Source organism: Ruegeria sp. YTSC002, assembly GCF_059609845.1.
The window spans coordinates 114,967-172,472 of sequence record NZ_JBXWML010000006.1; the positions used below are offsets into that span (position 1 = coordinate 114,967).

At 57.0% G+C, this 57,506-nt stretch carries 51 protein-coding genes (2 of these 51 only partly in view); 17 read left to right on the forward strand and 34 right to left on the reverse strand.

Features of this window, described 5'->3' with window-relative positions; all coding sequences use genetic code 11:
* Together AC2FFD_RS13330 and AC2FFD_RS13335 are read left to right on the forward strand one after the other, a co-directional pair.
* Positions 1–1,210, forward strand: partial view of a bifunctional enoyl-CoA hydratase/phosphate acetyltransferase gene (locus AC2FFD_RS13330; RefSeq protein WP_480684858.1) — the 3' portion only. It extends 188 nt beyond the left edge of the window; only the last 1,210 of its 1,398 coding nucleotides appear in the window; its start codon lies off the left edge, out of view; it ends in the stop codon at positions 1,208–1,210.
* Positions 1,207–2,403 (forward strand): acetate/propionate family kinase, encoded by a 1,197-nt coding sequence (locus AC2FFD_RS13335; RefSeq protein ID WP_257600928.1) that lies wholly within the window; start codon positions 1,207–1,209, stop codon positions 2,401–2,403. Before AC2FFD_RS13330 ends, AC2FFD_RS13335 begins: the two co-directional genes overlap by 4 nt.
* Positions 2,404–2,407: 4 nt before the next feature.
* Here AC2FFD_RS13335 and AC2FFD_RS13340 read toward each other — a convergent pair whose 3' ends face one another.
* From AC2FFD_RS13340 to AC2FFD_RS13360, 5 genes are all read right to left on the reverse strand, one after another.
* Complete coding sequence (locus AC2FFD_RS13340) at positions 2,408–3,175, reverse strand: citryl-CoA lyase (RefSeq protein ID WP_496873300.1); 768 nt, start codon at positions 3,173–3,175, stop codon at positions 2,408–2,410.
* On the reverse strand, positions 3,172–4,356 hold the full coding sequence (locus tag AC2FFD_RS13345) for a CaiB/BaiF CoA transferase family protein (RefSeq protein WP_496873301.1): 1,185 nt from the start codon (positions 4,354–4,356) through the stop codon (positions 3,172–3,174). Before AC2FFD_RS13345 ends, AC2FFD_RS13340 begins: the two co-directional genes overlap by 4 nt.
* Positions 4,349–5,860, reverse strand: coding sequence for a tripartite tricarboxylate transporter permease (locus tag AC2FFD_RS13350; RefSeq protein ID WP_170345425.1), 1,512 nt, complete (start codon positions 5,858–5,860; stop codon positions 4,349–4,351). The genes AC2FFD_RS13345 and AC2FFD_RS13350 overlap by 8 nt, the downstream gene beginning before the upstream one ends.
* Before the next feature lies 1 nt (position 5,861).
* A complete protein-coding gene (locus AC2FFD_RS13355) occupies positions 5,862–6,344 on the reverse strand; it encodes a tripartite tricarboxylate transporter TctB family protein (protein WP_425079584.1) in 483 nt (160 codons plus the stop codon).
* A 66-nt stretch (positions 6,345–6,410) separates the two neighbouring features.
* On the reverse strand, positions 6,411–7,394 hold the full coding sequence (locus AC2FFD_RS13360) for a Bug family tripartite tricarboxylate transporter substrate binding protein (protein WP_257600933.1): 984 nt from the start codon (positions 7,392–7,394) through the stop codon (positions 6,411–6,413).
* A 107-nt stretch (positions 7,395–7,501) separates the two neighbouring features.
* Between AC2FFD_RS13360 and AC2FFD_RS13365 the strand changes: the two genes are divergently transcribed.
* The 3 genes from AC2FFD_RS13365 to AC2FFD_RS13375 are packed head-to-tail and all read left to right on the forward strand — an operon-like array spanning position 7,502 to position 10,513.
* The gene (locus tag AC2FFD_RS13365; protein ID WP_257600934.1) at positions 7,502–8,170 is read left to right on the forward strand and encodes a response regulator transcription factor; all 669 of its coding nucleotides are present in this window, start codon (positions 7,502–7,504) and stop codon (positions 8,168–8,170) included.
* Entirely contained in the window at positions 8,160–9,527 is a 1,368-nt protein-coding gene (locus tag AC2FFD_RS13370) for a sensor histidine kinase (protein WP_170345421.1), read from the forward strand. Before AC2FFD_RS13365 ends, AC2FFD_RS13370 begins: the two co-directional genes overlap by 11 nt.
* Positions 9,506–10,513 (forward strand): ABC transporter substrate-binding protein, encoded by a 1,008-nt coding sequence (locus AC2FFD_RS13375; protein WP_170345420.1) that lies wholly within the window; start codon positions 9,506–9,508, stop codon positions 10,511–10,513. The genes AC2FFD_RS13370 and AC2FFD_RS13375 overlap by 22 nt, the downstream gene beginning before the upstream one ends.
* Positions 10,514–10,524: 11 nt before the next feature.
* Here AC2FFD_RS13375 and AC2FFD_RS13380 read toward each other — a convergent pair whose 3' ends face one another.
* From AC2FFD_RS13380 to AC2FFD_RS13390, 3 genes are all read right to left on the reverse strand, one after another.
* Positions 10,525–11,841, reverse strand: a complete 1,317-nt coding sequence (locus tag AC2FFD_RS13380) for an HlyD family type I secretion periplasmic adaptor subunit (RefSeq protein ID WP_496873302.1) — start codon at positions 11,839–11,841, stop codon at positions 10,525–10,527.
* Positions 11,841–13,580: a type I secretion system permease/ATPase gene (locus AC2FFD_RS13385; protein WP_425079587.1), complete on the reverse strand. Its 1,740-nt coding sequence runs from the start codon at positions 13,578–13,580 to the stop codon at positions 11,841–11,843. The genes AC2FFD_RS13380 and AC2FFD_RS13385 overlap by 1 nt, the downstream gene beginning before the upstream one ends.
* 211 nt (positions 13,581–13,791) lie before the next feature.
* A complete protein-coding gene (locus AC2FFD_RS13390) occupies positions 13,792–14,865 on the reverse strand; it encodes an AbrB family transcriptional regulator (protein ID WP_496873303.1) in 1,074 nt (357 codons plus the stop codon).
* Between the two features lie 65 nt (positions 14,866–14,930).
* Between AC2FFD_RS13390 and AC2FFD_RS13395 the strand changes: the two genes are divergently transcribed.
* Positions 14,931–15,614, forward strand: a complete 684-nt coding sequence (locus tag AC2FFD_RS13395; RefSeq protein WP_257600936.1) for a GntR family transcriptional regulator — start codon at positions 14,931–14,933, stop codon at positions 15,612–15,614.
* Positions 15,615–15,978: 364 nt separating this feature from the next.
* On the opposite strand, the gene AC2FFD_RS13400 is transcribed toward AC2FFD_RS13395, so the two are convergent.
* The 8 genes from AC2FFD_RS13400 to AC2FFD_RS13435 all read right to left on the reverse strand — a co-directional run bounded on the left by AC2FFD_RS13400 (position 15,979) and on the right by AC2FFD_RS13435 (position 26,919).
* The gene (locus tag AC2FFD_RS13400) at positions 15,979–18,894 is read right to left on the reverse strand and encodes a M10 family metallopeptidase C-terminal domain-containing protein (RefSeq protein ID WP_496873304.1); all 2,916 of its coding nucleotides are present in this window, start codon (positions 18,892–18,894) and stop codon (positions 15,979–15,981) included.
* A gap of 491 nt (positions 18,895–19,385) precedes the next feature.
* Positions 19,386–20,891, reverse strand: a complete 1,506-nt coding sequence (locus AC2FFD_RS13405) for a mannitol dehydrogenase family protein (RefSeq protein ID WP_496873305.1) — start codon at positions 20,889–20,891, stop codon at positions 19,386–19,388.
* Positions 20,891–21,664 carry an L-iditol 2-dehydrogenase gene (locus AC2FFD_RS13410; protein WP_496873306.1) on the reverse strand — a complete coding sequence of 258 codons (774 nt, stop codon included), beginning with the start codon at positions 21,662–21,664 and terminating at the stop codon, positions 20,891–20,893. Before AC2FFD_RS13410 ends, AC2FFD_RS13405 begins: the two co-directional genes overlap by 1 nt.
* Positions 21,661–22,665, reverse strand: a complete 1,005-nt coding sequence (locus AC2FFD_RS13415) for an ABC transporter ATP-binding protein (RefSeq protein ID WP_496873307.1) — start codon at positions 22,663–22,665, stop codon at positions 21,661–21,663. Before AC2FFD_RS13415 ends, AC2FFD_RS13410 begins: the two co-directional genes overlap by 4 nt.
* Positions 22,666–22,677: 12 nt before the next feature.
* On the reverse strand, positions 22,678–23,508 hold the full coding sequence (locus tag AC2FFD_RS13420) for a carbohydrate ABC transporter permease (protein ID WP_170345413.1): 831 nt from the start codon (positions 23,506–23,508) through the stop codon (positions 22,678–22,680).
* Positions 23,509–23,520: 12 nt separating this feature from the next.
* A complete protein-coding gene (locus AC2FFD_RS13425; protein ID WP_170345412.1) occupies positions 23,521–24,387 on the reverse strand; it encodes a carbohydrate ABC transporter permease in 867 nt (288 codons plus the stop codon).
* 107 nt (positions 24,388–24,494) lie between these two features.
* Positions 24,495–25,799 (reverse strand): ABC transporter substrate-binding protein, encoded by a 1,305-nt coding sequence (locus tag AC2FFD_RS13430; protein WP_257600941.1) that lies wholly within the window; start codon positions 25,797–25,799, stop codon positions 24,495–24,497.
* Between the two features lie 94 nt (positions 25,800–25,893).
* On the reverse strand, positions 25,894–26,919 hold the full coding sequence (locus AC2FFD_RS13435; protein WP_170345410.1) for a LacI family DNA-binding transcriptional regulator: 1,026 nt from the start codon (positions 26,917–26,919) through the stop codon (positions 25,894–25,896).
* Between the two features lie 348 nt (positions 26,920–27,267).
* Between AC2FFD_RS13435 and AC2FFD_RS13440 the strand changes: the two genes are divergently transcribed.
* The gene (locus AC2FFD_RS13440; RefSeq protein ID WP_480684872.1) at positions 27,268–28,488 is read left to right on the forward strand and encodes an adenylate/guanylate cyclase domain-containing protein; all 1,221 of its coding nucleotides are present in this window, start codon (positions 27,268–27,270) and stop codon (positions 28,486–28,488) included.
* A 227-nt stretch (positions 28,489–28,715) separates the two neighbouring features.
* On the opposite strand, the gene AC2FFD_RS13445 is transcribed toward AC2FFD_RS13440, so the two are convergent.
* Genes AC2FFD_RS13445 through AC2FFD_RS13455 form a run of 3 tightly spaced genes read right to left on the reverse strand, consistent with a single transcriptional unit; the run spans position 28,716 to position 31,349 of the window.
* Entirely contained in the window at positions 28,716–29,627 is a 912-nt protein-coding gene (locus AC2FFD_RS13445) for a PhzF family phenazine biosynthesis protein (protein ID WP_496873308.1), read from the reverse strand.
* A gap of 55 nt (positions 29,628–29,682) precedes the next feature.
* Entirely contained in the window at positions 29,683–30,663 is a 981-nt protein-coding gene (locus AC2FFD_RS13450; RefSeq protein ID WP_171364352.1) for an alpha/beta fold hydrolase, read from the reverse strand.
* A 59-nt stretch (positions 30,664–30,722) separates the two neighbouring features.
* Positions 30,723–31,349, reverse strand: a complete 627-nt coding sequence (locus tag AC2FFD_RS13455) for a pyridoxamine 5'-phosphate oxidase family protein (protein ID WP_496873309.1) — start codon at positions 31,347–31,349, stop codon at positions 30,723–30,725.
* A 117-nt stretch (positions 31,350–31,466) separates the two neighbouring features.
* On the opposite strand from AC2FFD_RS13455, the gene AC2FFD_RS13460 reads away from it, so the two are divergent.
* Complete coding sequence (locus AC2FFD_RS13460) at positions 31,467–32,390, forward strand: LysR family transcriptional regulator (protein WP_496873310.1); 924 nt, start codon at positions 31,467–31,469, stop codon at positions 32,388–32,390.
* A 240-nt stretch (positions 32,391–32,630) separates the two neighbouring features.
* On the opposite strand, the gene AC2FFD_RS13465 is transcribed toward AC2FFD_RS13460, so the two are convergent.
* From AC2FFD_RS13465 to AC2FFD_RS13475, 3 genes are all read right to left on the reverse strand, one after another.
* Positions 32,631–33,278 carry a response regulator gene (locus AC2FFD_RS13465; RefSeq protein ID WP_170345405.1) on the reverse strand — a complete coding sequence of 216 codons (648 nt, stop codon included), beginning with the start codon at positions 33,276–33,278 and terminating at the stop codon, positions 32,631–32,633.
* Positions 33,275–34,417, reverse strand: coding sequence for a sensor histidine kinase (locus tag AC2FFD_RS13470; RefSeq protein ID WP_171615240.1), 1,143 nt, complete (start codon positions 34,415–34,417; stop codon positions 33,275–33,277). Before AC2FFD_RS13470 ends, AC2FFD_RS13465 begins: the two co-directional genes overlap by 4 nt.
* Before the next feature lie 512 nt (positions 34,418–34,929).
* On the reverse strand, positions 34,930–35,775 hold the full coding sequence (locus tag AC2FFD_RS13475) for a LysR family transcriptional regulator (protein ID WP_496873311.1): 846 nt from the start codon (positions 35,773–35,775) through the stop codon (positions 34,930–34,932).
* A gap of 86 nt (positions 35,776–35,861) precedes the next feature.
* Between AC2FFD_RS13475 and AC2FFD_RS13480 the strand changes: the two genes are divergently transcribed.
* The 4 genes from AC2FFD_RS13480 to AC2FFD_RS13495 all read left to right on the forward strand — a co-directional run bounded on the left by AC2FFD_RS13480 (position 35,862) and on the right by AC2FFD_RS13495 (position 39,312).
* Positions 35,862–36,329 carry a c-type cytochrome gene (locus AC2FFD_RS13480; protein ID WP_170345402.1) on the forward strand — a complete coding sequence of 156 codons (468 nt, stop codon included), beginning with the start codon at positions 35,862–35,864 and terminating at the stop codon, positions 36,327–36,329.
* Between the two features lie 13 nt (positions 36,330–36,342).
* Entirely contained in the window at positions 36,343–37,251 is a 909-nt protein-coding gene (locus AC2FFD_RS13485) for a c-type cytochrome (protein ID WP_496873312.1), read from the forward strand.
* Positions 37,252–37,415: 164 nt separating this feature from the next.
* On the forward strand, positions 37,416–38,306 hold the full coding sequence (locus tag AC2FFD_RS13490; protein WP_496873313.1) for a cation diffusion facilitator family transporter: 891 nt from the start codon (positions 37,416–37,418) through the stop codon (positions 38,304–38,306).
* Between the two features lie 169 nt (positions 38,307–38,475).
* Positions 38,476–39,312 (forward strand): hypothetical protein, encoded by an 837-nt coding sequence (locus AC2FFD_RS13495; RefSeq protein WP_216597847.1) that lies wholly within the window; start codon positions 38,476–38,478, stop codon positions 39,310–39,312.
* Positions 39,313–39,569: 257 nt separating this feature from the next.
* Here AC2FFD_RS13495 and AC2FFD_RS13500 read toward each other — a convergent pair whose 3' ends face one another.
* Genes AC2FFD_RS13500 through AC2FFD_RS13525 form a run of 6 tightly spaced genes read right to left on the reverse strand, consistent with a single transcriptional unit; the run spans position 39,570 to position 46,757 of the window.
* A complete protein-coding gene (locus AC2FFD_RS13500; RefSeq protein WP_171205143.1) occupies positions 39,570–40,511 on the reverse strand; it encodes an ABC transporter permease in 942 nt (313 codons plus the stop codon).
* A complete protein-coding gene (locus AC2FFD_RS13505) occupies positions 40,508–41,551 on the reverse strand; it encodes an ABC transporter permease (protein WP_496873314.1) in 1,044 nt (347 codons plus the stop codon). The genes AC2FFD_RS13500 and AC2FFD_RS13505 overlap by 4 nt, the downstream gene beginning before the upstream one ends.
* The gene (locus tag AC2FFD_RS13510) at positions 41,541–43,061 is read right to left on the reverse strand and encodes an ABC transporter ATP-binding protein (RefSeq protein WP_496873315.1); all 1,521 of its coding nucleotides are present in this window, start codon (positions 43,059–43,061) and stop codon (positions 41,541–41,543) included. The genes AC2FFD_RS13505 and AC2FFD_RS13510 overlap by 11 nt, the downstream gene beginning before the upstream one ends.
* On the reverse strand, positions 43,058–44,416 hold the full coding sequence (locus AC2FFD_RS13515) for an amidase (protein ID WP_496873316.1): 1,359 nt from the start codon (positions 44,414–44,416) through the stop codon (positions 43,058–43,060). Before AC2FFD_RS13515 ends, AC2FFD_RS13510 begins: the two co-directional genes overlap by 4 nt.
* Before the next feature lie 16 nt (positions 44,417–44,432).
* On the reverse strand, positions 44,433–45,416 hold the full coding sequence (locus AC2FFD_RS13520; protein ID WP_496873317.1) for a BMP family protein: 984 nt from the start codon (positions 45,414–45,416) through the stop codon (positions 44,433–44,435).
* Positions 45,417–45,443: 27 nt separating this feature from the next.
* Positions 45,444–46,757 (reverse strand): amidohydrolase family protein, encoded by a 1,314-nt coding sequence (locus AC2FFD_RS13525; protein ID WP_496873318.1) that lies wholly within the window; start codon positions 46,755–46,757, stop codon positions 45,444–45,446.
* A gap of 383 nt (positions 46,758–47,140) precedes the next feature.
* Here AC2FFD_RS13525 and AC2FFD_RS13530 point away from each other — a divergent pair, with 383 nt between their 5' ends.
* Together AC2FFD_RS13530 and AC2FFD_RS13535 are read left to right on the forward strand one after the other, a co-directional pair.
* Entirely contained in the window at positions 47,141–48,160 is a 1,020-nt protein-coding gene (locus AC2FFD_RS13530; protein ID WP_496873375.1) for an AraC family transcriptional regulator, read from the forward strand.
* 194 nt (positions 48,161–48,354) lie between these two features.
* Positions 48,355–49,533: an acyl-CoA dehydrogenase family protein gene (locus AC2FFD_RS13535; protein WP_496873319.1), complete on the forward strand. Its 1,179-nt coding sequence runs from the start codon at positions 48,355–48,357 to the stop codon at positions 49,531–49,533.
* A 175-nt stretch (positions 49,534–49,708) separates the two neighbouring features.
* Here the strand turns inward: AC2FFD_RS13535 and AC2FFD_RS13540 are convergent, their stop codons facing one another.
* From AC2FFD_RS13540 to AC2FFD_RS13565, 6 genes are read right to left on the reverse strand one after another with little or no spacing between them, the layout of a single operon-like run.
* Positions 49,709–50,647 (reverse strand): HAD-IIA family hydrolase, encoded by a 939-nt coding sequence (locus AC2FFD_RS13540; RefSeq protein WP_480684890.1) that lies wholly within the window; start codon positions 50,645–50,647, stop codon positions 49,709–49,711.
* Positions 50,611–51,426 (reverse strand): phosphonate ABC transporter, permease protein PhnE, encoded by an 816-nt coding sequence (gene phnE, locus AC2FFD_RS13545; protein WP_480684891.1) that lies wholly within the window; start codon positions 51,424–51,426, stop codon positions 50,611–50,613. The genes AC2FFD_RS13540 and phnE (AC2FFD_RS13545) overlap by 37 nt, the downstream gene beginning before the upstream one ends.
* Entirely contained in the window at positions 51,426–52,241 is an 816-nt protein-coding gene (gene phnE / locus AC2FFD_RS13550) for a phosphonate ABC transporter, permease protein PhnE (protein ID WP_152457392.1), read from the reverse strand. The genes phnE (AC2FFD_RS13545) and phnE (AC2FFD_RS13550) overlap by 1 nt, the downstream gene beginning before the upstream one ends.
* On the reverse strand, positions 52,238–53,032 hold the full coding sequence (gene phnC / locus AC2FFD_RS13555) for a phosphonate ABC transporter ATP-binding protein (RefSeq protein WP_170345391.1): 795 nt from the start codon (positions 53,030–53,032) through the stop codon (positions 52,238–52,240). Before phnC ends, phnE (AC2FFD_RS13550) begins: the two co-directional genes overlap by 4 nt.
* Before the next feature lie 60 nt (positions 53,033–53,092).
* On the reverse strand, positions 53,093–54,067 hold the full coding sequence (gene phnD, locus AC2FFD_RS13560; protein ID WP_170345390.1) for a phosphate/phosphite/phosphonate ABC transporter substrate-binding protein: 975 nt from the start codon (positions 54,065–54,067) through the stop codon (positions 53,093–53,095).
* A 58-nt stretch (positions 54,068–54,125) separates the two neighbouring features.
* Positions 54,126–55,169: a DeoR/GlpR family DNA-binding transcription regulator gene (locus tag AC2FFD_RS13565; protein WP_254440073.1), complete on the reverse strand. Its 1,044-nt coding sequence runs from the start codon at positions 55,167–55,169 to the stop codon at positions 54,126–54,128.
* 11 nt (positions 55,170–55,180) lie between these two features.
* Between AC2FFD_RS13565 and AC2FFD_RS13570 the strand changes: the two genes are divergently transcribed.
* The 3 genes in view from AC2FFD_RS13570 to AC2FFD_RS13580 are tightly spaced (at most 57 nt apart) and all read left to right on the forward strand, a layout consistent with a single transcriptional unit that may run on beyond the window.
* Complete coding sequence (locus AC2FFD_RS13570) at positions 55,181–55,645, forward strand: NUDIX hydrolase (protein WP_496873320.1); 465 nt, start codon at positions 55,181–55,183, stop codon at positions 55,643–55,645.
* A gap of 57 nt (positions 55,646–55,702) precedes the next feature.
* Positions 55,703–56,728: an ABC transporter substrate-binding protein gene (locus AC2FFD_RS13575; protein ID WP_496873321.1), complete on the forward strand. Its 1,026-nt coding sequence runs from the start codon at positions 55,703–55,705 to the stop codon at positions 56,726–56,728.
* Positions 56,729–57,506, forward strand: the start of a protein-coding gene (locus AC2FFD_RS13580) for an ABC transporter permease (protein WP_496873322.1). The gene runs 1,439 nt beyond the window's last position; 778 of the gene's 2,217 nt are visible here — the first part of the coding sequence; its start codon is at positions 56,729–56,731; its stop codon lies beyond the right edge, outside the window.

Genomic DNA, 57,506 nt, shown 5'->3' on the forward strand with positions numbered 1-57,506 from the left:
GGGGGCCCTGATCTCGGCCGTTTTGGGGAACGTTCTGCCGGGGGCAGGGACGCTTTACAAATCGCAATGCTTTGACTTTGTGGAAAGGGCGCATGCCGGTGATGAACTGGTCTCCAAAGTCACCGTTCTGGAAAAGCGACCAAACCGGGAGGTTGTCTTTGACACGGTCGTTACGCGCCCATCGGACGGTGCCGTGATCGTCAGCGGGCAGGCCGTCGTGATCGCGCCGGAGAAAGAGATGGTGTTTGCCGAGTTGGATTTGCCTGGACTGGTGGTGAAACGTCATCGTCATTTTGATGCCATGCTGGAAAAGGTACGCCCGCTGCCGCCTATGCCGACTGCTGTTGTGGCTCCGGAAGAGCCCAATGCCCTGGGTGGGGCGCTGTTGGCCGCGCATGAGACGATCATCACACCCATTCTGATCGGTGACCCGGACAAGATCGCGAACGCTGCCGCCGAAATCGGAGCATCGTTGGATGGGATCGAAATCATACCGCAGAGCGATCATTTCAGCGCGGCCAACACGGCGGTCGATCTTGTTGCGGAAGGTCGAGCAAAGGCGCTGATGAAAGGGCATCTGCATACCGACGAACTGTTAAAAGCCGCGCTCAGGCGCGAGAAAGGCCTGCGCACCGGTCGCCGCTTTACCCATGTCTTTGTCATGGACGTGCCCGGACAACCCAGACCACTCTTGGTGACGGATGCTGCGATCAATATCGAACCCGATCTGGAAACCAAGATTGATATTGTCCAGAACGCAATCGACCTGGCCCTGTCGCTGGGGATCGAAAACCCCAGGGCGGGTATTCTTTCTGCAATCGAAACCGTCAATCCGGCGATCCGATCCTCGGTTGATGCGGCTTTGCTGTCGAAAATGGCTGAGCGCGGTCAGATCACGGGCGGGCTTGTTGACGGCCCTCTGGCCATGGACAATGCCGTCAGCCTTGCGGCTGCACGTTCCAAAGGGATTGTGTCGGATGTCGCGGGCAAAACCGATATTCTGGTGGTGCCCAATCTGGATGCCGGGAACATGATGGCCAAGCAACTGACCTACATCGCCAATGCAGAAGGGGCCGGTGTGGTCATGGGGGCCAAAGCGCCCATCATATTGACCAGCCGTGCCGATGACGACAAAGCCCGGCTGGCTTCCTGCGCCGTGGCAGCCCTGCACGACGCCTTCTCACTTTCACGCACCGGAGCACCCGCATGACACATGTCGTGACACTGAACGCTGGATCGTCTTCGATGAAATTTGGCCTGTTTGAACTAACCGATGACGATCCGATCATGGTGTGCACCGGGGCGGTCGAGCGGATTGGAGAACAGGAACCGCTTGTCAAAGCAAAGTCTTCCGACGGAAGTGTCCTTGCCAGCGGCACCGCCGGAGAAATCAGTGATCACGCCGCAGCCCTGGACTGGGTATTGAACCTGCTTGCGCGCTCATTTCCTAACAGCGACGTGACTGCGGTCGGGCATCGTGTTGTCCATGGTGGACCTGACATTGACGCTCCTGTGCCATTGACCAAGGCTTCCATTCAAGAACTGGACAAGCTGTCCCCGTTCGCGCCTTTGCATCAGCCGCACAATCTGGCCGGGGCCAGGGCGGCGATGGAACGTTTTCCGAACGCGGTTCAGATTGCCTGTTTCGATACGGCCTTTCACCGCAACCACCCCTGGGAGAACGACGTTTTCGCCTTGCCGCGCGAGTATTACGACAAAGGTGTTCGGCGTTATGGCTTTCACGGGCTCAGCTATGAATACATATCGGATCACATGGCAAAAACAGCGCCGCTTCTGCACGAAGGGCGCGTGGTCGTGGCCCATCTGGGCAATGGTGCATCGATGTGTGCGATGATCGGAGGGCGGTCAGTGGGCTCGACCATGGGGTTTTCGGCCCTGGACGGGCTGCCGATGGGTTCGCGCTGTGGTCAACTGGATCCCGGCGTGGTCCTGTATCTGATGGACCAGGAAGGGCTGAGCGCTGACGAAATCTCAGACCTGTTGTTCCGGAAGTCAGGGTTGTTGGGCCTGTCCGGGCTGTCCAACGACATGCGTACCCTGGAAAAGGCGGACACACGCGAAAGCCGTCAGGCGATCAGCTATTTCACTTTCCGTATTCGGCGCGAGCTTGGCGCCATGGCGGCCATTCTCGGGGGAATCGATGCCTTGGTGTTCACCGGTGGGATCGGGGAAAACTCGCGTCTTGTGCGTGACCGGGTTTGCTCCGGGATGGGATGGCTGGGCATCGAGCTGAATCCCGACGCAAATGCGGACAATGACCGGATCATTTCAACCGATCTGTCCCGCGTCGTGGTCATGGCAATCCCGACCAATGAAGAACTGGTCATTGCCCGTGCGGCGGCTGACCTGTTGGCCAAACGCCCACGGCTCAGAACTGCCTAGCGACCTACGTCTCGACATAGGTCCAGCGGTAGGCCGGCGGAGTCGGTCCCTTGTTCCGGCCGCCTTGCTGCATCTGTTCCCACGCATGGGCCAGAATGCCAACAGATCTGGATAGGCAGAAGAGACCGCGTGCCAATGGGGGCGCAAAGCCCAACTCGGCATAGATCACCGCGGTGGCACCATCAATGTTCATAGGAACGGGCTTCCCCTTGCGCCGGGCCAGTTCTGCCTCGATCGCCTGCCCGATCCGCATAAACTGACCATCACAAGCCCCGTCCTTCACAGCATCACGGACCAACGCCATCAGACGTGGTGCGCGCGGATCCGTTGGCGTGTGGAAACGATGGCCAAAACCCGGCAAGATCTTTCCTTCGCTCTTGATCCACTCGTCCAGCGTTTGATCCAACCGGCCAGGATGTTGCGTCACGAAATGGTACAGCGTAACTGCTTGCTCACCAGCCCCGCCGTGAATATCCCCCAACATGTTCACGGCACTCGCCATCGCATTGTTCAGCGGCAGCCCACAAGTCACGGCCATGCGCGCCGTTGCGATGGAGGGCGCCTGAGGTCCATGGTCCACGGCGGCGACCAACGCGGCCTCGAACAACCGGGCCTGCGCGCCAGATGGTCGCTCGCCACGAACCATGAACCAGATCATTTCCGCGAAGCTGAGATGTCCGATCAGATTCTGGATCGGCTCTCCGCGCAGGTCGATCCGTCCAGGTTCCATATCGATGATGGAAGTCGTCCACCAATCGGATACATCGCTCATATGATGCCTTCCTTGCTCAAGGCGGCAATTTCCGCGCCGGATAGACCAATTTCAGACCAGATCGCACTGTTGTCCGCCCCGAGCTGTGGTGGTGCGGTGCGCGGCATGTGCCGTTCGCCGTCCATGACAATGGGGCTGCCTGCAAGTTTCATGTCTTCGCCCTGCACCTTCAAAGACCCGATCAGGCCGCGATCAGCAAGCTGTTCGTCATTAAGCGCCTCGGGCACGGTTAATACCTGCCCGGTTGGCACTCCGATTGCGTTGAGTTCGCGTACCCAGTCTGATGCCGCTCTGGTCAGCAGGGTTTCCTCCAGCGCCGCACGCAGGGCGTGGCGATTGCGCTTGCGGTCTTCGCGTGTTTCGTAGTCCGGGTGATCCAGCAGGTCTTGTCGTCCCAGATGCCGGGCCAGCGCCTGCCACTGCTCGTCGCGGTTGGCGGCAATGTTGATGGGCGCGTCAGAGGTTGCAAATGTTCCTGATGGCGCTGACGTCGTGTTTTCGTTGCCATGGGCCCCGGGAATGGCACCGGCGATCAGATAGTTCGACACGACCCAACCCATTGTCGAGATTACAGCCTCGGACATCGCCACATCCAGATAGGCACCGCGAGTGTCTGCGTTCAGGGCGGCAGAAACCGCGAACGCGGCCGTCATCCCTCCGACCGTGTCCGCCAATGGATAGCCAACGCGATAGGGCGCAGTGTCAGGTCCCCCAGTGACGGACATGAGGCCACTTATGCCCTGCACAATCTGGTCATATGCCGGATCGCCTCGGCGGGGACCATCCTGTCCGAACCCGCTTATAGCACAGTAAATCAGGTTGGGGTTCACGTCGCGCAGGACGCTATATCCAAGCCCAAGCCGATCCATCACACCGGGGCGAAAATTCTCCACCAAAACATCTGCGGTCTGGACAAGGCGTTTCAGAAGCGCCTTGCCCTGTTCTGATTTCATGTTGAGCGTGATGGACTTTTTTTCAGCATTCTGCGCCAGAAAACTGACGCCCATACCGGCCTTGTTTCTGGCAGGATCAGCACCCAGGACGCGGGCAAGGTCGCCGCCATCAGGACGCTCGACCTTAATCACTTCGGCACCCATGAGCGCCAGTTGATAACAGCAATACGGACCCGCGAGGACATTCGTCAGATCGAGAACCCGTATTCCGGCCAGCGGCTCAGTCACCTTCGGCAACCCCTGCGGCCCGGGCACGCGCGCGGCGTGCGCGATAGCTGGGAAGAAGCACCAATAGCGCTGCGATAACCAGAAGACCCAGCGTCATTGGACGCTCCCAGATAAAGGCGATGCCGTCATAAAGCTGCATCGACCGGGCGAAGTTGTCCTCCATCATGCCACCAAGGATGAAACCGATCAGCAGCGGCGCCAGCGGGTAGTCGGCAAATTTCAACGCCGTGGCGCAAACACCGAAGCCAACAAGTATCAAAAGCTCGGTCGCATTGTTCTGCCCGATATAGGCCCCCATCAGGGTGAAGAACAAAATGAAGGGGATCAGGTAATTGCGCGGAACCGAGAGAACCTTGGCGATATATGGGATCAGCGGCAGGTTCAGGATCAGCAGGACAAGGTTGCCAATGAACATTGACATGATCACGGCCCAGAATATCTGCGGCTCGTCCAGCATCAGCCGTGGGCCAGGTGTCACGTTCAGGGCGATCAAAGCGCCAAGCAGGATCGCGGTGGTGCCGGACCCGGGAATGCCCAGTGTCAGCAGCGGCACGAAAGACCCGGTACATGCCGCATTGTTCGCCGTTTCGGGCGCAGCCAGACCTTTTATTGATCCTTTGCCGAATTCTTCCTGTTCCTCTTTCGGGGCAATGTTGCGCTCGACCGCGTAGCCGAGGAAGCTGGCAATCGTTGCCCCCGCACCGGGAAGAACCCCGATGAAGAAGCCCTGTACAGATTGGCGGCCGATCACCGGCGCGATGGCCTTGGCTTCACGGCCTGTGATGCGCAGGTCCTTGATCTCACCGTCATCCCCCTGAAGGTTCTTTGGTTTGAGCACCAGAAACAGCGCTTCGGGCAAGGCGAACATGGCCATGGCAAGCGTGATGAAGCCAAAGCCCGATTGCAGGTCCATGATACCCATGGTGAAACGCGGCAGGTTGAACAATGCACCTTCACCGACCGTTGCCATGATCAATCCAAGAAGCGTCATGATGACGGCTTTGGCCACTTGGCCGGTGCCTGCGAAGGCAGCGATAGCGGACAGGCCCACGACCATAAGCGCGAAATACTCGGCCGAGTGGAACAGCAGTGCCACCGAAGACAGAGCAGGGGCAAAGACCATCAACAAAATGGCCCCGATTGTACCGCCGGCAAAACTTGCAATAGCTGCAACAGTCAATGCTTTGCCCGCTTTGCCCTGGCGGGCCATCGGATAGCCGTCGAAACTGGACGCAACAGTGCCGGCGACCCCCGGCGCATTGAGAAGGATCGAAGAGGTCGAACCACCAAAGATGGCGCCGTAATACACACCGGCCAGCAGGATCAGCGCTGCGGACGGGTCGCCCATGGAAATCGCGACCGGGATCATGATGGCAATGATCGACATCGGCCCAAGACCCGGAAGCATGCCGATGAACGTGCCGATCAGGCACCCTGCGATCACCATCAGCAGGTTTTGAATTGAGAAGGCCGTTTGCAGGCCGATCAGAAGTCCTTCGAGCATGTCAGCCTCCAAAAAAGCCCGGCAATGGGCGCATGTAGATGCCAAGAACTTCCTGAACCAGATACCAGACCGCGCCGGTGGCGATCAGCGCGACGAGCAGCATGACGTGCCATTTGCGCTCACCCAGAATGAAAGACCCGAGGATCAGAAAGGCCGAAGTCGAGATCAGAAACCCGACGGGGCGCAGGCAAAGCGCGTAGACGACCATCAAGGCCAGTAGCATAAGCGCCTGATCAAGATGGTATTCTCCCAACCGCCGATAATCGATATCGGCTTCCTTTGGTTCCGTCTTTTCAAAGCCCAGCAAAATGATCGTGGTGGTGATGATACCCAGAACCGACAGCACTTTGGGGAACGTACTGGGCCAAATTGGGTTTCTCTGCATGAAAGGGGGCAGGCTGCCGTCCATCGTGAACCAAGCGGCATAGCCATATGTCAAACACACACCCAGAAGAATGAGTGCTATCCAGCGATCCAGCGCCATGAGACCCCCTCCTTGTTCTTGTTCGTGGGAAGGCAGAGCGGCGGACCCGCTCTGCCGAAATCGGACTTAGAGGAAGCCCAGCTTTTTCATAAGATCGCCGATCTGCTGTTCCTGCTGCTCCAGGAACGTCTGGAAGTCAGCGCCCGAGTTGTGGATGTTGACCCAACCATTGCGTGCCCGAACCTCTTCCCATTCCGGGGTGTCATACATCTTGGCAATCGCTTCCTGGTAGGCGGCCAGCTTGTCTTCGGGCAGACCGGGAGCCGCGAAAAAGCCGCGCCAGTTCACGAAGGTGGTATCAATACCCTGTTCCTTCATCGTCATCGCATCAGGAGCCGCGTCAACGCGCTCTTCGGATGTCACGCCGATAATCTTGACTTCACCCGCGTTTGCCAGATCGACCGCTTCCGAGAAACCGGTGGATAGGGCGGCGATCTCACCCGACAGCAGGGCCGCCATGGCTTTACCGCCAGCATCATAGGGGATGTACTTCACGCCAAGCGCATCCTTGCCCGCTGCTTCCATCACCATCGCGGCGACCAGATGGTCCATGCCGCCGGGAACCGAGCCGCCACCGATCGCAGTACCGCTTGGGTCGGCATCAAAAGCGGCAAGCAGATCCGCCATCGAGTTGATCGGGCTGTCTTTCCCGACAACGATCGCGGCATAGTCGCCGATAGTGCCCGAAACCAGCGTCAGATCGCGGAAGTTGTGAGGGAATACACCGGTCAAAGAGCGGATCACGATCGGCGTCGAATTCACCATCAGCGTACCATGGTTACTGTCGGCATTTTCGATCAGATATCCAATGGCTTTGCCGCCACCGCCGCCGGACATGTTTTCGTATGACGCCGTGCCGACCAGACCAGCTTTTGTCAGCGCTTCGCCCGTGCCGCGCGCGGTTCCGTCCCAACCGCCACCGGCACCACCGGGAATCAGAAAGTGAATGCTGTCCACGACCTGATGGCCATCAGCCAAGGCCGGCCCTGTCAGGCCAATTGCGGCCACAGCTGCGATCAGGGCGCGACGGCCCAGTGTGAATGTCGTCATGATGTCCTCCCATTTGACAACCAGCCGCATGGCGGCTCAGATTGAGTGGAACAAAAACACATCAACCTGACATCAACCTGTCACGCACGAAGAATCGCAAAAATCCCATGAAATTCCTTCTTGTGGAAGACAATCTTGATCTGGCGAACGCCATCTGCTCGCGCATGAGGTTAGACGGCCATGTGGTTGATCATGCGTCTAAATTGGATGATGCGACGGCCTTTGCCGAAACTCAGGAATACGACCTTATTCTGTTGGATATCATGTTGCCGGATGGGGACGGGCGCGACTTTCTCAAACGGCATCGCGCTGGTCATCTGGACACCCCCGTGATCGTTTTGACGGCACGCAGCCAGGTCTCGGATCGAATCGGCTCGTTGGATCTGGGGGCCGATGATTACGTCACCAAGCCTTTCGATCATGCTGAACTTGAGGCCCGCTGCCGTGCCGTTCTGCGCCGCAAATCCGGGAATGCAAGGACAACGATCGAAGTGGGCGGAATAATCTTTGACCCTTTGGCAGGTCATCTGACCGTTGGGGATGAGACTGTTTCCTTGCGCAACCGTGAACTGCGCCTTCTGGAACTGTTCATCAGTGCGCCGGGACAGGTGTTTTCGAAACAAAAGCTCACGGACCGGCTTTTTTCTTATGATGACGATGTCTCGGACAATGCCATCGAGGTTTACGTTGGTCGCCTTCGTAAACATCTTGAACCTTCAGACCTGAAGATCACCACGCTTCGCGGTCTTGGATACAGGTTGGATCATGCCTCCTGACCCCTATGTTTCAGGGTCGCTTCGGAACAGGCTGGTCCTGACTTTGATCGGTGGTGCCGCAATATTGGCGTTTCTTCTGTTTATCGCGGTTCGCAACTATGCCGCACAGGTCGCGCAACAAGGGCAGGACAACATCCTGGGGGCGGCAGCCACCTCGATTCTGGACGCGGCCGCCTTGCGCGACGGGCAGTTGGAGGTTGATATTCCCTATGCAGCCTTCGCCATGCTCAGCACACCGTCCGACGACCGGGTTTTTTACGCGATTTTTCAGGATGGCGCGTTTCTGTCAGGATATGAAGATCTGCCGCCGGCCAAAGGGCAATTCGACGGCAAGTGGAGCTTTCAAACCCGTCGGATACGGGGTGAAACCATACGTCAGGTCAGTGCGCGGCGAACCCTGGTGGGCCTGAACAAACAAACCGTCATCGAGGTCGCTTTGGGCCAAACGCAGGACGCCCTTGCGGAAACTCTGGACCAGATTTCACGCAACGCGGCGATCTTGGGCATCGGGTTCTTTGCTCTTGCCGCTGCGCTGTCGTTCTGGGCCACCTCTTCGACGATTGGCCAATTGAACAGGCTTACGACCTCTGTCACCCGGCGCGGCCCGCAGGACCTGAGCCCGTTCAAAAAGCCCGTACCCCGCGAAATGGCTCCTTTGGTGGCCTCGTTGAACTCTTTGATGGGGCGACTGGATCAGTCACTGAGCCAATCGGAAGATTTCATCGCCGAGGCGGCCCACCGGGTGCGCACCCCTTTGGCAACCGTTCGATCTTATGCCGATGCCACATTGCAGAGGGTCGAAAAGGAAGAAAACCGTGAAGCGTTACGCTCAATGGTGCGGGCCATTGATGAAAGCTCGCGCGCGGCGGGGCAATTGCTGGATCATGCGATGATCACGTTCCGCGCCGATCATCTGGAGCGCGAAGACATTGATCTCAATGCTTTGGTCCGTGATCTGGTGCAGCGTTTGACACCAATCGCCGAAATGAAGGACTTGTCGCTTTCCCTGAGCGGCGATCCAAAGGTTTCCTACTCGGGTGACCCCATTCTTATTCAGAACGCTGTGCGCAACATGATCGACAACGCACTGAAATATGCGCCTGCCGACAGTTTCGTACGCATCGAGGTTGTTTCGGAACCACGCATTCAGATAATTGTCAAAGACCGTGGGCCGGGGTTTCCTCCAAACGAGATCGACACTTTGACGCGCCGTTTCGAGCGCGGGAAGAATGCAAGCGGAACCATCGGATCCGGATTGGGCCTTACAATCGTTCAGGACGTTGCTTCTGCGCATGGTGGCACACTGGAATTGACCAACCGGCAGGGGGGCGGCGCGTGCGTTATCTTATCGCTTTGATTTTCTTCAGCCTTCCTGTCGTTGCTGCCACCCAAACCTGGGAGGACAGGCAGGTTTTCAACGCCTCGGCGGATGAGGCGCATCTACGCGTGATCTCAAGCACGGACACCTTTCTGTTCGAACCCTTGATTGCGGGTTTCATCGAAGAAAACCCCGGTATCTCTGTCGAATACCTGGTGACAGGCACCGCAGATATTGACCGAATAGTCCGTGCCGCGCCGGACGATTTTGATGTCGTCATATCCAGCGCGATGGACCTGCAACTGAAGCTGGCAAACGACGGTTTCGGGCGCATCATCGACGACATACCGCTGCCATCCTGGGCGCAATGGCATCAAAGCCTTTTTGCTTTCACCTCGGAACCGGCGACAATCGTGATTAACCGCGCGGCCTTTGCAGGTGGCCCCATCCCCGAGACCCGGCAACAACTGATCGAAATCCTTCGTTTGCGTCCCGATGATTTCAGGGGCCGTGTGGGCACCTATGACATCCGTCAATCCGGTCTGGGTTATCTGTTCGCAACGCAGGATGCCCGCGCGTCCGAGACGTATTGGCGGCTCATGGAGGTGATGGGTGGATTGGACGTGCGCCTGTACTGTTGTTCGGCGGATATGATCGATGACCTCGTCAAGGGTGAGATTGCTGTGGCTTACAACGTTCTGGGCAGCTATGCCGAAGCCCGCGCCGGAAGCAAGGACACTGTGGAAATCATTCTGCCGTCGGATTTTCAGACGACCATGATGCGCACGGCCATGGTGCTGAACGGCACACCGCAACCGGACGCGGCCACGTCTTTTCTAAAACATCTGATTTCCAACCAAACCAAGCGGGTAGGCGACCCCGTTACCTTGCCGCCCTTGGCAACACACGAAACTGGCACCGATCGCGAAACGATTGGGCTGGACCCGGCCCTCATGACATTTCTGGACAGGCTGAAACGCCGCCGTTTTCTAGCTGAATGGGAAAACGCGGTCATCCAGCGATAACCGCGCCCGCATCATTCGCGAAACGCGCGGTTGAAGTAGTCCGCCATTGGTTTCACGAGATAGGACAACGGCGTGCGTTCATCGGTCTTGATCAGTGTTTCAACCGGCATACCCGGCAAAAGTTCCTGGCCGTTGAGCCGGTCGATCTCACCGTCATTCAGCACCACTTCGGCACGGTAAAAGGTGAAACCGGACTGTTCATCCGTGAACGTGTCCGCTGAAACGTTGTTGACCTGTCCCTCAAGTTCGGGCGTTTCGCGCTGATTGAACGCCGGGAACCGCAGGGCAACGGGTTGCCCGACATGCAACTGATCCACATGGATCGCATCCACCCGAGTTGCCACCAACAGCGGCGTGTCCTGCGGAACCACGTACATCATGGGTTCGCCCGGCTGAATGACCGATTGCAGGGCAAAGACCTGACTGCCGTAAACCGTTCCGCTGACAGGTGCGCGAATTTCAAGCCTGGCCAGTCGTTCCGCCAGGGACAGGCGCCGTTCCCACAGTTCTGCCACCTGTGCCTGAACGTCCCGCAAAGTGGTGATCGCTTCTTCCCGCCGGGTCGCTGTCAGTTCGACAATCTTGATCTCGGTTGATGCAATCTGTCCCTTCAGGCGCGCGACAGCCGCTTCCAACTTGCCGATTTCACCTGTCAGGCTGGCTTCTTCGCGTTGCAGCGCCAGCACGCGGCTGTTTTGTGTCAGACCCCTGCTCAACAGGCTTTGCTGATCCTTCAACTCCGCCTCGATCAACTCGGTCTGGCGGCGCAACGAGACCAACTGAGCCTGCGTGCCTGCGATCTCGCTTTCTATCTGAACCAACTGTTTGCGCAGTTGTTCGTCCTGCTTGGACAGCGTTTCCAGCCGGGCATCAAACAGATTCTGCTGTCCCTCAATCAGGTCGGGATCAATATTGTACTCTTTTTGAACCTCGGCCAGGCGTTCCGCCAAGTCTTCGGATGTCAAACCATCCCGTTCGGCCTCAAGCCGGGCACGGCGGGCCAGCAGATCAAAGAGTTGAGCTTCTACAATCGTCTGTTCCGAAGACAGAAACGTGTCATCCAACCGCAAAAGCAAATCGCCCGAGGCAACCGTATCACCGTCGCGCACGAAAATCTCGCCAACCACGCCGCCGTCAGGATGTTCAACGACCTGACGGTTGCTTTGAACTTCGATAACACCCGAAGATACAATCGCCCCGGCCAGCCGCGTTTTCACGGCCCAAAGACCCAATCCGCCGACCAGAATGCCAAGGGCAAGAAATCCCACCAGCGCAGGTATTTTGATGCCCCAGACGGGCACGGGTTTCTTGGTTGATTTTTTCGCCATTATTCACCTACGGGGCTAAGCTTGCGCTTAATCGCGCCCGCATTCTGGACCATTGCGTTCAGAACCTCGTCGCGGCTGCCGAACCTTACGACCTGGCCTTTTTCCACAACAGCAAGATCGTCGCATTCCGAAATGGCCTGCGGGCGGTGCGTCATGATGATGGCGGCCTTTCCCGCTTCCTTGAGGCCGCGCACGGCTGCGTTCAAAGCTTCGGTGCCATCTGCGTCGAGGGCCGAGTTCGGCTCGTCCAAAATGAGAAGGACCGGGTCGCCATACAGCGCACGGGCCAACGCAATGCGCTGTTTCTGACCGCCCGACAACTGACTGTCATTGCCTTCCAGGAACGTGCCATAACCTTTTTCCAATGACAGGATCAGTTCATGTGCCTTGGCCTTCTTGGCCGCCGCAACCACCGCTTCTGAATCCGGGTTTTCCGACATCCGTGCAATATTCTCAGCAACGGTTCCGTTGAACAGGGTCACCTGCTGTGGCAAGTACCCGATATGGCTGCCCAGATCGTTGGGATTGTATTGGTCCAACGTGGCGCCGCCCAACCGGATCTCGCCCGCCGCCGGTCTCCAAAGCCCAAGCAGAGCCTTGGCCAGGGTCGTCTTGCCCGACCCACTTTTCCCGATCACACCAAGCGCCTTTCCCGGTTCCAGTTTCAGGTTAACGTTCCGCAACGTTGGCGCAGTGGCACCCGGAGGGATTACCGTCAGGGATTTGGCTTCCAATTGGGATTTGGGGATCGGCAAACGAATCCGCTGTTCCTCTGGCGGTGTCTGGTCCAGAAACCGGTTCAGCGAATTCCAGGCCGTGCGTGCCCGTTCGACCAAACTCCATTGGCCGACAGCCTGTTCCACCGGGGCCAAAGCCCGCCCCAATAGAATCGAGCCCGCAATCATCGCCCCTGGCGTCATTTCGTTTTGCAGTACCAGCCACGCGCCCAAAGCCAGCATGGCCGATTGCAGAAAAAGCCGAAGCGATTTCGTCAGCGACGTGAAGCTACCAGTCCAGTCACTGGCGGAAATGCTTTGACGCAAAGCTTCCGTACGCTGGTTCAACCACCGCTTGGTCACGTCAGCCTGCATTCCCTGAGACCGTACAACCTCTGCTGCCTGCCTCGCGTGTTCGGAAAAGGCATTCGCCCGCGCCGCCGCGGATTGTGCTTCGGCCACCTTACGGCTGGTCAGAGCCTGGTTAAGCAAAGCAATCACCACAAGCAGTACGCCACTTGCAACGGCCAACCAGCCAAGCAGAGGATGAAAAATGAAAATTGCCCCCAGGAAGACGGGCGTCCACGGAATATCCATTACTGCAAGCAACACGGGCGAAGAGCACAAGGTGCGAATGGCCTCGAGATCCCGCAGTGCAGTTGCCGGAGCCGATCGCACCTGGGGCACCAGAGACCGACGCATTGTCGCTTCGAAAACACGTTCATCCAGCTGTGACTGGAACCGTGCACCAAAGCGGGCAACGATGCGACCGCGTGCATAGTCCAGCATAGCCATCAGCGCATAAAGCAACGCAACAAGCAAAAACAGTGCTGTCAGAGTTTCAACTGCCCGTGAACCAAGAACCCGATCATATACTTGCAGCATGAACAGCGGACCTGTCAGCATGAGCAGGTTGACGAAGATGCTGAACAAAAACGCCAAGGCCAGAAAGGCAATGCCCTGATTGCGCACGTTGCGCAATTCATGGCGAGGGGCCGCTGATAGGCGGTGTTGAGGTTTCACAGTTTACAATCCACATCATTCGGACAGGCAACGCCGCATTTAGAAAGTTAGTTCAGCATTGCCAAGTTTGCACATGTTTTTTTGAGCAAGAAACCGCAGACAGCGGGCTGGAAGAAGCACTTTTCGGCCAACGCCACAAAGAATGTCTTAACCTTTGAACTCGGTGGTTCCGGCGCATGGAAACTATGCGGCCGCGGCCAAAAGCATTTGGCTAATTCCGAGGTCCGGACCAACGCAAGATCAGGTTGGCTGCGACGGGTGCGCCGATGATGACAAGCACGATCCGCGTCAGGTGATGACTGATTACAAAGCCCAGATCGGCGCCCGAGACGATGGCCAGAACCGTCATCTCGGCCTGCCCTCCGGGTGCGAAAGCCAGAAAGGCTTCGACGGGCCGCCCCAAACCAACAGAGGTGACAAGGGCAGTGAAACCCGCCGCCAGAACTGCAAGTACGACAACATATGCAACGCCCGCAGCTACAACCCGGCGCAGCTCCCCCCAGGTTACGCCAACAAATTTTTCTCCAATCGCGCAACCGATGAAAAACTGCGCGACCAGCACGGCTTCGCGCGGCGGGCGAGAATGGATGAAATCCCCCAGCGACAAGGCGGCTGTTAGAATCATCGGACCAAGGATGGATGCGCCGAAAAGCCCTATTCTCTCTCCTCCCTTCCAGCCGATGAAAGCCGCCAGAACCATCAGCAGCAGTTCATGAACAGGTAGCTCACGCGCCGGCTGTCCTATGGGATTGGTGAGTTCCGCATCGTAGAAAAGCGTCAGAAACAATGGCGCCAAAGTGACGATGATCAACACGCGCGTACCGTGGATCAGGGAAAGGGTTCTTGGGTCGGCTCCGGCCTCGGTGCCGAAAATGATCATGTCCTGCAAACCGCCCGGCATCGCTGCGTAAAAGGCAGTTTTTTCGTCAAACCCCCAGATTTTTCGAAAAAACGGCACACCAACAAAAGCAATCAGGATTATGAAGACGGGAACCAGCAGGATCGATGCGGCCATCTTGGGCAGTTCGACGAAAAGTGCCGGCGTGATCGAGGCACCAACTGCTACGCCCAGAATCGTTCTGGCGGCGACGGAAACCTGCCCAAACCCTTGCATTGGCGCCTGGGCAAGCGCAGCGATCAGGCAAGCTGCCATGGGGCCGAACAAGAACGGCAACGGCAGGTCCAATACCCCGAAGACCGCTGTGCCAAGCGCTGCAATCCCAAACGTCACCGACCTTTTCACAAGGGGGGAAGGGTGGTCCTTCAAGATGGGCAAAACCTGCATTCCATTGCCATTGACCCGCAATGTGTTCAATTGTATTCACTTGGATACAAAGTGCAAGCAAGAACATGATGACCTTTCAGGACGACCCAATTCAGCCAGGCCCCCAAGGCAATTCCGTGTATCAACGGTTGCTGGACGAGATTCGCGAAGGGGCGCTTTTGCCCGGCGATCGCTTGAGAGAGATTGACCTGTCCAATCGGTTGGGCGTCAGCCGGACTCCTGTGCGCGAAGCGATCCGGCAGCTTGAGGCGGATGGGCTTGTCACGCATGTGCCAAGGCAGGGCGCAACGGTCCGAAGCCTGAGTTATGCCGAGGTGATGGAGCTTTATGAGATGCGTGCCGTGCTTGAAGGCACTGCGGCCCGCCTGGCGGCCCGAGCCGCGTCAGATATCGAATTGGACGAACTGGAGGTGCTGAACGACCAACTTGCCCAGGCAGGTACGGGGCCGGAGGCCGCCCGGATCAACAGGGTGTTTCACGCCACCCTGCTGGATGTAGCCAAGAACCGGTTTCTGGCGAAATCCATGCTTTCATTGCAAAAGGCGCTGCTGATACTCGGGCCGTCGCAACTGTTGGACAATGAACGGGCGGATGCCGCAGTCGCGGAACACAGGCGCATTATGGCAGCCCTCAAATCGCGAGACAGCGCTGCGGCCGAGATGGAAATGCGAACACATATTCAAGCCGGCCAGAGGATGCGCATTCGCGCACTTCAGGAGCGCGACCGCACAACCGATCAGGGCCAATAGGACAAACAGATTGTTTCTCCTCGTAACGTTGCTTGGAAAATCACCGTGATCGATGGCGGCAATTCGCGCAGCACCCTATGGGTTTTGGACGTTGCCAGACCTGCCCGGAAACCCAGGTGGTGCTTTGACGGTGGCAGCTTGTGTTGCCGCGGCTCCGCTCTGGCAAAAGCCCAACCCAAATCCTGGCGAACCGCCTGCTTGGGGTGGCGTTTTTGCTTTCACCCTGCTGTTTCGTTTCCAGGGCTGACAACGCGGTCCCGGAAGGCCGGGGGGCTGATCGAAATCGCAAGCCTATTCAGCGCACTGCGCCAGAAACGGCACCGTCAGTTTGACAGAAAGGGCCGCCGCCAGCGCCAAAGCACATCTATATCCAAAAGCTGTCTTCGTCCAAAAGGGGCATATGCGTCAGACTTTGCTCGTCGCCCTCGATGTCCGTGTTTCCACTCAACAAGGTGGCCAATGGATCTTCGGAAACAGAGAGCACCGCGTCCTGAGCCTGATGCAAGCTTACCAGCGTGTAGTCGTCTTCTGCGTCTTCGTGACCGTCAAGATCAGGGGCGAACTTCAGATAATCGACCGTTTCATCCCAATCAGACATTCCCAGGTTTTCTGCGCCTGTCGGTGTGTTCTGATCATCTGTCGCAACTCGAGCGAGTTTGGGCAGTCCGTTTCCTACTGTCCCACTGCCGTCGATATCAAAGCCATAGAAGGTTTCGACTGCCGCAACGTCAGGGATGGTGTTGGAACCGACATATACACCATTGGAATCCGTGACCCATTCCCCGTAGGACCCATCCGCATTCTTCCACAGCACCCGGTAGCCGCCGCCCGAAGCCTCGGCCTGGATGGCCTGCCAGCCGGGGAAACTGTTCGGGCCGACAGTGGCGTTGTTGAATGTCAAAGTCGTGGTGCCGTCAATCAGATACTCACCCCGGGTTGACGCCCCCAGCATTGTCCCGCCGTTGGATTCAACGTTGATCGTTCCATGACCCGTCAACCCGTCATTGTTCAGATCAACGCCATAGAAGACCTCTACATCCGCAACATTGTCGATCGTTGCACTGCTCTGGAATTCACCAGCCGCATTCGTGGTCCATTCACCATAGGACCCATCCGAATTCTTCCACAACACCCGATAACCGCCGCCCGAAGCCTCGGCCTGAATGGCCTGCCAGCCGGGGAAACTGTTCGGGCCGGCAATAACCTGGTTGAGCTTCAAGTCGATGCTGCCGCCGATTACATATGCGCCATTGGTTGACCATCCCAGCGCCGTGGAACCGTTGGACTCGATGCTTGTCGTGATATGACCAATTTGTGCATCATTGTTCAGGTTGGCGCCATAGAAGACCTCGACATCCCGAACGTCGTCTATGGTGCTGCTGCTGACAAAACGACCACCGGCATCGGTCACCCATTCCCCAAACGTGCCGTCCGTATTCTTCCACAGCACCCGGTAGCCGCCGCCCGAAGCCTCGGCCTGGATGGCCTGCCAGCCGGGGAAACTGTTCGGGCCGGCCTTGGCACCGTTGAGGGTCAGTTCAATGGTGCCGTTAATCAAATACGAACCCAGGCTTGAAGAAACGAGCGTCGTGGAGCCATTGGTTTCAACCGTGACCGTGCCGTGACCCGTCAGCCCGTCATTGTTCAAATCAGCGCCATAGAAGGCCTCAACATCTGCCACATTGCCGATGCTGCTGCTGCTGAGGAACTGACCATTGGAGTTGACGGTCCATTCCCCATATGTCCCATCCACGTTTTTCCACAGCACTTTGTAATCGCCGCCCGAAGCCTCGGCCTGAATGGCCTGCCAGCCAGCGATCGTGTTTTGACCAACAGCCTGACCATTGAATATCAGCGTCACGTTCGAACTGCCTGCATCCAGTACGTAAATGCCCTGACTTGCATGTTTCAGCGTCGTACCGGTCGTTTCGATATCCGAAAGCTGCATGGCAGCCTCGATATTCGAACGGGTATACGTCTGTGATCCATTCAGGAACTGAATGGCCTCGACATCATCTTCCACCGTGAAGGTAATACGTGACACGGCATCGATAAATTCGTATTTCGTGCCGTTTTTGATGAACAGATAACTGCTGATGGCGCTGACAAATCGGACTGTGTCAGTACCGCTTCCTCCGGAAAACGAGCCGGCATTGTTGGTCACAATGGCCCAATCGTCGCCCTGGCCACCGAAAACCTGGTCAGCGCCGGAACCGTTCGCCAGATAAATGGTGTCGTTCCCAAAGCCGCCATAAACGGTGTTGTTGTTGGTTCCGTCGGACACTGAATAGATTTTGTCGTGGCCATGGTTGCCATTCAGAACGTTCTGAGCGGTGTTCCCGACGATCACATCATCACCGGTCCCTCCGGTCGCGTTTTCGATCACAACGCCATGAGCGATTGTAAAGCCACCCTTTATGCCCTCTGCGTAAGACACTACGCCGCCGCCCGTGTCGGAATAGTCCAGTGTTGCGGCCCGCAGGTCGATCCGCGCCTTGGAACTGCCGACATGCTGGATGGTATCGTTTCCACCAGTATCCCAAATAGACTGATAGCCGGTACCCGCAACGTTTGCCGAGGGGAGCGTGTAGGTATTGTTGGCTGAGTTGTGGCTGGTATTGGCGCCATACATCGCCTGCAACGCAGCAATGTCCAAAGCGCCAAGACCCGTTGAACCACCATAAGTCGCGTTGACCGAGAGAATTCCGTTCTGTTCGGTCCAGCCGTCATTATACGACATCACCGTGTAGACACCCTGATTCAGGTTGCCGGCCCCGAATGAATTAAATGGTGATGTGACACCATTCATCACGGTTGTACCCAAACCGGTGTCGTGGGGGTGGCCCAACCCAAGCGCGTGGCCCAACTCATGTATCAAGGTTGTAAAGAAAAACCCGCCCGGATCGCCGTTTCCATTTGCTCCGGCAGTCCAGTAAGCGGTGTTGAAAGCGCCTTCGGAGGGACGACTTGATGGCGTATAGTGGTAGCCAAGCGTTCTGGGATCTGAAAAAAAGCTTGTGGGCGCAATAACCTCAACCAAGTCGGCTGAAGCACTGCCGGACTCGACAAAGCTCACATTTGCGACGGCCTCGATAGCAGAGAGAGCGGCTCGGAATTCTGCCTTGTATTCCGCAGTCCACGCTTGTGTGCCCGCGTATTGTTCGAAGTGATAAGAAATTGTAGTGGTCGAAGGATTGCCGTCAACGTAGGCAACATAACCTTGTATCGAGCTGAGCGGAGAAGAAGCGGAAGGTCTTGGAATTATAGTCGTAGTAGCCATTGCTCAGCCCTGTACCTCGGAAGATTAGATTGCACTCGGATGCACGCTCAAATTGTTCTTTTTATGACAAACTACGATGCACCGGCTCTTTTGAAGCAGCAGGAGACACCATGTTTCAAATGACACTTTCTTTCAACGGCAGAACCGTCTCATAAGTGCAACAGAAACCCGCGATCCTTGGCTGAACCGGGCATCTGCGGCCGAATATGGTTTGGGCGTTCTGCCCAGTTTTTGTTCCACTTTTTTGGACCCGTTTTCGAAGCTTTTCATCCCGCCGCAAGCTTTTGCTAATTCCTGCCCGGGCTTGTTCGATGGGCTCTGTTGTGTGGATATGCCCAAAGTGATGAACCGGTCAGCGTCGCCGAGGATGACATCCACGCCACTTTCGCCAGATTGCAGGCCCCGATTTGCGCCAATGCCAGACAAAGTTGCACAAGCCCAAAAACCGCGCCGCATGGACACCGATCGAACGGAGCGCCGAGAGCGATTTGCTACGTTGAACCGTTGGCGGCATACTCAGCGATGGCCGCCCGGCTGCCACGTTGCCATATCAGCGTCAGCCAGCGGGCAAAGGCGTTGGAAAACTGTGTACTGATTCCAAAGTCACCGCTGTAGAAACCCTGCTCCAGCCAAAGCTCAGGTTCGGTTTTGGACGCCCGCGCAGTGCTGTTCAGGCTTTCCCACTGGGGGTCATTAGGAGCGATCTCGGAGCCATCTTCACGAACACCCGCACACATCCGGCACCAGAACGCTTCGGCAAGCGCGAGCCCACTTACAGAAGAACCTGATGCAAGTGCATCGCGCAGCGACGGCAGCAAAAATCCCGGATGTCGTGCCGATCCGTCGAACGCAACCCTGCGTGTGGTATCGTGAATCGCAGTGTTTGCAAATCGCCTCTCAACCAACTCAAGGTATTCTTGCGCAGTTGTTTCGGGAACGGCTTCGACATGAGGCAGGATTTCTTCAGCTTGCACTTTGCCAAGGAATGCCACGATGTCCGGGTCCTTCATGCAGTCGGCAATCGTCGGAACATTCAGTATTTCTCCGACATTTGCCAGCAGTTGATGACCTCCGTTCAAAATGCGCAACTTCATTTTCTCGTAACCATGAACGTTGTGGGTCAGTGTTACGCCGACCTTTTCGAGAGGCGGGCGCCCGGCACAGAAGGCATCCTCGATGACCCATTGGCGAAAGTTTTCATGCGAGACGGGCGCTCTGTCATCGACGCCAAGGGCGTGGCATTGCGATACCAGTTGGTCGGTCGTCGCAGGCACGATGCAATCCACCATCGAGTTCGGAAACGCGCCATGCCTGTCGATCCAGCTGGCCAGTTCCGGGTCGGACATGCGCGCCAATCCCACAACACAGTTCCGCAAAATCGTTCCGTTGCCTTGAAGATTGTCGCAGCTGAGCGCCGTAAACGGCTTCGAACCCTCGGCACGCCGCCGTCTGAGCGCCGCAACCATCGCGCCGAAGGCCGTACGTGGCTGATTGGGATTTTCTGCATCATGACGGATATCTGCGTGATCGAAATCGAATGCACCGCTGTTGGCATCCAGAAAATACCCACCTTCGGTTACTGTCAGCGAAACGATCCGGGTGGCCGGGTCGGCCATCGCCTGGATGAGTGCGGTGTTGTTTTCCTCGATCGGCAGATAATCGATCATTGGACCAATCACCTCGGCAGACATTCCGTTTGGTCCCAACTCGATCAGGGTTGTAAGGCAGTCCTGTGCAAGCAGTCGCTCTCGCATAGCAGCGTCATAGCTTCGCACACCCGCCCCAACGATTGCCCAGTCATGGGCCAGCCCCTGCTGCATGAGCTGGTGAACATACCAGGCCTGATGCGCGCGATGGAAATTACCCAATCCAATATGAACGATGCCCGGCGTCAGATCCGTACGTTCGTACAACGGGGTCTTCACGGTGGTTGGCAGCTCAGAGAGGCTCTCTTGCCGCAGCCGTGTCGGGGATTTTGCGTTCGCCACAGGGTCCATCAGCTCATCCAGTTTCCACCGTCGACGTTATAAGTCTGCGCGACGATATACCTGGCCTCTTCAGAGGCCAGAAAAACCGCCATGCCTGTCAGGTCTTCCGCGCGTCCCATGCGGCCATATGGAACAGCTGCCGCCACTTCACGCTTTTTCTGGCCAAGGGGCTTGCCTTCATGCTTTGCAAAAAAGGCGTCCACGCCATCCCAATGTTCGCCATCGACGACACCGGGGGCAATCGCGTTTACATTGATTCCATGAGAAATCAGGTTCAGCCCCGCCGATTGGGTCAGGGATATGATCGCCGCCTTGCTGGCGCAGTAGACAGCGACCAAAGGTTCACCCCTTCGCCCGGCCTGCGAGGCCATATTGATAATTCGGCCTTTGGTTCCGTGCTCGATCATATGTTTGGCAACGGCCTGCATCGTAAACAGCGCACCCGCGACGTTGATGTCAAAAACGCGATTGTAGTCGGCGCGTTCAATCTCGACGATTGGTGCGGCGGTGAAGATGGCTGCGTTGTTGATCAGAATGTCGATCGGGCCGAAATGGGTCGCGGTTATTGCTATGGCCTGATCGATGCTCTGCTGGTCGGTCACGTCCATCTCGACAGCGAAAGCCGTCGCGCCGATCCCGGCGACCGCGTCCTGCGCGCGCTGGAAATCGATGTCGGCGACGACGACTCGCGCGCCCTCTGCCACATAGGCCTTGGCAAATGCCAATCCAATGCCCCGCGCAGCCCCGGTAATCAGGGCGGTTTTGCCCGTCAGACGTTTCATTCGATCCGCAGACCTTCTGCGTCAAATCTGTGGATCACATCGGCGCGTGGGGTCAGATGAATGCGATCCCCATGGCGGAAACCAACCTCGCCGTCTGCACGTACGGTAATCGTTTCAGCCAATCCGGTTTCGTGGATATGGAAAAATGTGTCCGAACCAAGGTGTTCCGAGACGCTGACGACCCCGGACCATTCTCCTTCGGTTTCCGAAACTGCAATGTGTTCCGGTCGAATGCCGATCGTTTGGGCGCCGCGCTTTGCTGCTTCCGGCCCTTCGATGAAGTTCATCTTGGGCGAACCAATGAAACCTGCAACAAACAGGTTGCGTGGCGTTCGGTACAGTTCCAGCGGGCTGCCAACCTGTTCGATCACGCCCGCCTGAAGCACAACGATCTTGTCCGCCATCGTCATGGCCTCGACCTGATCGTGGGTGACGTAGATCATCGTTGTCGCGAGGCGCTCGTGCAGCTCGCTGATCTCCAACCGCATGCCGACCCGAAGTGCTGCGTCGAGGTTTGAAAGCGGCTCATCGAACAGGAACGCGGCCGGTTCACGAACGATGGCCCGACCAATGGCGACGCGCTGACGCTGACCGCCGGACAACTGGCCCGGGCGGCGATCCAGGTAGTCGGTCAGGTTCAAAACGCTTGCCGCGCCCTCAACCCGCTTGTCGATTTCAGCCTGATCCAGTTTCGCCATGCGCAGCGGAAATGCGATGTTCTTGCGCACGGTCATATGCGGGTAAAGCGCATAAGACTGGAACACCATTGCCAGCCCTCGTTTGGCGGGCGGCACATCTGTTGCATCTGCGCCATCGATTTCTATGTGGCCGCTGGTGATATCCTCCAGCCCCGCGATCAGGCGCAGCAGCGTGGATTTACCGCAGCCCGAAGGGCCGACGAAAACGGTGAACTCGCCATCTTCAATGGTCAGGTCCAAGGGTGGAATAACCTCAACGTCGCCAAATTTCTTGGTCACAGACTTGAGTTGTATACGTCCCATGAGTCGTGTTCCTTATTTCACAGCGCCGAAGGTCAGGCCGCGGACAAGTTGTTTCTGGCTGAACCAGCCAAGGATCAGGATGGGTGCAATCGCCATGGTCGAGGCCGCGCTGAGCTTGGCAAAGAACAAACCTTCCGGGCTGGAATAACTGGCGATGAAGGCCGTGAGCGGTGCAGCATCAACGGCAGTCAGATTGAGCGTCCAGAAAGCCTCGTTCCAGGCCAGAATGAAGTTCAACAGCACGGTCGAAGCGATGCCGGGAATGGCCATTGGGGTCAGGACATAGAGGATTTCCTCTTTCAAAGTCGCGCCGTCCATGCGCGCCGCTTCCAAGATCTCTCCGGGAATTTCGCGGAAATACGTGTAGAGCATCCAGACAATGATCGGCAGGTTGATCAGCATCAGAACCACGACCAGCCCGCCCCGGCTGTCCAGCAGGCCGAGTTGAATGAACAGCAGATAAATCGGATACAGGACACCAACCGCGGGCAGCATCTTTGTGGACAGCATCCAGAGCAGTATATCCTTTGTGCGTTTGGAAGGGACAAAGGCCATCGCCCATGCGGCCGGTACGGCGATGATGACGCCCAGAAGAGTCGAGCCTCCGGCAAGGATGACCGAGTTCCACAGGAACCGCATGTAATCCGAGCGCTCTTGCACGATGGCGTAATTCTCAAGCGTCCAGTCGAAGTTCAGAAACAGCGGAGGGCTGGCAATGGCCTGCGCCTCGGTTTTGAAGCTGGTCAGGATCGTCCAGAGGATCGGGAAAAAGATCAGCAGACCAACGGCCCATGCAAGGACAGTGTTCAGCGATTTACGGCGGGATGTGACGGAGCGGGCCATGAACTTATCTCCTCACGCGTCCAGGTTCTTGCCGACGATGCGCATCAGGAAGATCGCAACGATATTGGCAAGGATGATGGCGTAGACACCTCCGGCTGATCCAAGGCCGACATTCTGGCTTTCCAGCACGCGCTGGAAGATCAGGTAGGTGAGTGTACGGGTGCCGAAGGCGCCGCCGGTGGTCACGAAGATCTCGGCGAAGATCGACAAAAGAAAGATAGTCTGGATCAGGATCACAATGGTGATCGCACGGCCCAGATGCGGCAGAATGATGTGATAAAAGCGCTTCAACGGCGGCGCGCCATCCATCTCGGCGGCTTCCAGTTGTTCACTGTCCAGCGACTGAATCGCGGTCAGCAGGATCAGCGTTGCAAAGGGCAGCCATTGCCACGAAACGATCATGATGATCGAAGTCATCGACGCCTCGGACAACCACGAGATCGGCTCGGCGCCGAAAAAGCGCCACAGATGCGCGAGCAACCCGTTCACGGGATCCATGAACATGTTCTTCCAGACCAGCGCAGATACGGTCGGCATGACAAAGAAAGGTGCGATGACAAGGATACGAACAACGCCTTGCCCCCACATCGGCTGATCCAGCAGCATCGCAAGCAGAATGCCAAGAACGACTGTGATGATCAGAACACCGCCAACAATGACCAGCGTTGCCTGCACCGCGGGCCAGAACGTGCTGGACGAGACAAAGCGGACATAGTTGTCGAACCCGACCCAGCCCAGATCACCCCCCCGCAGAGGCAGATATTTTTTGAAAGAAAAGTACAGCGTCATCGTCAGCGGCACGAGCATCCAGCCAAGCAGCAGGACCACCGCGGGTGCCATCATCAGGCGAGCAACGGATCGGGAATGTTGAGTAGCCATTACGCAAACCCTCTCTGTTCAGGCGTAACTCAGCCTGCGGGAAAAACGCGAATTGTGGAAGTGGTGAGCGGGGGACAGATCACCTGTCCCCCACCGGGAGGGAAGCCTCAGTATCCTGCGGCTTCCATTTCTTCAGCCGTAAAGGCCTGCGCCTTTTCAAGCGCTTCTTCTACGGTCTGCTGTCCGGCATAAACCGCCGAGAATTCCTGGCTGACCTGCGTGGCAATGCCAGCGAACTCGGGGATCGCAACAAACTGGATGCCGGTATAGGGCGTCGGTTTGACACAACAGTTCTGCGGGTCGGCCGCAAGGATCGACTTCAGCGTCATTTGCGCGAAAGGAATGTCCTTGTAGTTGGCGTTCTCATAGAGCGAGCTGCGCGCACCCGGAGGGACGTTGGCCCAACCTTCGTTTTCCGCCACCAGTTCGATGTAGTCCTTCGAGGTTGCCCATTCGATGAACTGCTTGGCCGCATCCTCTTTTTGGGTGCCCGCCGGAATGGCCAGTGCCCAGGCCCACAACCAGTTGGCGCGTTTGTCGATGCCTTCCGAATTTGGCGCCAGTGCAAACCCGACCTTGTCTGCGACGGTTGAATCATCCGGGTTTGTCACGAAGGACGCCGCAACGGTGGCGTCGATCCACATACCGCACTTGCCTTGCTGGAACAGAGACAGGTTTTCGTTGAAACCGTTGGTCGCGTAGCCGGCAGGGCCTGATTCATTCATCATGTCGACAAAGAAAGTCAGCGCCTCTTTCCACTCAGGCTGGTCGAACTGAGGCTTCCAGTCCTCATCAAACCATCGTGCGCCGAAGGAATTCGCGGTCACGGTGATAAAGGCACCGCCTTCACCCCAACCCGCCTTGCCACGCAGGCAGATGCCGTTGATATCGTTGTCACGGTCCGTCATCGCAGCCGCCGCCTCGCGGATGAACTGCCATGTTGGCGCCTCAGGCATCTCCATCCCGGCCTTTTCCATCAGGTCGGTGCGATACATGATCATCGAGCTTTCGCCATAGAACGGTGCCGCATACAGCGTACCCTCATGGCTCAGGCCACCCGCCATCGCAGGAAGCAGATCGCCGACATCATATTCCTCTGACAGTCCATCCAAAGGAACCAACCAGCCATTCGCGCCCCAAATCGGCGTTTCGTACATGCCGATGGTCATGATATCGAACTGACCACCCTTGGTGGTGATGTCGGTGGTAACACGCTGACGCAGGACGTTTTCCTCCAGCGTCACCCATTCCACGTCAATACCGGTCGCCTCGGTGAAGTTGTCGGTATAGCCCTGCATCCGGATCATGTCGCCATTATTGACGGTTGCGATCGTGATCGTTTCTGCATGGGCCGCGGCCGTTGCGACTAAGGTCAGTGCCGTCGCCGCACGAAGTGCGTTCTTCAAATACATCCTTGTCCTCCCTGAGCTTGGATGCCGTACTCGGAAAGTAGTGCGTAATTTGTCGCGGCGTCAATAAAAACTTTACGCGCGTTAAAAAATGAAGCTACGCAGAATCCCTCAAAACCAGTCGTGCGGGGAATAACGTTTCCGATCGCGCCTGAAGTTTCCCGCCACTTTCAATGAGTTGGAACAGGGTTTCAACACTGCGCGCCGCTACATTATCATAGTCATGCGCTGCCGTTGTCAGGGATGGACATGTAAATTTTGCGAACGGGTGCCCATCATTCGAAGCTACACGCAACGTGCAATCCTCTTTCCGACCGACCCGAATCCCCTGTTCGTAGCAAGCGGCAAGAAAGCCGATGGCGAGCCGGTCATTGCTACACAGAACCGAGTTCGTCCTCAATTGACCTTCCTCCAAGATCTTCATCGTGCCTCTGTGTCCAATTTCTTCAAACGCCCAACCTTTGCCATCAACCTTGAGAATATGCGGCTCATGTCCGAGGCGCTCCATGATTTCGACATACGCCTTGCGCCGTTTGTTGGCATTGGGGTTTGCGGGTGTTCGCATTTCGAAGAAGGACGGGGGTTCACCAGTGCGGGTCATGTATTCGACGGTTTGCGACACAAAGCTAAAGTTATCCGATCCGACAAAGGCTGCTCCCAGACCATCAAGATTGCTGTCGAACAGAACGGTCGGCACATTGGCACAGAATTTCTCGATCGCAGATCTGTCCGAAATTCGGCCCAAAGGGGCCAAAAGAACACCGGCGGGTTTCATCGATTGCAAGCCGTCCAGAATTTCGTTCTCCAGCTTCTGCTCGCCATGAGAGCTGAACAGGGACGGCCGATAACCTGCCGCAATGCAACTTTGTTCCAGATAGCGTGCAATCTCGACAAAGAACGGGTCCGCCAGATAGGGCACGACGATTCCGATATTCTTGGTAAGCTTCCGGTTCTGGTTCACCGCGTAAATGTTGGGGCGATAGTCGAACCGTTCCAGCGCCTCTTCAATTCGGGCCCGCGTCGTGGGGCGAACGCTGTCGGGATCGTGAAAGTATTTGGAAACCGTAGGGCGCGAGATGCCGCTGAGCGCTGCAAACTCTTCCATGTTCTTTATCTTGGTCATGCCAGTCTGCCTGCTGGTATTGTTCGTCGTGAACTTATCATAGATTTACATATTCTTTGCGCGCGCTAATAAATCAATAGCCAGAGCGGCCTCGTGCTTCCAGCGTGCGACAAGGCGTTCAAAGGGTTTCGAGAGCGACGCCGGTCTTTTGGCAAGATTCATTCAAATTGATGACAAGGCTGGCGAAACGTATCCAGGAAGGTCTGTGTGTAGCTTGGCCGGCGCTTACGGCCGAGAACTGTGGACTGAACAGCAGGCTTGGACGGGGTAAGAAAAAGGCTAGAATATTATGATCGAACACTAAACCCAAATTCTTGACGATCTTATCTAAGCGATTGGTTTTAAACTATGGATGCTATTGCCCAACTGACCAATTGGATGATTGCCGAGGGGCGTCGTTCGGATGACCCGGAAAAAGTGGTGTCATATTTCTGTTCGTCTCTGACCGAGGCGGGTGTGCCGCTCTGGCGGGTCAATATCGGTCAGCGTTTCGCCAATCCGCTGCTCATCGCATGGGGGATCGTCTGGACACCGGATGGCACCGAAAGCTATGACGTGACACATGAGACCATGCTGACGGATGGGTATGTCGGCAGCTCATTCGAGTACATTCTTGAACATCGGAAGCCACTTCACAAAAGTCTGCGGCAATTGAACCCCAGGACTGAGCACTCATCATATCTTGATTTCGCTGAGCTGGGTGGCACCGATTACTATGCTACGTTGCTTTATTACGGAGACGGATCGCTGCACGGCTGTACTTTTGTCACCCGGTCGCCAGACGGGTTCTCGCCCCAGAATCTGAAAATGATAGAGGATGCACTGCCCGCTCTGTCCTCTGCTCTTGAACCTGTCACGATGCGCAAGTCGTCCAAAGGCCTTCTGAGAACCTATCTTGGCGATGGGCCTTCTGATGCTGTGTGGAACGGGCGGATCAAGCGAGGGGAACGCACGACCCTGGATGCAGTTGTCATGTTTTCTGACCTTCGTGGTTTCACCGCTCTTTCGGACAGGGCATCCGAAGAAGACGTTTTCGACATGTTGAGTGGATACTTCGATCTGGTTGTACAGTCTGTCGAAGAGAATGGCGGCGACATTCTCAAGTTCATGGGAGACGGCATTCTGTCGATATTCACTGTCGCGACACAGGAAGATTTGAACGACCAATGCAAAAGGGCAGCACGGGCCGCTCAAAGCGTTTTGACAGGCTTGGCCGCACTGAACCATCGCCGCGATGAGGCTCAGAAGCCGCCGTTGGACATAGGCATCGGAATCAATGTCGGGCAGGTCAGCTATGGCAATATCGGCAGTCCCGGCAGGCTGGATTTCACTGTTCTGGGTAGAGCGGTCAACCTTGCAAGCCGCATCGAGGGGTTGACGAAATCCCTGGGTCACAGAGTTCTGGCGACGTCAGCGGTTGCCGCTGCTTCGCCCGACCTGTTCACGGCTTGTGGGTTTCACGAAGTGCGAGGGCTTGCCGGATCCATCGAGTTGTATTCGCTCGTCGAGAAGGAGCATCAAGGCAGCCCCATGCCAGATCGCCGCATTGACCCGGACAACACGGATTGAGAGCGGTAAGCTTCTACCTTGTCCGCAACGGCCGGCTTCGATTTGGGCTGAGGGCGGCCAGGCATGCGCACTGCAAAGATCGGCAGCGCGCAGTCCGGTCCATGGAATCGGGCCTCGCCCTGCGCTGAGTATGGTACCGTCGCTGGACCCTTGGACGAGACGTATTCGAGTTCAAGGATCTGGGTGCAACCGAGACCGGTGCTGCGGACACACCTGGCATTTTCGCGTCACAAGGCAATCCGGGCCGAGGTCATGGCTTTTCCGTAACCACCGGCCATGAGGCCCGTGATTGCACCGTTCTCGATGTCCAGATCGACCTTTATCAGGCTCGGGCTCGCCGGCTTCATAAACACCCCTTGTTCAATTTCAAATGATCGCTGAGACGTGCCGCCGAAATCATGCAACACGCATGCCAGTGGCCCGGCCGCCATCCCCGTGGCGGCTTCTTCATCTATCGCGTATCTGGGTGCGAACATACGGGTTGTGGCGTCTCGGCTTGTTGCTGAGGGGTCCTTTGTGAAGACATAGTAACCTATCAGATCCAGTTGCTCGCTGATTTGCTTGATTTTGGCGAAATCCGGTCTGATCTTGGCAAGGCCTGCCGCATCAGAAAGACCGACAACGATGAAGCTGTTGCCGGTATTGACCAGAACCGGAGCAAACCTCTGATCCAGATCAGCATTGTCGATCCCGAGAGAACACAGTACATCGTCGAGTTTCACGCCCTTTTCGATCCATTCCTGAGCCCCCCAATAGCGTGGGGCCAATTGTTCCATATAGGCGGCGCCGTCTTTCACGAGTATGCGCCTGGGGCCATCAACAGTTTCCTTGGACGTATCGGGTTTGGGAATCCGGCCTAGCGCATCGAGGTGAGAGAAGGCGGCGATTGTTGCATGGCCGCAATGAGCGATGCGCCGGTTCGGTGTGAAGAAATCCAGCTTGAAGCCTTCCGTTTCGGAGCGAGAGACAAACGCCGTCTCGGACAATCCAACCCTTGCCGCCACGGTTTGCATATCGCGTTCGCTCAGATCATCAGCGTCCAGGACGACACCTGCGGGATTTCCTCCGGTGCCACCGTCGACAAACCCGTGCACGATTTCAACCGTTACTTCCTTGGCAGTGTTTGCTTGCGTGTTCATTGATCGTCTCCAAACATGAGGCCGCGCCCTTGATCGAGGCGCGGCCAGTTGCGCATCAGTTGCCGGCGGCGGTTATACGGTTCAGGAATGCAGTCATCTGTTCCGCAATCTCGGGCCCGTATTCTTCCAGCGCGAAGTGTCCGGTATCAAGCAGATGAAACTCAAGGTCTTTCAGGTCGCGCTGATAGGGCAGGGCGCCTTCGGCCGGAAAGATGTGATCGTTCTTACCCCACATCAGCAGCGCCGGGGGTTGATGCTCGCGAAACAACGCCTGCCATTTCGGGTACTCGGCAACGTTGGTGCCGTAATCCAGGAAAAGTTCAAGCTGAACCTCCTGATTGCCATCGCGATCAAGCAGGTATTGGACGTGCCAATAGTTGTCCGGGCTGATCCGTTCCGGACTCTGTACACCGTGGGTGAACTGCCACTTGGTCGCATCCAGAGTAAGAAATCCACGAAGCTGGTCGCCATTCTCTTTCGAGGGGTCGGCCCAATAGGCTTTGATCGGGTCCCAGAATTCTCGCAGCCCTTCCTCATACGCATTGCCGTTCTGAATGACGAAGCCGGTAACCCGTTCGGGCTGTTCCGCAAACATCCGGAATCCAACCGGGGCACCATAGTCCATCAGATAGACCGCGTATTGATCGACACCCTTTCGATCCAGCAGGGACGTCATGATTTCGGCGATATTCGCAAAGGAATACTCGAAGTCTTCGGCTTGCGGCATGTCCGACGCCCCAAATCCGGGAAAGTCGGGCGCGATCACGTGATAATGCCTGGCCAGCTCGGGGATAAGGTTGCGGAACATATGTGACGAGGTCGGAAAACCATGAAGCAACAGGACGGTTGGCCTGTTCGGGTCTCCGGCCTCACGATAGGCGATATTGACCTCGCCGATTTTTTCTGCGCGGAAATTGACCGCTTGGGTGGCTTCAATGCCGGTCTCATTGGCGATTGCAGGGGCCGGAGCGAATGGCACCGCGATGGTAAGCGCGAGCAGACTGGCGCTCAGGGTGGATTTCAGATTGCGCGACATGGGTATTTCCTTTCTTGTGGTTCTTGGGGCGCGTCTGGACGCGCGGGGTTCAGCATCGGTCAGCGTTGCTGGCCGGGCTTTTCTTTTTGATCTGCGTTTCGAGCTTTCAGTTCCGCCAATTCATCGCGAAGCGGCGCCAGATGCTCTTCAAACTCTTCCAGGGTCAGGCGCTGGGGGATGTGCTGCGGGCAGTTCCAGTCCATCGCTTCAAGCTTGATCACAATGGCCCGCTCCGGGTGGCCCCTGTAGTTCGGGTCATGCAAACGTTGCATCAGGGCCGGATCATCAGCGCCATCAACAAGTTTCGCCCGGCCCCAGATCTTGAGGCGTCTCCGGTTGGGATAGTCCATCAGGATCAGAGAAACGCGGTCGTTGTTCAGCAGGTTACCTGCGCTCAGATATTGCCGGTTGCCGCGAAAATCCGCGTAGGCCAGCGTCCGTTCATCCAGCACTTTCAGAAAGCCTGCCGGTCCGCCGCGAAATTGAACATAAGGCCAGCCGGTTTCAGAGACGGTCGCCTGATAGAAGCCGTCCCTTTGTGCGATGAAGCTGGCTTCGACCGGGCTGATGAGGTCTTCCTGTGCGGCGCCGGCCAGAAACTTTGCATAGCCTTCAGCCGATCCGTTCCTGGCCTGTGTTGCACGTACGGAAGGCGTAAAACTGATTTCTGCAAAAGGACGTGACATTGAATTCTCCATCTCAACCGGGCAGAGCCCTGGGGTTGAGGTGAAGCTAGTCAAAGCTTTGGTGTTGCAGAATATCCCTTTTCGGCAATATATTATTCCGAAATATGGAATAGTCGTTTGGATAGATTTCACGCTCTGAGCGTTTTTGTGAAGGTGGCCGAGTTGAAAGGCTTCGCTGCCGCAGCGCGCCACCTCAATATGTCGCCACCAACGGTAACCCGACTGGTCTCCATGCTGGAGGACAGCCTGGGGCTTCGCCTTTTTGTGCGCACCACGCGATCAGTCATGCTGACAGACAGCGGGCGAAGATTCCTTGAAGATGCCAGACGCATTCTGATGGATCTCGAGGAGGCAGAGCGTGCCGCCGTCGGATCCTATGCCGAACCGACCGGGGAACTCAGTGTGACCGCATCGGTGTTGTTCGGCCGAATGTTCGTCAATCCGATTCTGGGAGAATTTCTGGAACTGCATCCAAAGCTCTCCGCGCGCACTCTTTATGTGGACCGTGTGGTCAATCTGATTGATGAGGGCCTCGACGTCGGCATCAGGATTGGAAACCTTGCAGATTCAAGCCTGATGGCCGTGAGATGCGGTGCGGTGAGGCAGGTCGTGTTTGCCGCTCCGGCATATCTCGATACGCGCGGCGAACCTGACACACCCGACGACCTGGCCAATCACGCCATCATTAATTCAACTGCCCTGCACCCCTCGGCCCAATGGCATTTTCAAGAGAGCGAGACGGTCGTGACAAAACGTGTAAGTCCCCGCATCAGCATGAACACCAATGATGCGGTGATCGAGCTGGCCCTGCAAGGGCATGGCATCGGGCGGCTCTTGTCCTATCAGGTGGCACCGTACCTTGCGGACGGGCGGCTCAGGACCGTTCTGAATTCGTATGAACCACCCGAGATTCCCATCCATCTTGTGCATCAAGAGGGCCGTACCGTGTCTGCAAAAGTGCGTGCATTTGTCGATTTTGCGGCCAAGCGTCTCAAATCAGACCCCTATTTGGACGGATTCCAACACAGACCTGCGGGTTAGGCCAAAAGATCCGCCGAACCACGCCATCCGGTCGCGGCCAGGGTCGCCAGGGTCCTGACCGACAGATCACTCTGGGCATGCCCTTTGAGGTGAGCCCGCGCGAAACCTGCTAACATGCGCAACACAGCTTGCCACCGGACGGATTTGCGGGCACGAAACTGAAATTTCAGGTCCCGGGTACACACGCCTTTCGAAGCGATGGAGCCAGCATTGAGCATGCCATCACGTTTGACTGACGGCTTAGTCCGTCTTGCCCCAGGCATCGTGCGCGATCAGAGCGGCCTCGACCCGGTTTCGGGCGTGGAGCTTGGACAGGATTGCCGTCATGTAGTGTTTCACGGTTTTTTCCTGAAGATCCAGTTGATCTGCGATCTCCCGATTGCTCATCCCCTTCGCCACACGTCGAAGTATTTCTTCCTCGCGATGCGTAAGATCATCCAGGACATCACTATCCTTGGAATTCTCCGCCTCTCTGTTGATCTGAAGCAGAACGCGCGAGGCCAGCCCGGGCGACACGAATCCTTCGCCCGCGGCGATGCTGCGCAGTGAGGCGGTCAATTCGCTGGCTGTAACACCTTTGACGATGTAGCCGATTGCCCCGGCTTCCAAAGCATCCGCAACGTCACTGTTGTTTTCCGAGACCGTCAATATCGCGATGAATGGCGGGTTTGCCATAGCCGCGATTTTTCGCGTCGCATTTATGCCGCCCCCGGGCATCGAAAGATCGAGGATGGCGATGTCAGGTTGATGAATGCCGACAAGTGAAACTGCCTCATCCGCGCTCGAGCCGGCAGCGAGAACTTCGAAACCATCGGCTTCGTCCAATGTCCGGTGCAAACCGTCCCTGAAAATCGGGTGATCATCCGCTATTACGACAGATGTTGTCATGACGTACTCATCTTTCTGGGAAATAATGTCATTGTGACAGAGGTGCCTTTGCCAGGGCTTGACCAGACTTCGAACCTGCCACCGATACTCTCAACACGATCTCGCAAACCCAGAAGCCCCTGGCCTCCATCGTCGCGCAGTACTTTTCCGTCCGAGGGGTCAAATCCGGGCCCGTCATCGTCGACATGAATGACGACCCGATCGTCATGCGCCTTGCAAATGACGGTGCATCGAGAATTCGGAGCATACCTGGCGGCATTGGAAAGCGTTTCCTGAAGGAACCGAAAAACACACAACTTGTCGGAGACGGACAACTCGATCGTCTGGCTTCCCTGAAGTGAAACTTCTGGCCGCAGCGGGCTGTGTTCCGAGTGATCTTCTATGGCTCTTTTCACCACATCAATCAGCGCCAGATTGTCGATGTCCGGAGCGGACAAGCCCCGCGACAACGCACGAATTTCGGCCAGGGACTTCTGCAAAGACTGTTGTATTTCCTCAGCTTCCGCAGGCTTTTCTGGCCTGTCCGAGAACGCCGCCTCCAACCTGAGGGCCGCAAGGGACAGGTATTGAGCTGGGCCGTCATGAAGCTCGGAACCAAGTTTCTTCAGAAAGCGATCCGTTTGCGTGGCATATCGTTCCGACGCTTCGACCACGCGCGACCGTAGCCTGGCGTTCTGCTCTGCCATCTGCTCGCTCTCTTTCAGGCGCCGCTCCAACAGGCGCCCCTGGCGTCGAATGGTGTTGTCACCGATTGCCACGATGGAAAACAGAACGATTGTACTTGCCGTAAACGCTGATCCGACGACCAGCCAGCTTGTCCGCCGGGCTCTGGCCATATCAACTTCCAGCTGTTCCGCTTTTTCATAAAACTCTGCAACTGCAATGATATCGCCCGACCAGAGTTCTCGGATCGGGCTGTACACTTCAAGCAGCGGGATCCCAAGTGCTGCTTCTGCGGCGCTTTCGGCATGGTCGAGATCTTCGAACGAACCCGAAATCTCTCCACTCCAGGCTCGGCTCAGATCGTCAGTCGGATCGAAACGGCTTCCAATGATGGTCGGATCCGACGCGTGCGCGATCACGCCGCCTTGCTTCCAAAACTTGAAGGACACAATGCGGTCACGCAGTGGCTGGGTCATGAATATTTCGTCCAGTGCCCGCCTTGCTTGATCGGAAAGACGATCCCCGTATGCAAGTTCCTGACTGAGAGGGGATACGATACTCTCCATATACAGCGCCGCGGAGTTGGCGGAGTTTTGGACAACTGCATTCTCGATCCGATTTGACACCCACACGCCAACTATCGCGGTGGCCGTTCCCATCACGACAATGCAGGCCGCAAGAAAAACTCGCGACAATGACCAATTGCGAACTGACAGATCGGAAATCTCGGGTCTCATTTCGTGTTCAACTATGAACGACAATCCCTGTCCGCGCCACCGACCTTGGTCTGAACTCATAAGCGTTCGGTTTCAGAACTTGGCCCCTGTCATAACCCTTGTTCGCGCAATCGCGCAGACGGCGGACGGAAGGCACGCGTGGCCTTGCAGGAGCTAAACGGAGTTCGCCCGAACTCCGTCCAGACGATCAGCGCCTCGGCCCCGGAGCGTTTCTCGGAGGGGCCAAGCCTACTGGCGAGTTTTTTGATATGTCACCCGGGCAGAGCAATGGACAGGCGTTCGACCAAAGCTCTTTGTACGATGGCAAATCTCGGAGTGCGCGCTATCTCGTCCAGTGTCGCCACCCACAGCGGAACGTCTATTCCGGGATCAATTTCTGACGACCGATGAAGCCGAGGATCCGCATTCCCGATAAACGAGGGCAGAAACGCTTTGCCCACCCCGGATGCCGCCATCTGCTGAAGCACCAAAAAGCTGTCTGCCCCGTTGGTCATCTCATCGGCGCTGACATGTTCGGCCAACCATTTGGCAGGAAGCGAGCGGCTCAACGCCCCATCAAGCCTCATCCATTTTCGGTTTGGGGAACCATCGTCAAAAACGCCGAATGACAATGTTCCCGCTCGTTCGCTGACAAGCCCTTCTTCAAGTTTGATCGAGGGTCGCACCGCGATGTCCGCGGTCAACCTCGACAGATCATGATGGCTGTTGCCACTTAACAAAGTCAGTTCCAAGCCGGGGTAAAGCCGCGATATCTCAGTCAATATTTGGGGCAGTACAAGCTGACAAAGGCTGTCCGTGGACGCAATGCGGACCTGACCCACAGGGGACCGGTTTGCACCCACAATTGCCCGCTCTACGCAAAGTACCGCCTCTTCAACGCTTTCCATCGCCGAAAGAATTGCACTGGCCTCGGGCAGGGCGGTGTACCCTGACGGGTGTTTTTGAAAGATCACGCATCCAAAACGGTCTTCAAGCGCGGCGACTCTGCGCAGCACCGTTGCATGAGTAACACCCAGCGCCCCGGCAGCCGCATTCAGCGATCCGTGTTTCCTTACGGCCAGCGCGTACCGAAAATCATCCCAGTTTTGGTTGTGCATAAATTAACAAGGAACGACGAATAACAAACAATTACAAGAAAAAATGTTCAGGCTAGTATTCGACGCATTGAACAGGGAGACGCACAATGATGAAGAAAATCCCGGCCATTGCGGCAGGTTTGTTGTCGGTAGCCGTTATTGGATCAGCCATCGCCCATGAAAGCGAAAACCCGGCGGTGAAGGCTCGGACCTCGATCATGCAGCTTTATGCCTTCAACCTTGGCACATTGGGCGGCATGGCCAAGGGAGAGGTTGAATACGATTCCGAGGCGGCAACCCGGGCCGCGAACAACCTGGTTGTTCTGACTCAGATAGATCAATCCGCGATGTGGCCTGCCGGGTCCGACAATGCGTCCGACCCGTCTACCCGAGCCTTGCCAGCCATCTGGGAAAACTTCCCGGATGTAAGCGCAAAAGGTCAGGCCATGGCCGAAGCCGCGGTTGCGATGCAGGCGGCGGCAGGTCAGGATGTCGATGCTCTGAAGGCGGCGATGGGTGATCTGGGCGGATCATGCTCGGCATGTCACAAAGTTTACAGGGCGCCCAAAGACTAAAGGAGCGCTGGCCATGCGGCGTTTTTTCATTTTCGCCGCAGGTATTGCTGTACTGGTCGGGCTGGTCGGTTTGGTGCTGACCCGCCCGAAAAGAGTTGATCAGACACAACTGAACGGGATTGTCCCTGATCTCAGTCGAGGTGAAGCCGTGTTTTACGCGGCTGGGTGCGCGTCCTGTCATTCTGCACCGAACGCAACAGGTGAGGAAAAGCTGGTACTGGCTGGCGGACGTCGGTTTGAGACGGATTTCGGCACCTTCATAGCCCCGAACATATCCAGTGATCCGGTTGCCGGCATCGGATCGTGGTCCGCATTGGGTCTGGCCAATGCCCTGCTTCACGGGACCGGGCCCGAAGGGCAGCACTATTTTCCTGCGTTTCCCTATTCGACTTACGCCAACATGTCAGTCGAGGACGTTGTTTCGCTGCATGCCTTCCTCGGCACTTTGCCGGCGGTTCCAACCCAAAGCGCAGCGCACGAGGTTGGCTTTCCCTTCAACATTCGACGCGGGCTGGGCGGGTGGAAGCTGTTGTATCTGAAACCGGGCTGGGTTGTGGAAGGCGATCTGACGGACCAGCAAATGCAAGGCCGTTATCTGGTAGAGGCGTTGGGACATTGCGCAGAATGCCACACACCGCGCAACGGGCTAGGGGGCCTGAAACGCGACCTCTGGCTGACAGGTGCACCAAACCCCAGCGGAAAGGGCCGCATCCCCGGGCTGACTTCCGCCCAGTTGGATTGGTCCGAGGCTGATATTGCCGAGTATCTGAAATCTGGCTTCACGCCGGATTATGACAGCGCGGGTGGCGAGATGGTGGAAGTCATCGAGAACACATCACGCCTTACGGATGAGGACCGTTTGGCGATTGCGGCCTATCTCAAGGCCGTGCCCGCGTCACCGACAGGCGCGCCATCAGAGTAACCCTCTTTGGCGCCATGCATCGGATGCCAGATGCCCCGGTCAGCCCCCAGCACGAAGCCGCAAGGCCTATTCCCTTTTCGCCCAACTCCTGTTTTACGTTCTGGGCACCGGAGCGCAGCACTCGCCCGAGTTTCTGTTCGTGATTGATTGAGGGTCGTGGCCGAATGACACAAAAAATAGCGCTTTGGTCCATTCCGATATCCCTGGCGGTACTGGCCCTGAAGCTGCTGGCCTGGTGGCTGACGGGTTCTGTGGCTTTGTTGTCGGACGCGATGGAATCCACCGTCAATGTCCTAGCGGCGATGCTGGCTTATTTCGCGGTTCGGGTTGCAAACAAACCCCCTGATGAAAACCACCCCTTTGGTCACAAGAAGGCCGAATATCTTTCCGCCGTCGTCGAGGGCGTATTGATTGTGTTGGCGGCGTTCCTGATCATCAGAGAGGCCGTGCTGGCACTTCCAAATCCGCATCTTGAGGACGCGCCTTTTCTTGGAATCGCCGTCAATGTCATTGCAACGGGCGTGAATGGCGCATGGGCCTACTTATTGCTCAGAATCGGCAGGCGCGAGGGGTCGCCTGCATTGGAGGCAAGCTCGCGGCATATTTTTACAGATGTCATGACGTCAGCGGGTGTCATCGCGGGACTCATGCTTGCACTTGTCACCGGCTGGCTGATCCTTGACCCGATCCTTGCAATTCTGGTCGCGCTGAACATCCTGTGGGAAGGATGGAAAGTCATTCGAGCGTCCGTTGACGGCCTGATGGATGTGAGCCTTTCCGACCATGACCTGCAAGTTGTTTCCGACACCATTGAACACAATCTTGGCGCTGCGCTGGAGTATCACGACCTCAAGGGACGCAGATCCGCAAATATCATCTTCGTCGAGTTTCACCTCGTTGTGGACGGCGCGATGTCGGTCAGCGCGGCGCATGACATCTGCAACGAAGTCGAACACGCATTGGAACGCATTTATCCTGGTTCTGTCTTTGTCATTCATCTGGAGCCCGATGATGAGTTGAAGGGCAACGGAGCAAAACCGAGCCAAGTCTCCTAAACCACTCTCCTAAACCACTCGGTGCAATCGATTGCGACGGAAGTCGTGGTTTTGGCCGGGACGTTCGGCCTGCAATTCATCAGACCTAAGCCCGATGTCGGGAAGCAACGCCCCGGGTAATCTGTCACCGACACCATGACATGGGTCGAACAGAACTGGAGGCGAAAAAATGAAACTTCAAGGAAAACTGGGCCAGCTTCTCAGCACCGCAGCACTGGCTTCGTTGATTGCCGCAACGCCTTACGCGCCGAAGTTTGACGCGGAAGGGCGCTTGCACCTTGAACCAGCCTATGCCTTTGCCAAAAGCGGCAGCGGAAAAGATGGGGATGGCGGCGATGACGATCGGGGGGATGATCGTGGCGGCGAACGGGACGACAACTCGGGGTCGGGCAACAGTGGTCGCGGGGGTGATCGCGACGACGACAGGGACGATGACCGCGACGACGACAGGGACGATGATCGCGACGACAATTCCGGATCCGGCAAAGGTGGTCGCGACGATGATGACGATGATGACGACGACGATGATGATGACTCGAAGCGGTCGAACCGAGGCAGCGGCAAAAAGGATCAATCCCGGTCAGGAGGCGGGTCATCGCGCACTGCCGGCGTAACCAAGGTTGAGACGAACGCCAACGGCATCGAAGTGCGTTATGCCGATGGAACCAAAGAAGAAATCGAAAACGGTCGGTATGAAAGAAAGAATGCTCAGAACCGCACTGTGGAAGAACGGCTGGCGACAGGTGCCGATGTCTCAAGGCTCCGGTCATTGGCAGATGGTATCTCCATCGACAACGTGCGCGCGTCCGGCCAAGGAGGTTCTGCGGGAAGCCGCCCGACGAAGGTTGAACGTCAGGGCAACAATATCGAAGTAAACTATGCCAATGGCTGGAAAGAAGAGATCGAGTTTGGCCGTTACGAATTGAAGGACCCGTTCAACCGGACCGTTGTCGAGAGAAATGCAACCGCCGCTGACCGCCGGAGATTGCAGGCGGCAGCCAACTAGGCAACAATAACAGGTCGAAAGACAAAAGGCGGCTTCTCATCGTCAGAGGCCGCCTTTTCCTATCGTCATTGCCGCCGGTTATTGGCGTACTGCATTGCGATCAAGGGCTTCTTGCCCAAAGTGCTGACGCAAGATCCCGCCTAATACGACAGGCACGGGTTTAAATGTCGCAACCCGCCATGACCCGAAGTTTCATGTATGTCCTGCCCCTTTCGCGCTTGCAACAACAACCCATCCACTGGTTGTGAACCCTGATCCTAGCGTTCACCGCGCCGATAGGGTGCCATCAGCGCAGCAGGCACCTCGGCCCTGCGGGCGACGAGAACGAGCGCGACGATGGAAAGCACATAGGGCGCCATCAGGAAGAGTTGATATGGCACGCCTTCAATCGCCGTTTGCAGCCGCAATTGGTATGCATCGAAAAAGGCAAACAACACGGCGCCAATCAACGCCTTGCCGGGCCGCCAGCTTGCGAACACAACCAGCGCGATGCAGATCCAGCCGCGTCCTTGAACCATGCCCGGAAAAAAACTGTTGAACGCCGTTGTCGTCAGGAACGCGCCACCCACTGCCATCAACGCTGATCCAACAACCACTGCTCCAATGCGAATGCGAATGGGGTTCAGCCCCTGCGCCTCGACCGCGTGCGGGTTTTCACCTGTCATGCGAATGGCCAGCCCCAACGGTGTCCGGGCAAGGACGTAAGCCATCACAGCCACCGCAAACAGCGCCAGATAGGTCGGCAGGGCCTGGGAAAACAGGATCGGACCCAGAATGGGGATGTCGGAAACACCCGGAACATCGAGTGGCTGGAAAGGTTCTATCGTCGGGGGCAGATCGCCCACTTCAACAAGCAACCGGTAAAGGTAGTAGGCCAGCGCGGACGCAAACAGCGTAATGCCAAGCCCTGATACATGTTGCGACAAACCAAGCGGGACCGTGAGCATGGCGTGCAGCAATCCCATCACCGCGCCGCAAAGCGCGGCAATCATCAGGCCCACCAGCAAAGGTGCGCCCATGTAGACGGCAAGCCAACCGCTCATCGCGCCCATGGTCATGATCCCCTCGATCCCCAGATTGAGAACACCCGAACGTTCACAGAGCAACGCGCCGAGGACTCCGAAAATAAGCGGCGTTGCAATGCGCAGCACGGACGCCCAGAGGCTGGTATTCAGCAGCAGATCAATTGCATCACTCATCGGCGCACCCGGTAAGTTGTGAAAAGAAGGGCCACGATCATGGTGAGCAGGCAGAGCGCCACGATCACATCGGCAATGAAGCTGGGAACGCCGGTTGCGCGGCTCATGGCGTCGGCCCCGACAAAAACTGTGGCAACGAATACGGCGGCGGCGACCACACCGGCCGGATGCAATGCGGCAAGCATTGCGACGACGATGCCGGCATAGCCGAATCCGGGGCTCATGGTCGTGGTGACCCCGGCTGTAACACCCATGACTTCGACGGAACCTGCCAAACCCGCCAAAGCACCGGAAAGCAGAGCCACACCCATGATCGTTCGGGGCAGAGAAATTCCGGCAAAGGCAGCGGCACTGGCGTTCAAGCCTGCGGCGCGTGTTTCAGCGCCAAAAACCGTACGGGCCAGGATCAGCCAAACAACACCTGCTGCCGCAATGGCAAAAAGCAGCCCGATATGAAGGCGCGTGCGGGGGATAAGATCCGGCAGGCGGTATTCTCCGCCCACTGGCACGGAGGAAGGCCAGCCAAAGGCCATCGGATCGCGCATCGGGCCTTCGATCATGAGGCCGACGAAAAGGATCACAATGAAGTTGAGCAGCAGGGTCGTCACCACCTCATCCACCCCGAAACGCAGGCGCAAAAATGCGGGGCCTGCCAACAGGGCCGCGCCCGCTGCCATGCCTGCCAGCATCAAAATCGGAATACCGATCCACCCGGGAACCCCGAGTGAATGCCCGATCCACGCGGTGATCAACGCGCCGACGAAGAACTGCCCCTCGCCGCCGATGTTCCAAAGCCGGGCCCGAAAGGCGACGGCCGCGGCAAGCCCGGTGAGTATCAGTGGCGTGGCGCGGGTCAGCATCTCGGTGATCGAAAGGCGCGAACCAAGGGCGCCGGTCAGCATTTCACCATAGGCAGTCAGCGGGTTCACACCCGCCGCTGCGATTAGTCCCGCAGCCAATAACAAGGCGGTAATGATCGCGGCCAGCGGCGCAATGACCACAAGGTACAGCGGTACATGTGTGCGTCGTTCAAGCCGCATCATCATCTTCCTTCCAGACTCCTGCCATCATCAGGCCAAGGCGTTGCGGATCAGCCTCATCAGCGGATATCGGTTTCGACAATCGACCCTTAACGATGGCCTGTATCCGATCGGACAGGGCCACGGCTTCTTCCAGTTCCTCTGAAATAAGCAGAATCGCGGCACCCTCGGCCCGCGCGGCCAAAAGCTCGGCATGAACCGCGGCAATTGCCCCTTCATCAAGGCCCCGCGTCGGCTGGTTGGCGAGTACAAAACGCGGTCCGTTGGTCAGGACTCGCCCCAGGATCAGCTTTTGCATGTTGCCGCCAGACAGCAGCCGTGTTCGCGTGTCGGGACTGGCCCCTCGGATGTCAAATCGTTCGATAAGACCTGCGGTGTATTCTCGGGCGGCGCGTTGTCGGACAAAGCCTCGGCGCGAAAACTCCGGTGTGCGCAGACGTTCAAGAACTGCGTTTTCCCACAGGCTCAATTCACCCACGACACCTTCTGCATGGCGGTCTTCCGGTACCCTGCCGGCGCCAGCCCGGATCATGCCACGCGGGCCCAGATGGCCGATATCCTGATTCAGCAGCGTCAACTGCCCGGCGCTTGGGTGGATCAATCCGGACAACAGCCCGCCAAGCGAGGCCTGACCGTTGCCTGATACGCCAACGATACCAAGGATCTCGCCAGCGTGGACGGTGAATGACACATCATCCAGCCGCAATTCACCGTCTTCTTCCACGCGCACATCGTTTGCGACCAGAACCGGCGCGCCAATCTCGTGGTCTTGACGAATAGGCCGTTCCACTTTGCGGCCAACCATCAGTTCCGCCAACTCTCCGGGGGTTGTTTCAGAGGTCCTGCGTTCCGCAACCAACCTGCCGCCACGAAGAACGGCCACACGGTCAGAGGCCGCCATGACCTCATGCAGCTTGTGACTGATGAAGATAAGCGACAGACCCTCTTTCGTCATGTCGCGCAGCGTCTCGAACAGGCGCATTGCCTCGGGCCGGGCCAGAACGGCCGTGGGTTCATCCAGGATCAGTATGCGCGCGTCTCGATACAGCGCTTTCAGAATTTCGACGCGTTGACGCTCACCTACGGAAAGGGACTTGATCCTGTCGTCGGGGTTCACGGGCAGACCAAACCGATTTGCGATCTGCAACAACTTTGCGCGCGCCTCGCCACGTGCGGACCGTGCGCGTGTCAGGGGTTCTGAACCAAGCATGACGTTTTCAAGAACCGTGAGGTTGCCCGCAAGCGTAAAGTGCTGGTGTACCATGCCCACACCCACCTCGATCGCTGCGCGGGGCAGGCCAGGTGGCAGCTCTTCGCCGAACACCCTGACAGTGCCTTCATCGGCTGCATAATGACCGAACAGGATGTTCATCAGCGTCGTTTTTCCCGCGCCATTTTCACCCAACAATGCAAGGATTTCACCCTCGGCCAGTGTCAGGGTCACATCATCATTGGCGGTAAGCGTTCCAAAACGCTTTGTTATGCCGTGAAGTTCCAGAACCTTGTTCATGTGGGCAGGCCTGCGATTGGAGACGGAAAGGTTAGCTCGGGCGCACGCGCCTCGATCAGAGCGCCAAGTTTCAGCAGCGCAACATCCGAACCGGGTGGTCCCATCAGTTGCACACCGATTGGCAGGCCATTTGCCATGCCAAAAGGCAATGCCAAAGCCGGCAAGCCTGCGACATTGGCAAGTGCCGCGTTCGGGGCAAAGGCCTCCAGCCGCGCCATGTGTTCATCTGCGGAGGCGCCAGACAGATCCAAAGTGCCAATAACGGGCGGCGCAGACGATAAGACCGGCATCAGCACGGCATCGGCAGAACTTAAAGTCTTGCGAGCACGATATGTCAGACGCGCAAGCTGCCGTGAGGCCGCAAAAAGCGCGGTGGCAGATGTGGCACGGCCTTCGGCGGCCATGGCGGCGGCAAGCGGTGGAACCTGGTCATCGCGGATCCTGAGTGCAATGAGCCACTCGGCCAGCGAAACAGCCAGTATCGTGCGGGCAATTGCATGAGCCTCGACCCCCATCTCGTCCGGGGCGCAAATGTCATGCACTTCGCAACCTGCATCGCGCAGAGCGTCAGCCGCATCTTTGGCGGCTTCGCACTGGTCAGATCCGCAACGCTCGGGCAATGCCAATGCGATGCGGGGGAGGTCCGCCGGATATACCGGGGCCATGGGCTGGGCTACGGCTGGAAAGGCGGTTTCCACATCGCGAACGGACCGTGCCAGAACCAATTCTGACGCTATCCCCATCAGGTGATTGGTAAAATCAGGGCCTCCGGGCACCGCACCACGTGACGGCTTGAGCCCGGTCAAGCCGCAGCACGCGGCAGGTACTCTTATAGATCCGGCCGCGTCCGTGGCATGAGCAATGGCGACGATGCCGCCTGCAACCGCAGCCGCGGCGCCGCCAGATGAGCCACCGGGCGTCAACGCGGGATTCCACGGATTGCGGGCCGCAACCATGCCATCTGGTTCACATGTCAGGGAAAGGCCGAATGGCGGTGTTGCCGACACGCCAAAAGGGATCAGGCCGGTCTGGCGCAATTCATGCAGCAGGCAGCTGTCAGTTTCGGATTTTCGCCCTTGCGCGCGGATTGCCGCAGACCCGGCAGCAGCGGGCAGCCCTTTGGCGGAACCGCCGAGGTCTTTGACCAGGAACGGAACCCCGTGAAAGGGCCCGCGCTGGTCCGATGGCGCTGCATCTGCTGCCCTCGCGCCGGCGCGGGCCATGTCTTCGTCCAGAAACACCACGGCGCCCAGATCCGCCTGCGCGTGGCAGGCGGAAAGGCTTGCTTCCATCGCGTCGGTGGCAGTGATCTGCCCTGCCGAAACGGCAGCTGCAAGAGCCGTGGCATCGGTCACGTCAAAACCCCCGGGATCAGGAGGGCTCGCTTTCGTCGATCGGAACGTCCCATTCGCCGGATTGGATGGCGGCTTGTTTGGCCTCCATCGCAGGGATGGCGTCGGCAGGCACTTCGTCAGCGACATAGATCAGCTCATTGCCGCCATGGGCCATGAAGGAATATTCAGTATAGTTGCGCCCGGTGGGTTTGCCGGCCTGAACATCCGCCACGATGGCTTCGATGGTTGGCCCATAGTTCCATATCGCGTTGGCAAAGACCGTACCGGGATAGCGCGGTGTATAATCGATAAGTGAACCGATGGCTTTCACACCACGCGCCTGAGCCGCATCCGCCGTACCGATCCGTTCACCAAACAGGATGTCCGCGCCCGCATCGATCTGGGCAATCGCGGCTTCCTGCGCGCGGGCGGGATCAAACCATGCCCCGATGAAACCGTTGAGGAAAGTGGCGTCAGGGTTCACTTCACTGACGCCCATCCGGAAAGCATTGATCAGCAGGTTCACCTCGGGGATCGGATAACCGCCGACCGAACCATAGACATTGCTTTCCGACATTCGGCCGGCAAGCATTCCGGCCAAATAGGCCGCCTCGTGGTTGCGGGTGCCGAAGACACCGAAATTGTCGCCCTCCGGTCCGCCGGAAGACCCCATCAGAAACGCGGTATCGGGGTAGTCACCCGCCACTTCGCGTGCTTCGCGTTCCACCGCGTAGGACTCGCCCCAAATGATTTGCGCACCGCCTTCGGCATATTCGCGCATCGCACGGGGATAGTCGGTCGGAGCTACACCCTCGGAAAACTCATATTCGATCAGACCAGCCTCGGCGGCTTCCTGCATCGCCACATGGATCCGGCTGTTCCATGCGTTTTCGACCGGAGACATATGCACGCCAGCGACGTGGATCGCAGATTGTGCATTGGCGCGGCGGACATAAGCCGGCAGGGCCAGCGTGGCCGCAGCGCCGACCATCAGTTGACGACGTGTTGTGGTGAATTTCATCGGAGTATCCTCTTCTGTTGGTGGCAACTATTCTTGTTTTTGAGCTTCCTGAATATTGGGCCTGGGCGCGTAATCCGCTGGATCCAGGGTCGAGGGACGGCCGGGCAAAGAAAGCGCGGCCAGTCTTGGTTCGGTACGCGCCAGCACCTTGCCGTTTTTGATGACGGCAAGACGTGTGGCCTTCATGCGAACAGCTTCAATCGGGTCACGCGCTTGCAGCACAACCATGTTGGCTGGGCCACCTTTGCGAATTGTCGGGTCAGGCAGACCCATGGTCCTGGCACCGTTCTGGGTAACGGATGTGAAAGCCCATTCCATCGCTTCGCGGGATGTCATCGGCACCGCATGCACGCCCATATGGGCCACTTCCAGCATGTCGGCGGACCCAAGAGAATACCATGGATCCATGGTGCAATCCTGCCCGAAGGAAACGTTCACACCTGCTGCACGCAATTCTGGTACACGGGTCAGGCCACGGCGGCGCGGATAAGTGTCCGAGCGGCCTTGCAGCGTGATATTGATAAGCGGGTTCGGTACGACGTTCATGCCGCTTTCCGCGATCAGCGGAACAAGCTTCGAGGCATAGTAGTTGTCGTATGAATGCATCGCGGTGACATGGCTTGCAGTCACACGACCCCCGAGCCCAAGGCGCGTGGTTTCATAGGCGAGGGTTTCCACATGGCGCGACATCGGATCGTCGCTTTCATCACAGTGCAGGTCCAGCATCAGCCCACGATCTGCGGCAATCTCGGCCAGCCTCGTGACCGATCGGGCGCCTTCCGACATCGTGCGTTCAAAATGCGGGATACCGCCCACCACGTCGACCCCCATATCGAGCGCCCGGATCAGGTTTTTCTCTGCATTTTCTGCGCGATACAGTCCATCTTGCGGGAATGCCACCAATTGCAAATCAATATACGGGGCAACCAGCTTGCGCACTTCCAGCAAAGCTTCGACACCCACCAACGGAGTTGACGAAACATCCACATGCGAACGGATGGCCAGCAACCCCTGCGACACGGCCAGATCGCAATATCGCATGGCCCGCTCGATCACCGCTTCGGGCGTCAGCAGGGGCTTCAGTTCTCCCCAAAGCGCGATGCCCTCCAAAAGCGTGCCCGAGACATTCATACGTGGCGTCCCCAGGCTCAGGGTGGCGTCCATATGGAAGTGCGGGTCGACGAACGGAGGTGAAACCAGGCGGCCCTTTGCATCGATTTCTTCGCGCGCTTCACCCAAGATGTCAGCGGCAATTTCCGCAACACTGTCGCCCTTGATCGCAATATCCACCGGTTCGCGGCCATCCGGCAAGCTGGCCTTTCTGATGATGATGTCAAACATTCATCTGCCCCCTAATTTGACCACATGGTAAAAGTATTCAAAAAAATTGCCATTTATTTTTGCGATGTTTTGGAATCGGCGCCTTTGACAGCCTCTCAGCTGCTCATTATCAAAGCCCGACTGATTAAATATTGGCCGGATTTGGGGCAATGGCGGCCCGAGCCAAAGAGCGCCCGGCTCATCCGCGAGATTGTTTGCCGATGCAAACAAAAGCTCCGCCCGCCACCGCACAGCGATATTCGATGACCGGTGCGGCGAACAGGGGCGCTAGCCCTCTGAATTGAGTTCAAGCAGAGCGTTGTTTGATGAAGACATCGACAATCCACCATCTGCACGCGCCGTGTTTCATCTCGACCGGAATTGGTGATACCTCCTTGCACGTCATGACCAATGTCGCACCAACGATCCTTTCCACGGTTTCCAGCCAGTTTATCGATGACTGGCTGACGGCATTGCGTACGCTATGCCCCGAGGCGCAGATGGCATCGCTTCTCGGCCGGTCGGGTTTGGTCGCGGATACGCGTCACCCTCATGGTCGCGTCACGCTGGATCAGATCGTATGTCTCTATCAACTTGCCGCAGTTGAGACCGGTGATGAGATGATGGGGCTTTGGAGCCGCCCAATCCGGCCGAGGGCCCTGCAACATCTTTTGACGACAGTCCGGGAAGCCACGTCACTCTCATCGGCACTTTATCGCTTTTCGACCTTCTGGAACTTGTTGCTGGATGACTACCAGTTTGATCTGGATGACGCCGATAACATGTTGGTGCTTACCCTGAAGCCACGGGGCGCGGCTCAAGTTCAGCGGTTCGGGCACATGCTGATACTCAAACTTGCCCACGGGCTCATGTCTTGGCTGGCGGGGCATGAAGTTCCGGTCAGGGGCGTCGATTTCGTGTTTGACCGCCCCGACTTCGATCAGGATTACGCGGTCATCTTTCCGGCGCCGCTACGGTTTGGCCAAGGCGCCACCGCGATTTCGTTCGATCCGAATGCACTGGGTCCAGTGCAGGCGCGCAGCACATCTGATCTTGACCGGTTTTTGCAAAACGCGCCCCGAGACTGGATCTTCACCAGTTCGCGAGAGCACACCCAATCGCTGCGGGTGCGCACATATCTGGGTCAAACGGGCTGGGGCGCGGCAACCCTGACCCAGACAGCGTCCGCGATGCACATGACCCCGCGCACCCTGATCCGCAGGCTGCATGCGGATGGAACATCGTTTCAGGCCATCAAGGATGCCCTGCGGCGTGACATCGCAATCCGTGATCTTCAGGCGGGGCGCAAAAGCGTTGAGGCCATCGCCCATGGTGTCGGATTTTCCTCGGCCGCAAACTTTCACCGAGCCTTTCAACGCTGGACCGGCAGCACCCCCAGCTCGTATCGCAGGACGAATATCTGAGACGCGCTTTTTGTCACTTTTGGACAATACCCTGTCACCACGCGAGATAGAGCAAAGAAGTTTCTCCTGCTAAATATTGCTCAATACATGGCGTTCTCACCTGACTCTCCTCTGGAAGCTTGACCCGCTGCCTGCTCAGCAGGTGCTGAAGTGTGGCGTCATGTGAAAAGAGCCGCTCACAAAAGGACCGACCAATGTCAGACAAACTCGCCACCATACTCCAAGCCGCACGCGACCACGCCGAGCAAGTCATCCTGCCCAATGTGGACGCCTGGAACGCCGCAAAGACATGGCCCCGTGATGCGTCTGACAAGGCCGGGGCCGCTGGCCTGACGGGGCTCTACGCCCCCGAAGAGTTTGGCGGGCAGGCCTTGCCGCTGTCCGAGGGCATTCAGGTCTACGAACAGCTGGGGCTCGGAGATGGCGCTTATGCCTTTGCCTTGTCGATGCACAACATCTGTACCTTCGCGGGCTGCGGCTATGGCACGGATGCCTTCAAGGAAAAGTGGGCGCGGGATCTGACCTCGGGCCGCAAGCTGGCGAACTTTGCCCTGACCGAACCGCAATCGGGGTCGGACGCAACAAACATGTATTCGCGCGCCGTGATCAATGGTGACGGCACATGGACGATCCGCGGCGCGAAGGCATGGGTCAGCCTGGCGACCGAGGCTGATATCTATTTCACCGTGGTTAAGACCAGTGACGCTCCCGGCCACAAGGATATGGCGATGATCGCCATCCCGGCCGACGCACCGTGCCTCAGCTTTGGCCCGCTTTATGATACCCCATCCTACAACTTCCTGCCCTTGGCCGAGATGTACATGGACAAAGTGGTGGTGAGCGAAGACAACATCATCCTGCCCATTGGCCAGGGCCTGCAAGGCTCGCTCATGGCGATTGATATTGCCCGCGTTTCGATTGCGTCAGGATGCTGTGGATTGATGCAAGCTGCGCTGGATACGGCGTTGTCCTATTCCAAGAACCGCAAGATGTTTGGTGGCAAGAACCTCGATCTGGACGGGATCCAGTGGATGCTGGGCGAGGTTGCAACAGACCTTGAAGCCTCAAAGCTTCTCTACCGAAAGGCGGCAGAATCCCTTGGCACGCCCGAAGGTCCATTGATGGCCGCCCATGCGAAAAGGTTCGTGCCCGATGCCGCCGTGAAGGCTGCGAACACCTGTACGCAAGTGTTGGGTGGTGCGGGGCTGTTGCAGCCCTACGGTCTGGATCGTTTGTCCCGCCTTGCGCAAATGCTGCGGATCGTGGACGGGACGACGGAAATCAGCCGCGTGGTTATCGGGCGAGCCTTGCAAAAACGTGCGGCAACTCTGCCTGATCTGCCGGTACCGAAAGGCTTTGGCGAGACCGACTGAATGTCCCACATCTGGCAGAACGGCGCCAATCGGAGATTCTGCGCAGACTTCAGCAAGATCGAAAGGCCAGCCGCATAAGTGCGGCCGGTTGCCTGAATGGTTGACCGTGGTGCTAGCTCGCCCTGAGCAATGTCGCGCAAAGCGTAAGAGGATTTGCTTTCTGACGACACTGACATCAAGGCCGGTTCAAAACAAAGTTCGGCGCTATCCCTGCCTTCATGATCGCTGCTTCAACATCATGCCCTGCGAAGAAACCGTATCCCGAGATGAGAGCGGAAGCTATGCCGGCTTCTCGTGCGCCCAGTATGTCGGTGTGAAGGCTGTCGCCAACCATCAGAACCCGGGGCTTGTCGATGTGCCCGAGACGTTGGAAAGCAATATCATAGATATTGGCGAAAGGCTTTCCAAAAAACTGAGGGGCGACGCCTGTCCGGTCTGCCAGCCGATGCGCGTAAAGACCGGGTTCCTTGGAAAAACCATACTCGCGCGGAGCGACAATGTCAGGGTTGCCGACCAATACCGGGCGGGGGCGCTCCAGCAAAGCGGCCTCCAACATGGCTTGTCGCGATTCAGTCCAAACCGCCGACCCGATCAGCAAAAAACCGTCGACGGTTTCGTAGGGCTTCGGATCGTCCTCCAGATAGGATAGTTTCAGCCCCTCCAGATCGCGAAGGCCGGCACTGGGGGTCGCCATCAATCCCCAATGCAACTCACTTTGGCCGTTTAGTTCAGACAACAATGTGACCCGGCTGGTGATCACGTCTTGTGGGGCGAAATCGTAACCAAGCCTCGTGTACTTCTCCAGTAGAGTTGCGTGGGGAAACCCAGCGGCATTCGACACAACCAGAACACGTTTTCCGGCGGCTTTCAGCGACCTGACCCGATCCGGCGTGCCCGGGATTGCCGTATCACCAATATTGAGAACCCCGAAAGCATCGAGGAGGAACACCTCAAACTCATGAGCTATGTCCTCCAGCGTGTCCGCCTGGCGATAGCTCAATTCAGTAGATCTGGTTTGCGGCAGGCGATGTCGTACAGCCTCGTAGGCGTCAAAAGCATCTTGCACAGAGAAACCGGTCAAATGATGGCCCCTCGTACTTTCGCCGAAACCCATTCGCTGATCATAACGGCGCCCAGAATTACAATCAGGATCAGGCTGACTTGCGGCCATGCCAGAACGTTGAGCGAAGCTGAAAGTTGCAACCCGATGCCTCCAGCTCCAACCAGCCCAAGCACCGTGGATTCGCGGATGTTGATATCCCAACGGAAAACGGCAATGCCTGCAAACGCGGGCAGGATTTGCGGTACGATCCCATAGGCCATGACCTGCCAGCGTGAAGCACCGGTCGCCGCGATTGCTTCGACCTGCGCGTGATCAATTTCCTCAATCGCTTCGTAAAGAAGCTTTGCGCAAAACCCGATTGAACGAATGGCGATTGCTATGACACCGGCGAACACACCGGGACCAATAATCGCGATCAGAAGAAGCGCCCAGATCAACGAGTTGATGGAGCGGGTCGAGACAATGACCAATAGCGCAATCGGCCGGATGAACAGAGCGGACGGCGTGGTGTTGCGGGCCGCCAAAAAGGCGACGGGGACTGCCATGCACAGGGCGATGATTGTACCCAGGGTGGCGATATTTAGCGTGTCCCAAATCGGGCGACCCAACTGGGTGATGTACTCCCATTTAGGAGGCGTTGCCCGGGTCCATATATCATTGGCGATGCGGGGCGCGTCCCAGACGAAAAACCAAGTGGTCGATTCCGAGATCAGCTGCCAGCAGTAAACAAAGATCGCCGCGCCCAACAGCCAGCCGAACCAACGGACCAAGCTCTGACCTGTTGTCCGGCGACGCCAGATTTGCGCATCGTCGCGTTCAAGTATCGGCATTACTGAACCCTCGCTCGTATAATTCCCGAAAGGTATTCAAGAGCCATCACGATGCCGATGATAAGAATGAGAATGGCTGCCGCGGTGTCGTATTCATATCGGTCGAATGCGGTGTTCAAAGTCGCGCCAATTCCACCAGCCCCCACAAGCCCGAGGATCGCGCTTTCCCGGAAGTTGATGTCGATCCGATACATGGAAAGGCCCACAAGTCGCGGCATCACCTGCGGCTGAACTCCATAGTTGATCCATTGTGGCCAACGCGCTCCAGAGGCCTTGATCGCCTCGGCCTGAACCTTGTCCATGGCTTCGATATCTTCGGCCAGCAATTTCGAGAGAAATCCGATGGTGGCGAAGGAAAGCGTCAGAAATCCAGCGAGCGGGCCAAAGCCGAAGATCGCCACAAGCAATATGGCAACGATAATCTCTTGCAATGCCCGACTTATCGCAACAATGCCTCGGCAAATCATGTAGATTGGCAATGGCGCGATATTGCGTGCAGCCCCCAGCCCAATCGGGATCGATATCAGGATACCCACGACCGACGCGGCCACGGTCATGACGATACTTTCCAGAAGGCCGCTCCAAATATCTGACCACCGTGAAATGAAGTCCGGGCTGGTGAATGCAAGCACAAACGCCCAACCCCGATCCAGCCCTTCATAGACACGGCCCCAATCGACTTCGATGGTCATAAAGGCTGCGATCAGATAGGCGAAAAAACCAAGAAGCAATGCCCAGCGGAGCACTGGGTTCTTGACAAAGGCAGGCTTACGCCAGCCTTTTCCCAGCATGTCGTCCAGTTCTCGATGGCTCATTCTGCGGCCTCGACATCTTCATCTTCGTCCACTTTTTCGATGGTTGCTTCCCAGTCCTCTTCCCCATAGATCTCGGTCAGCTTCTCAGGGGTAAGGCCGGTGGGAAGTCCATCATACACAATTTCGCCAAAGCGGAGTCCCACGACGCGGGGAACAAACATCTGAGCGAGCGCCACATCATGGATATTGATGATGGCCGCCAATCCGCGTTCCTGACATAACTCGGTGATCAGCCGCATGATTTGACGGCTGGTCTTTGGGTCCAGCGACGCAGTTGGCTCATCGACCAGCAACAGTTTCGGGTTCTGTATCAAGGCGCGGCAGATGCCCACCCTCTGGCGTTGACCACCCGACAGTTCATCCGCCCGTTTATCCGCCATGTGCAACAGCCCCACCCGATCGAGCAAGCGGAAGGCTTCGTCCACATCCGACTGCGGATACCGCCGCAGAAAACTGCGCCAGAACCCTACATAACCCAGCCTGCCGGACAATACGTTTTCCATCACCGTAAGGCGTTCGACCAAAGCATATTCCTGAAAGATCATGCCCATTTGGCGGCGCACTTTCCGCAGCGCACCCGAGCCGAGTTTGGTCACGTCTACGTCATCCAGAAGGACACCGCCGCTGGTCGGTTCAACCAACCGGTTGACACAGCGGATCATGGTCGATTTGCCCGCGCCCGAGGGCCCGATCAACGCAAGAACCTGACCTTTTGGAACCTCTAGATCAATCGCCTTCAGCGCCTGATCTCCGGTCTTGTATGTTTTTGTCAGCTTTTGAAGACGCAGCATGAAATGCCCCAGATTAGGGTGAAGAGCGGGCCCTTTCAGGCCCGCCGGATGAGCCGGAAGTTACTGGCAGGCGTAAGAGACGCCATTTGCTGCGTCAATTTTACGAATGACGTCCCAGAATTCCTGATAGGTCATCTCGAGGAATTGGCCTTCGTTCGATTTCGAGAACTCCGCCTCCAGAGTCGTGCCTTCCCAGTCGAAACTGAAAAACGCATTGCGGATCTTTTCCTGCAACTCGGGCGTCAGGTTGTAGACGGTGCCAAACCCTGTGGTCGGGAAGGTCTGCGACTTGTAGATCGTAATGACATCATCTTCCTTGATCACATCGCGCGAGATCATCCGGGACTTGACGGAATTCGCAATTGAGGCCGCCAGGTAATCCTTGTTGGCGACACCCAGGATCGAGTTGTCGTGCTTGCCCGAGTAGACAGGTTCGAAATCGCGTTCGGGCAGAAGATCAAAATCGCTTTTCAGGATCGCCGAGGGCGCTTTGAATCCCGAGTTGGATGTAGGCGAGGTGAAAGCCAGTTGCTTCCCCTTGATGTCTTCGACCTTTTCGATGCCCGAACCCGGATAGGTGATGATCTCCATCTCGTAACCAAAATTTCCGTCCTTCGAAGCCATGATCGTGAACGGACGGAACCCGGCGCAGTTTACCGCAAGTGGGTTGGACCCGGTGTTGAAGCCTGCAATATGCAAACGGCCCGAACGCATCGCCTCGATCTGGGCCGCGTTGTTCTGGACTGGAAAAAAGACGACGTCCTTGCCAGTTTCCGCTTTCAAATGGTCAAGAAAGTCTGACCAAGCAGTTTTGTATACGGCGGGGTCTTCAACCGGCGTATAGGCAAAAATCAAAGTGTCCGGATCTATCTGCTCGGAAGGGTCCGTGGGGATATCCGCGATCAAATCACCGTCGGCATCACAAAAACGCTCGTCCAAGTCACCGCGTGGACAATCCTGCGCCGACGCCGTTCCACTTATCGACATGAGCGCGATTGCAGATGCCCCAAGCAATAGTTTGATATCAATCTTCATGTTTTCCTCCCAGTCATGTGCGGTGCTTTTTGTCCGCCGTTAATCAGTCATTTCACATCTACCCGGCAACGAGAACGTCGACCCCGGCGCCCTCAATAGCGTTACGCAATTCTCCTGTTGGTTTTTTGTCGGTGATTATCGAATCCAGGTCACTAAGGTCTCCTACCTGAGACAGGCCTTTCCGGCCGAATTTCCCGGAATCAACAAGAAGGTGCCGTTTCTCGGCTCGCGTCAGCATCACCCTCTTTACTGCCGCAAAGCCCCGCACTGTTTCTGAAGGGCCATCCGTCGAAAACCCCGAGGAACCGATCATGCACCTGTCGACGTTGAAACGGGACAGAAACTCCAGCGTCTCGGTTCCGATCGTTGCGGACTCAGTAGCCAAAAATTCCCCTGGGCATAACAGCACTTGTGCAGCCCCATGGCCAAGGGTCATAGCTATGGGAATGGAATTGGTGATTACCGTGCAAGGGGTATCAATATAAGCCAGTTCACGTGCCATTTCGATTGTGGTCGAGCCGGAATCGATCATGACCGTTTCACCGCTCTGGATCAGTTCCGCCGCTGTGGCGCCTATCCGTTCGCGTTCCTCAACCTGAGCGTTTGTTCGTTCATCCAGACCCGGATAGTGCCCTTGCGCGGCGGCCGACGCCCCCCCGTGTGCCCGCGCTATCAAGCCGTCATTCGACAGCGCATCGAAATCTCTGCGTACCGTCTCGGTGGAGACGTTGAACCGCTGTGCAAGTTCATTGATGCGAACGTGCGGGCGCAGCTTCAGTTCCAGCAATATCTGTTGGCGCCGGTCGGACTTCTTTACCCGGCTTTGGTTCTTTTCAGACATTCTGCCGCGCGTTTTAGTTTTGGACATCCGACGACCCGACTTGGCTTCGAAACCTACTTTTGTGGGCTTTCGGTCATAATGCAATATTTTTTGTTGCATAACCCACGGAAGGTTGTGAGAATTCGAGCGAACACAAGTATTTCCAAGCGCAAAGCAAAGGTGCACAGACTGACCAAATTCAGAATACGAGCCAAGGCAAAGCGTTAACCGGCCAAATTTGCCAATAAGACAGCTTTCTTTTGGTTTCTGGTCGTGTGGCATTGAGGAGCAGCATGGGCGACAGCGAAACGGCAGATCAGATTGCGGCGCTTCCGATGCGCTGGGACAAGACTGGCAAGTTGCGCGTTCTTATGGTCACTTCGCGGGATACCGGCCGGTGGGTTATCCCGAAAGGATGGCTAATGGACGGCAAAGAACCATGGCATGCCGCCGAAATCGAAGCGCAAGAAGAAGCAGGCGCTGTCGGCACCATTTCGAAACAGCCCATCGGTCATTTTTACTATGATAAACGATACGAGGGGCGAAGCAGCGTTCGCTGCCGCGTTACTCTTTATCCCCTGGTCGTCGAAAAGCTGAAGCGACACTGGAAGGAAGAAAGTGAACGCACACGTCACTGGTTTTCGCCGGCAAAGGCCGCAAAGTTGGTTCAAGAAAGAGACCTGTCAGACTTGCTGAACAATCTGACAGACGATCCAGAAGTCAAAATTGTCATAAAGAAGCTTCGAAAAGCTGCATGAGGAAGGGCATGAAAGAACCGGGAAACCCGGACGCATCAAGCTCAAAGGGAGGAAAAAATGAGGAAATTGATATCCACCACGGTTGGATCGTTGATCGCTCTGGCTGCGTCACTGTCGGCGGCACAGGCCGATAAACTGACACTTTACTGTTCGGCGCAAGAAGATTGGTGCCAACTGATGGCGCGCAGCTTTGAAGATGCCACGGGCATCGACGTCAACATGACGCGGAAGTCGTCAGGTGAAACTTTTGCACAAATACGCGCCGAAAGCTCGAACCCGAAAGGGGACGTTTGGTGGGGCGGTACGGGTGATCCGCATTTGCAGGCCGCCGAAGAAGGCCTGACGATGGAATACATTTCGCCGATGCGCGACCAGCTTCATGATTGGGCGATATCCCAGGCAGAAAGCGCGGGAAACCGAACGATCGGCATCTATTCGGGCGCACTTGGCTACGGCTACAATTCCGATCTTATCGCTGCCAACAACCTGCCCGAACCGGCCTGCTGGAAAGATCTGCTGAAGCCCGAATACAAGGGCCACGTTCAGATGGCGAACCCGAACTCATCGGGTACGGCCTATACCACGCTGGCGTCGATGGTGCAGATCTTCGGCGAGGATGAAGGTTTTGAGTTCATGAAAGGTCTGCATTCGAACATCAACCAATATACCAAGTCCGGGTCCGCGCCGATCAAGGCCGCCGGTCGGGGTGAGAACACCATTGGTATCGTCTTCATGCATGACGCCGTGAAGCAGGCCGTTTCAGGATTCCCGATTAAGGTCGTCGCGCCATGCGAGGGCACGGGATACGAAATCGGCTCGATGTCGATTATCAAAGGGGCGCGCAACGAAGAAGAGGCGAAAAAGTTCTATGACTGGGCGCTGTCTCCAGAAGCTCAGAACCTTGCTCTTCAGGTCAACGCGTTTCAGGTACCGTCGAACAAGAACGCAAAAACTTCGGAGAGCGCGCCAGACATGAGCCAGATCAAGCTGATTGATTATGACTTCAAAAAGTACGGTTCCTCAGACGAACGGAAGCGTCTGTTGCAGAAATGGGACGAAGAGGTTTCGACTCTGCCGCAGTAAATGACTGACCGGACTTCAAAAACGACCCATCCGGTCCTGATCTTCTGGATCACGGCCGGGTGGGTCGGATTCTGCCTGTTGCCTTGGTATATGGTCGACGGCGGCCTTTGGTCGTTCGAGTGGCTTTTGGACGGCTACCCATTCGGTGAGGATTACGCGCCCGCTGCATTTTTGATCGGGCAGGGCGAAAAACTTTGGCTCGCGCCGCTCCTGATCGCACTGGCCCTGCCGCTTCTGGTGTTGAAGCGCACCAAATCTGATCCAGTTTACGCCCGCATACTGATCCTGTCAGGGGCGCTTGGCTTTGGCTGGCTGATCGCTCAGGGGTTCAGCATTGGCATCAGAGGTTTCAACTTCAACTGGTTGGAGGCGATGTTTGGCGAACTGGGCGACCGTCAGTTCGGCATGGGCTATGGCGCGATGATATGCGCCTCAAGCTTTTTGTTCCTGCTGACTCAGGGGATCGCGGCAAGGGGTGCCATTAATGGTGACGTCTTTGTCGTAAGCGCCATCGGCGGCGTGATTACAATCGTTACTGCGTTTGTCTTTTTCCCCATCGCCAAGATGCTTTTCGCTGCCTTCATCACCGAAGACGGCGCGTATTCCATCGCGGTTTTCTTCTCGAAGTTTTTCGATGATCGACTGTGGGGCCTGGGGTGTTTTCATGGTGCCCGATGCGGTGCGGCCTGGAACTCACTTTTCCTTGCCATCCTCGTTGGCTTCATCACAACGATCCTCGGCCTATGTTTCGCGTTGGTCGTGACGCGTTCGGGTTTCC

Bases quoted from the DNA above. Each gene is read 5' to 3' on its own strand.
- AC2FFD_RS13335 (WP_257600928.1), top strand. From the start codon at position 1,207: ATGACACATGTCGTGACACTGAACGCTGGATCGTCTTCGATGAAATTT.
- AC2FFD_RS13340 (WP_496873300.1), bottom strand. From the start codon at position 3,175: ATGAGCGATGTATCCGATTGGTGGACGACTTCCATCATCGATATGGAA.
- AC2FFD_RS13350 (WP_170345425.1), bottom strand. From the start codon at position 5,860: ATGCTCGAAGGACTTCTGATCGGCCTGCAAACGGCCTTCTCAATTCAA.
- AC2FFD_RS13355 (WP_425079584.1), bottom strand. From the start codon at position 6,344: ATGGCGCTGGATCGCTGGATAGCACTCATTCTTCTGGGTGTGTGTTTG.
- AC2FFD_RS13360 (WP_257600933.1), bottom strand. From the start codon at position 7,394: ATGACGACATTCACACTGGGCCGTCGCGCCCTGATCGCAGCTGTGGCC.
- AC2FFD_RS13365 (WP_257600934.1), top strand. From the start codon at position 7,502: ATGAAATTCCTTCTTGTGGAAGACAATCTTGATCTGGCGAACGCCATC.
- AC2FFD_RS13370 (WP_170345421.1), top strand. From the start codon at position 8,160: ATGCCTCCTGACCCCTATGTTTCAGGGTCGCTTCGGAACAGGCTGGTC.
- AC2FFD_RS13380 (WP_496873302.1), bottom strand. From the start codon at position 11,841: ATGGCGAAAAAATCAACCAAGAAACCCGTGCCCGTCTGGGGCATCAAA.
- AC2FFD_RS13390 (WP_496873303.1), bottom strand. From the start codon at position 14,865: ATGCAGGTTTTGCCCATCTTGAAGGACCACCCTTCCCCCCTTGTGAAA.
- AC2FFD_RS13395 (WP_257600936.1), top strand. From the start codon at position 14,931: ATGATGACCTTTCAGGACGACCCAATTCAGCCAGGCCCCCAAGGCAAT.
- AC2FFD_RS13400 (WP_496873304.1), bottom strand. From the start codon at position 18,894: ATGGCTACTACGACTATAATTCCAAGACCTTCCGCTTCTTCTCCGCTC.
- AC2FFD_RS13405 (WP_496873305.1), bottom strand. From the start codon at position 20,891: ATGGACCCTGTGGCGAACGCAAAATCCCCGACACGGCTGCGGCAAGAG.
- AC2FFD_RS13410 (WP_496873306.1), bottom strand. From the start codon at position 21,664: ATGAAACGTCTGACGGGCAAAACCGCCCTGATTACCGGGGCTGCGCGG.
- AC2FFD_RS13415 (WP_496873307.1), bottom strand. From the start codon at position 22,665: ATGGGACGTATACAACTCAAGTCTGTGACCAAGAAATTTGGCGACGTT.
- AC2FFD_RS13420 (WP_170345413.1), bottom strand. From the start codon at position 23,508: ATGGCCCGCTCCGTCACATCCCGCCGTAAATCGCTGAACACTGTCCTT.
- AC2FFD_RS13425 (WP_170345412.1), bottom strand. From the start codon at position 24,387: ATGGCTACTCAACATTCCCGATCCGTTGCTCGCCTGATGATGGCACCC.
- AC2FFD_RS13430 (WP_257600941.1), bottom strand. From the start codon at position 25,799: ATGTATTTGAAGAACGCACTTCGTGCGGCGACGGCACTGACCTTAGTC.
- AC2FFD_RS13435 (WP_170345410.1), bottom strand. From the start codon at position 26,919: ATGACCAAGATAAAGAACATGGAAGAGTTTGCAGCGCTCAGCGGCATC.
- AC2FFD_RS13440 (WP_480684872.1), top strand. From the start codon at position 27,268: ATGGATGCTATTGCCCAACTGACCAATTGGATGATTGCCGAGGGGCGT.
- AC2FFD_RS13445 (WP_496873308.1), bottom strand. From the start codon at position 29,627: ATGAACACGCAAGCAAACACTGCCAAGGAAGTAACGGTTGAAATCGTG.
- AC2FFD_RS13450 (WP_171364352.1), bottom strand. From the start codon at position 30,663: ATGTCGCGCAATCTGAAATCCACCCTGAGCGCCAGTCTGCTCGCGCTT.
- AC2FFD_RS13455 (WP_496873309.1), bottom strand. From the start codon at position 31,349: ATGTCACGTCCTTTTGCAGAAATCAGTTTTACGCCTTCCGTACGTGCA.
- AC2FFD_RS13465 (WP_170345405.1), bottom strand. From the start codon at position 33,278: ATGACAACATCTGTCGTAATAGCGGATGATCACCCGATTTTCAGGGAC.
- AC2FFD_RS13470 (WP_171615240.1), bottom strand. From the start codon at position 34,417: ATGACCCAGCCACTGCGTGACCGCATTGTGTCCTTCAAGTTTTGGAAG.
- AC2FFD_RS13475 (WP_496873311.1), bottom strand. From the start codon at position 35,775: ATGCACAACCAAAACTGGGATGATTTTCGGTACGCGCTGGCCGTAAGG.
- AC2FFD_RS13480 (WP_170345402.1), top strand. From the start codon at position 35,862: ATGATGAAGAAAATCCCGGCCATTGCGGCAGGTTTGTTGTCGGTAGCC.
- AC2FFD_RS13485 (WP_496873312.1), top strand. From the start codon at position 36,343: ATGCGGCGTTTTTTCATTTTCGCCGCAGGTATTGCTGTACTGGTCGGG.
- AC2FFD_RS13490 (WP_496873313.1), top strand. From the start codon at position 37,416: ATGACACAAAAAATAGCGCTTTGGTCCATTCCGATATCCCTGGCGGTA.
- AC2FFD_RS13495 (WP_216597847.1), top strand. From the start codon at position 38,476: ATGAAACTTCAAGGAAAACTGGGCCAGCTTCTCAGCACCGCAGCACTG.
- AC2FFD_RS13500 (WP_171205143.1), bottom strand. From the start codon at position 40,511: ATGAGTGATGCAATTGATCTGCTGCTGAATACCAGCCTCTGGGCGTCC.
- AC2FFD_RS13505 (WP_496873314.1), bottom strand. From the start codon at position 41,551: ATGCGGCTTGAACGACGCACACATGTACCGCTGTACCTTGTGGTCATT.
- AC2FFD_RS13510 (WP_496873315.1), bottom strand. From the start codon at position 43,061: ATGAACAAGGTTCTGGAACTTCACGGCATAACAAAGCGTTTTGGAACG.
- AC2FFD_RS13520 (WP_496873317.1), bottom strand. From the start codon at position 45,416: ATGAAATTCACCACAACACGTCGTCAACTGATGGTCGGCGCTGCGGCC.
- AC2FFD_RS13525 (WP_496873318.1), bottom strand. From the start codon at position 46,757: ATGTTTGACATCATCATCAGAAAGGCCAGCTTGCCGGATGGCCGCGAA.
- AC2FFD_RS13530 (WP_496873375.1), top strand. From the start codon at position 47,141: ATGACCAATGTCGCACCAACGATCCTTTCCACGGTTTCCAGCCAGTTT.
- AC2FFD_RS13535 (WP_496873319.1), top strand. From the start codon at position 48,355: ATGTCAGACAAACTCGCCACCATACTCCAAGCCGCACGCGACCACGCC.
- AC2FFD_RS13540 (WP_480684890.1), bottom strand. From the start codon at position 50,647: ATGGGTTTCGGCGAAAGTACGAGGGGCCATCATTTGACCGGTTTCTCT.
- phnE (WP_480684891.1), bottom strand. From the start codon at position 51,426: ATGCCGATACTTGAACGCGACGATGCGCAAATCTGGCGTCGCCGGACA.
- phnE (WP_152457392.1), bottom strand. From the start codon at position 52,241: ATGAGCCATCGAGAACTGGACGACATGCTGGGAAAAGGCTGGCGTAAG.
- phnC (WP_170345391.1), bottom strand. From the start codon at position 53,032: ATGCTGCGTCTTCAAAAGCTGACAAAAACATACAAGACCGGAGATCAG.
- phnD (WP_170345390.1), bottom strand. From the start codon at position 54,067: ATGAAGATTGATATCAAACTATTGCTTGGGGCATCTGCAATCGCGCTC.
- AC2FFD_RS13565 (WP_254440073.1), bottom strand. From the start codon at position 55,169: ATGCCACACGACCAGAAACCAAAAGAAAGCTGTCTTATTGGCAAATTT.
- AC2FFD_RS13570 (WP_496873320.1), top strand. From the start codon at position 55,181: ATGGGCGACAGCGAAACGGCAGATCAGATTGCGGCGCTTCCGATGCGC.
- AC2FFD_RS13575 (WP_496873321.1), top strand. From the start codon at position 55,703: ATGAGGAAATTGATATCCACCACGGTTGGATCGTTGATCGCTCTGGCT.